The 47,119-nt window shown below is 43.8% G+C and carries 41 protein-coding genes and 2 pseudogenes; 14 read left to right on the top strand and 29 right to left on the bottom strand.

Going from position 1 to position 47,119, the window contains the following annotated elements:
* The first annotated feature begins 264 nt into the window (after positions 1-264).
* The 6 genes from J2S25_RS16420 (at position 265) to J2S25_RS16395 (ending at position 2,318) form a co-directional block, all read left to right on the top strand.
* The gene (locus J2S25_RS16420; RefSeq protein WP_307192416.1) at positions 265-486 is read left to right on the top strand and encodes a spore germination protein; all 222 of its coding nucleotides are present in this window, start codon (positions 265-267) and stop codon (positions 484-486) included.
* 14 nt (positions 487-500) lie between these two features.
* Entirely contained in the window at positions 501-767 is a 267-nt protein-coding gene (locus J2S25_RS16415; protein ID WP_044391374.1) for a spore germination protein GerPB, read from the top strand.
* A 30-nt stretch (positions 768-797) separates the two neighbouring features.
* Entirely contained in the window at positions 798-1,415 is a 618-nt protein-coding gene (gene gerPC / locus J2S25_RS16410) for a spore germination protein GerPC (RefSeq protein ID WP_044391376.1), read from the top strand.
* Complete coding sequence (locus J2S25_RS16405) at positions 1,412-1,591, top strand: spore germination protein GerPD (RefSeq protein ID WP_044391378.1); 180 nt, start codon at positions 1,412-1,414, stop codon at positions 1,589-1,591. The genes gerPC and J2S25_RS16405 overlap by 4 nt, the downstream gene beginning before the upstream one ends.
* A gap of 8 nt (positions 1,592-1,599) precedes the next feature.
* Complete coding sequence (locus J2S25_RS16400; protein ID WP_044391395.1) at positions 1,600-1,980, top strand: spore germination protein GerPE; 381 nt, start codon at positions 1,600-1,602, stop codon at positions 1,978-1,980.
* A gap of 119 nt (positions 1,981-2,099) precedes the next feature.
* Positions 2,100-2,318 (top strand): spore germination protein, encoded by a 219-nt coding sequence (locus J2S25_RS16395; protein WP_044391380.1) that lies wholly within the window; start codon positions 2,100-2,102, stop codon positions 2,316-2,318.
* A 372-nt stretch (positions 2,319-2,690) separates the two neighbouring features.
* On the opposite strand, the gene addA is transcribed toward J2S25_RS16395, so the two are convergent.
* Positions 2,691-6,485 carry a helicase-exonuclease AddAB subunit AddA gene (gene addA / locus J2S25_RS16390; RefSeq protein WP_307192415.1) on the bottom strand — a complete coding sequence of 1,265 codons (3,795 nt, stop codon included), beginning with the start codon at positions 6,483-6,485 and terminating at the stop codon, positions 2,691-2,693.
* Positions 6,478-10,035, bottom strand: coding sequence for a helicase-exonuclease AddAB subunit AddB (gene addB / locus J2S25_RS16385; protein WP_044391384.1), 3,558 nt, complete (start codon positions 10,033-10,035; stop codon positions 6,478-6,480). The genes addA and addB overlap by 8 nt, the downstream gene beginning before the upstream one ends.
* Before the next feature lie 215 nt (positions 10,036-10,250).
* On the opposite strand from addB, the gene J2S25_RS16380 reads away from it, so the two are divergent.
* The gene (locus J2S25_RS16380; protein WP_307192414.1) at positions 10,251-11,387 is read left to right on the top strand and encodes an MFS transporter; all 1,137 of its coding nucleotides are present in this window, start codon (positions 10,251-10,253) and stop codon (positions 11,385-11,387) included.
* Between the two features lie 351 nt (positions 11,388-11,738).
* Here the strand turns inward: J2S25_RS16380 and J2S25_RS16375 are convergent, their stop codons facing one another.
* The 14 genes and pseudogenes from J2S25_RS16375 to J2S25_RS16310 form a co-directional block, all read right to left on the bottom strand.
* Positions 11,739-13,250 carry a class I adenylate-forming enzyme family protein gene (locus J2S25_RS16375; RefSeq protein WP_307192413.1) on the bottom strand — a complete coding sequence of 504 codons (1,512 nt, stop codon included), beginning with the start codon at positions 13,248-13,250 and terminating at the stop codon, positions 11,739-11,741.
* A gap of 115 nt (positions 13,251-13,365) precedes the next feature.
* Positions 13,366-13,698: a hypothetical protein gene (locus tag J2S25_RS16370; protein WP_044395092.1), complete on the bottom strand. Its 333-nt coding sequence runs from the start codon at positions 13,696-13,698 to the stop codon at positions 13,366-13,368.
* A 380-nt stretch (positions 13,699-14,078) separates the two neighbouring features.
* A complete protein-coding gene (phaZ, locus tag J2S25_RS16365; RefSeq protein ID WP_307192412.1) occupies positions 14,079-14,981 on the bottom strand; it encodes an intracellular short-chain-length polyhydroxyalkanoate depolymerase in 903 nt (300 codons plus the stop codon).
* Positions 14,982-15,998 (bottom strand): 3-oxoacyl-ACP synthase, encoded by a 1,017-nt coding sequence (locus J2S25_RS16360; protein WP_307192411.1) that lies wholly within the window; start codon positions 15,996-15,998, stop codon positions 14,982-14,984.
* A 24-nt stretch (positions 15,999-16,022) separates the two neighbouring features.
* Positions 16,023-16,205: a hypothetical protein gene (locus tag J2S25_RS16355; protein WP_128721562.1), complete on the bottom strand. Its 183-nt coding sequence runs from the start codon at positions 16,203-16,205 to the stop codon at positions 16,023-16,025.
* Positions 16,202-17,212 (bottom strand): branched-chain amino acid ABC transporter permease, encoded by a 1,011-nt coding sequence (locus tag J2S25_RS16350; RefSeq protein ID WP_307192410.1) that lies wholly within the window; start codon positions 17,210-17,212, stop codon positions 16,202-16,204. Before J2S25_RS16350 ends, J2S25_RS16355 begins: the two co-directional genes overlap by 4 nt.
* Positions 17,213-17,219: 7 nt before the next feature.
* A complete protein-coding gene (locus tag J2S25_RS16345; protein WP_307192409.1) occupies positions 17,220-18,080 on the bottom strand; it encodes a branched-chain amino acid ABC transporter permease in 861 nt (286 codons plus the stop codon).
* Positions 18,081-18,097: 17 nt separating this feature from the next.
* Positions 18,098-18,805, bottom strand: coding sequence for an ABC transporter ATP-binding protein (locus J2S25_RS16340; RefSeq protein ID WP_044395077.1), 708 nt, complete (start codon positions 18,803-18,805; stop codon positions 18,098-18,100).
* Positions 18,783-19,555, bottom strand: a pseudogene (locus tag J2S25_RS16335) (ABC transporter ATP-binding protein). The gene J2S25_RS16340 and the pseudogene J2S25_RS16335 overlap by 23 nt, the downstream one beginning before the upstream one ends.
* 233 nt (positions 19,556-19,788) lie before the next feature.
* The gene (locus tag J2S25_RS16330; RefSeq protein WP_307192408.1) at positions 19,789-21,033 is read right to left on the bottom strand and encodes a substrate-binding domain-containing protein; all 1,245 of its coding nucleotides are present in this window, start codon (positions 21,031-21,033) and stop codon (positions 19,789-19,791) included.
* 96 nt (positions 21,034-21,129) lie between these two features.
* Positions 21,130-24,360 carry a winged helix-turn-helix domain-containing protein gene (locus J2S25_RS16325; RefSeq protein WP_307192407.1) on the bottom strand — a complete coding sequence of 1,077 codons (3,231 nt, stop codon included), beginning with the start codon at positions 24,358-24,360 and terminating at the stop codon, positions 21,130-21,132.
* A 104-nt stretch (positions 24,361-24,464) separates the two neighbouring features.
* Positions 24,465-25,073, bottom strand: a complete 609-nt coding sequence (locus J2S25_RS16320) for a TVP38/TMEM64 family protein (RefSeq protein WP_307192406.1) — start codon at positions 25,071-25,073, stop codon at positions 24,465-24,467.
* A 94-nt stretch (positions 25,074-25,167) separates the two neighbouring features.
* On the bottom strand, positions 25,168-26,106 hold the full coding sequence (locus tag J2S25_RS16315; protein ID WP_044395069.1) for an LCP family protein: 939 nt from the start codon (positions 26,104-26,106) through the stop codon (positions 25,168-25,170).
* Between the two features lie 147 nt (positions 26,107-26,253).
* Positions 26,254-28,236, bottom strand: coding sequence for a S9 family peptidase (locus J2S25_RS16310; protein ID WP_307192405.1), 1,983 nt, complete (start codon positions 28,234-28,236; stop codon positions 26,254-26,256).
* A gap of 225 nt (positions 28,237-28,461) precedes the next feature.
* On the opposite strand from J2S25_RS16310, the gene J2S25_RS16305 reads away from it, so the two are divergent.
* Entirely contained in the window at positions 28,462-28,854 is a 393-nt protein-coding gene (locus J2S25_RS16305; protein ID WP_044395065.1) for a YhjD family protein, read from the top strand.
* Positions 28,855-28,877: 23 nt separating this feature from the next.
* Here J2S25_RS16305 and J2S25_RS16300 read toward each other — a convergent pair whose 3' ends face one another.
* Complete coding sequence (locus tag J2S25_RS16300) at positions 28,878-29,456, bottom strand: competence protein ComK (protein WP_044395063.1); 579 nt, start codon at positions 29,454-29,456, stop codon at positions 28,878-28,880.
* Between the two features lie 190 nt (positions 29,457-29,646).
* Between J2S25_RS16300 and J2S25_RS16295 the strand changes: the two genes are divergently transcribed.
* Positions 29,647-29,883, top strand: coding sequence for an IDEAL domain-containing protein (locus J2S25_RS16295; protein ID WP_044395061.1), 237 nt, complete (start codon positions 29,647-29,649; stop codon positions 29,881-29,883).
* Between the two features lie 80 nt (positions 29,884-29,963).
* Here J2S25_RS16295 and J2S25_RS16290 read toward each other — a convergent pair whose 3' ends face one another.
* The 9 genes from J2S25_RS16290 to J2S25_RS16250 form a co-directional block, all read right to left on the bottom strand.
* Entirely contained in the window at positions 29,964-31,238 is a 1,275-nt protein-coding gene (locus J2S25_RS16290) for a M48 family metallopeptidase (RefSeq protein ID WP_307192404.1), read from the bottom strand.
* A 1,191-nt stretch (positions 31,239-32,429) separates the two neighbouring features.
* Positions 32,430-33,431: an aliphatic sulfonate ABC transporter substrate-binding protein gene (locus tag J2S25_RS16285; protein WP_307192403.1), complete on the bottom strand. Its 1,002-nt coding sequence runs from the start codon at positions 33,429-33,431 to the stop codon at positions 32,430-32,432.
* 19 nt (positions 33,432-33,450) lie between these two features.
* The gene (locus J2S25_RS16280) at positions 33,451-34,206 is read right to left on the bottom strand and encodes an ABC transporter permease (protein WP_307192402.1); all 756 of its coding nucleotides are present in this window, start codon (positions 34,204-34,206) and stop codon (positions 33,451-33,453) included.
* Complete coding sequence (locus J2S25_RS16275) at positions 34,196-34,978, bottom strand: ABC transporter ATP-binding protein (RefSeq protein WP_307192401.1); 783 nt, start codon at positions 34,976-34,978, stop codon at positions 34,196-34,198. The genes J2S25_RS16280 and J2S25_RS16275 overlap by 11 nt, the downstream gene beginning before the upstream one ends.
* 219 nt (positions 34,979-35,197) lie before the next feature.
* Positions 35,198-35,503 carry an AzlD domain-containing protein gene (locus tag J2S25_RS16270; RefSeq protein WP_044393172.1) on the bottom strand — a complete coding sequence of 102 codons (306 nt, stop codon included), beginning with the start codon at positions 35,501-35,503 and terminating at the stop codon, positions 35,198-35,200.
* Positions 35,496-36,224 carry an AzlC family ABC transporter permease gene (locus J2S25_RS16265; protein ID WP_044393174.1) on the bottom strand — a complete coding sequence of 243 codons (729 nt, stop codon included), beginning with the start codon at positions 36,222-36,224 and terminating at the stop codon, positions 35,496-35,498. Before J2S25_RS16265 ends, J2S25_RS16270 begins: the two co-directional genes overlap by 8 nt.
* Positions 36,225-36,416: 192 nt before the next feature.
* Positions 36,417-37,973 carry a fatty acid--CoA ligase family protein gene (locus J2S25_RS16260; protein ID WP_044393176.1) on the bottom strand — a complete coding sequence of 519 codons (1,557 nt, stop codon included), beginning with the start codon at positions 37,971-37,973 and terminating at the stop codon, positions 36,417-36,419.
* A gap of 148 nt (positions 37,974-38,121) precedes the next feature.
* On the bottom strand, positions 38,122-39,111 hold the full coding sequence (lplA, locus tag J2S25_RS16255; protein ID WP_307192400.1) for a lipoate--protein ligase: 990 nt from the start codon (positions 39,109-39,111) through the stop codon (positions 38,122-38,124).
* A gap of 14 nt (positions 39,112-39,125) precedes the next feature.
* Positions 39,126-39,860: an MBL fold metallo-hydrolase gene (locus J2S25_RS16250; RefSeq protein WP_044393180.1), complete on the bottom strand. Its 735-nt coding sequence runs from the start codon at positions 39,858-39,860 to the stop codon at positions 39,126-39,128.
* 171 nt (positions 39,861-40,031) lie between these two features.
* Here J2S25_RS16250 and yhfH point away from each other — a divergent pair, with 171 nt between their 5' ends.
* Positions 40,032-40,166, top strand: coding sequence for a protein YhfH (yhfH, locus tag J2S25_RS16245; protein ID WP_307192399.1), 135 nt, complete (start codon positions 40,032-40,034; stop codon positions 40,164-40,166).
* Positions 40,167-40,263: 97 nt separating this feature from the next.
* Here the strand turns inward: yhfH and hemY are convergent, their stop codons facing one another.
* The 3 genes from hemY to hemE all read right to left on the bottom strand — a co-directional run bounded on the left by hemY (position 40,264) and on the right by hemE (position 43,790).
* Entirely contained in the window at positions 40,264-41,691 is a 1,428-nt protein-coding gene (gene hemY, locus J2S25_RS16240; RefSeq protein WP_307192398.1) for a protoporphyrinogen oxidase, read from the bottom strand.
* 25 nt (positions 41,692-41,716) lie between these two features.
* Positions 41,717-42,655, bottom strand: coding sequence for a ferrochelatase (gene hemH / locus J2S25_RS16235; RefSeq protein ID WP_307192417.1), 939 nt, complete (start codon positions 42,653-42,655; stop codon positions 41,717-41,719).
* An 88-nt stretch (positions 42,656-42,743) separates the two neighbouring features.
* Positions 42,744-43,790, bottom strand: a complete 1,047-nt coding sequence (gene hemE / locus J2S25_RS16230) for a uroporphyrinogen decarboxylase (protein WP_307192397.1) — start codon at positions 43,788-43,790, stop codon at positions 42,744-42,746.
* 246 nt (positions 43,791-44,036) lie between these two features.
* Here hemE and J2S25_RS16225 point away from each other — a divergent pair, with 246 nt between their 5' ends.
* From J2S25_RS16225 to J2S25_RS16210, 4 genes and pseudogenes are all read left to right on the top strand, one after another.
* Entirely contained in the window at positions 44,037-44,546 is a 510-nt protein-coding gene (locus J2S25_RS16225) for an antibiotic biosynthesis monooxygenase family protein (protein ID WP_307192396.1), read from the top strand.
* Positions 44,547-44,802: 256 nt separating this feature from the next.
* A pseudogene (locus J2S25_RS16220) lies at positions 44,803-45,159 on the top strand (hypothetical protein); the annotation flags it as partial.
* 169 nt (positions 45,160-45,328) lie between these two features.
* Complete coding sequence (locus J2S25_RS16215) at positions 45,329-46,621, top strand: hypothetical protein (protein ID WP_307192395.1); 1,293 nt, start codon at positions 45,329-45,331, stop codon at positions 46,619-46,621.
* A gap of 257 nt (positions 46,622-46,878) precedes the next feature.
* Positions 46,879-47,031 carry a hypothetical protein gene (locus J2S25_RS16210; protein ID WP_307192394.1) on the top strand — a complete coding sequence of 51 codons (153 nt, stop codon included), beginning with the start codon at positions 46,879-46,881 and terminating at the stop codon, positions 47,029-47,031.
* The last annotated feature ends 88 nt before the right edge of the window (positions 47,032-47,119 follow it).

The following is a 47,119-nucleotide window of genomic DNA, read 5'->3' as shown; positions in this document are numbered from 1 at the left end:
TGTCCAGACCTTCATTACACAAATCAATAAAGAACCTATGAAAATTGTTAATCGCCTATGTCTAAAACTATAAAATCTTTAGTTCCGTCTATATATATAGATATTTTACCATATTATCCTTCTGTTATATAGCATTCGTACTGTTGCATAACAAAATTTTTAATTGAAAAATGCCACCCTTTTTGAAACTGATAGGCATTTTAATCACATTCTTCCTCTGGGCACATATGATAATAAAGAAATCTAACTAAAGGGTGTTGCTTAATGCCAGCAATTGTAGGAATCGCACAGGTCGTCTCACTCGGAAACAGCGCCGTCTTCCACATTGGCGATGTTTACAGCATTAACCCGATCTCCAATGCAAAAACCTTTTCTGGAGCTGGCTCATTCAATACCGGTGACGGCTTGACTATATACAATAATCAAAGTGCAACGAATACCTATGATCAAGATGGTATGGATCAAGGCAACTATTTTAACGCATAATGCGGGTGATTCGGATGAATTTTTATATACAACAGTCAATCAATATTAACTTTTTAAAAGTAGAAGGCATCACCAACTCTTCTGTTTTGCAAATTGGAAGCACCGGGATGATTAAGTCTATTTCCAATCTTTATAATACCGGCGGTTTTGTAGAGCCTGCTCCAGAAGCGCTGCATCCTTCGCAAATCTACACAGGGATGGAAGAACCAGATGATGATTCACACAACGTACTTGAGACGCCTGCTGTCCCTTTAACTTCAGGTGTATCCCGTTCATGGTAGGAAAATACTGGTCGAATTGAGGTGATTCATTTGAATGCTGAATTTTATGAATATGTTAAAAAGATGCATTTATATGTAGAGCACCAAAACAAAAAAATAGCGAGACTGGAAAAGATGATTTTGGAGCTGAAGCAAGACATTGCCGTATTGAAGGAGCGTCCACCAGTCCAAATTGGAAATATCGAGTACAAATTCGACCAGTTGAAAGTAGAAACGCTAGAAGGAACTTTAAATATTGGCCTCAATCCGACTGATTTAGAAGGAATCGATGATTTTTCGGTTGATCAAAAGGCGGTAAATGTTCCAAATCCCGGAAAACAGCTGTTTAAAAGAACGATCGAAATGGAAACTGCCCTACATCAATATCTCGAAACAGATTTAGAACGTATTTATCGTGAGGCACAAGAGAAACTGGGGATTAGGGTCGACGATTCCTATTTTACTTTTATTAAAGACGATATCAAAAAACAACTATCCGGCAGAGTTTCAGCACATTTAAAAGAGAGATCATCCAATCAAAATTCTCCTGAAATCAGCTCCGAATTATCGGAACAGGTAGTTGAACTTCTTAAGCAGGAAATCCAAAATGGGGTATTCCTGTTTCTGAAAAATCTGCCGGATCATGTAAAGGAAGGGAATTCAGAATGAACTTTCAAGTCTATAACCGGGATATTTGTGTTGGTGACATCAAGATTATCGGTGTTTCAAGCTCCTCTCTGTTACTGGTCGGGGATGCAGACACCATCAATTTGGCTGCGACATTTGATACACCGGCTGAATCCCTCATAGTCGGGCCGTTTGTGCCACTTTCCCCGAAAATTTGATGATGCCGATGAAAAGAATGGCCACCGTCGATCGGATAAAGATTGATTCTGTTATCCTATCATCGGTGTTTCAAATTGGCGATTCCCAGCACATCGAAGGTCGTTCCAATGCTCTTGCAGTTCAGCGAGAGGCAGAAATTTTTTTTGGTACAGAAGGGGAATATTCTTCCTATCCAATTTTTTCAGAACCAATAGCATTTCAACCGGAAATGGAAACAATCATAGGTCACACTCATACGATTCACCCTTTTTTAAAGGTTCGAAATATTGACATCACCGGGGTATCTTCTTCATCGATTGTTCATCTTGGGAATACTTGCAATGTTTTGCTGGAATCAAGAGTAAAGCACATTCGACATCTGTTGCCACGTACGAAAATTCAGCAATGATTGATGTCCAATAAAAATCTGGCCACTTCATATTTACTTTTGGGCGACTATGAAGTTGGTTTATACTCTTGACTGGTTGTCCATATTGCCCATAACAATAGCAGAAAAGGATGTTTTTCATGCCAGCAATCATAGGGCCTGTTCAAATCTTTAGTGTCGGCGGGGGAACGGTGCAGTTTGGCGACACTCTGTTCATCTCTCCTAAAAGCAATACAAAGACAGTCGCTGGGCAGGGTGGATTTAACACTGGCGGTCTCATTGTTACTAATAATGGGCTAAGCGCCAGCAATGTTCTCGATGCCAACCTGATCGATCAGCCGACTGTAGGGAATAATTAACATTGATTGCAGATTCGCGTAAAGTTCTAATAAAAAAGGGTCAACATAAGAAAAACCGGGCAAACTGCGCCCGGTCCTTTTTTGGTTTTGCTGATGAACGGGCTGTTGATTGGAACGGATGACACTATTCTTTATACAAAAGAAAAAACTGGAACTAGTATCTAAATTGCATCCAAATGCCGAAAGATACCCTTATGCGAGCATTTTCACCTCTATAAGGGCATCTTTCAGGTGGAAAGATCCCCTTAGGCGAGCATTTTCACCTCTATAAGGGCATTTCCATCTCTATAAGGGCATCTCTCAGGACGAAAGATACCCTTATGCGAGCATTTTCACCTCTATAAGGGCATCTTTCAGGTGGAAAGATCCCCTTCAACCGAGTTGATCCATTTCCAAAAGATGGCCGCCATCGAAAAAATATAAATATTTCTCTTCAACTGGCTTTTTCCATAATTGTTGGATCGCTTTTGCATACAGGCTGATCTGGACCTGATAACGTTCTTTTAAAATCGGTTTTGCCTGTTCGAAACCGCCTTTATAGCGGTCGTTGATGCCATCTGTCTTAAAGTCGAGCAGGACGATTCCCTTTTCGTCCTCGAAAATGCAGTCGATGACCCCCTGAATGAAAATTGGCTCATTTTCACTCTGCCAATCAGGGTAAACCTCTTTTGCCGGCAAGGAGAGATAAAAGGGAACCTCACGGCGGACATTGTTTGCTTCGAGAAGCCGCTGGCCGATTTCGGTATCGAAAAAGGCAAGAATCCATTTTTGATCAACTGCTTCCTTCTGCTCAGGGAACAGCAGCTCCTTCTCAACCATTTGTGCAAGCTGTAAAACAAGGCTTGCATCTGTAACCGGCCTGGAAAGATCAAGATGCTGCATGACCATATGCATCGCGGTTCCCCGCTCTGCTGGGGTAACCATTTTTTCCCGCATGAACCTTGGCCTGTTAAGGTTTTGCTTCGTAAACTGGTGGACGATTTGTGTTCCGCTCTCCTCATCTCTTGTGTCAAGATTACGCTTCAGTTCGGTTACAGATTGTTTCGAACGGAAATTGGCAGCTTCCTTATAAGGGTATTTCCATGAAAGCTGTGCATGGACCTTATCAGCCAATTTCGATCCCGTATTTACAGCTTGGCCAGCTGCTACAAGGTCCATCAGGACATCGCGCTCTTTGTATTTCTCATCCGCATATGAAACGATTTCCTCTGCGTTAACCGTTGCTATTTTCCAGCGGGATGGATGGCAGCGAATCTCTTCGTCTAGTTGAGGATGAAGGATTGCCTGGCTGCCCTTGATTGACTCACAATCTTTATGCCGGATGATAGCTGGCCCTATCCAGTCGATATAGCCTGATGCAGATGCCCTCACATAGTCGTCAAGGAGCCAGTCCGATTGGCTTGCCTCGTCCTGCCACTTGCCGATCGTCTTGACTGCATCGTTCACAGAACCGATCAGGTAAAGCTTTTCTTTTGCACGAGTCAAGGCTACATAGAGGACGCGCATCTCTTCGGCAAGCATTTCCATCTTATGCTTTCGCTTAAATGCCAGCTGCGGGAGAGATGGAAAGGAGATTCGCTTCTCTGGATTGATGTACTTTGCTGCGAAGCCAAATTCCTTATCGAGCATGTAGAATTTTTTCAAGTCCATCGTATTGAACTTACGGGCAAGCCCTGCGACGAAAACGACTGGAAATTCCAGCCCCTTGCTGCTATGGATTGTCATGATTCTAACAACGTCCTCTTGTTCTCCCAGTGCCCTTGCAGCACCAAGATCATCGCCGCGCTCTCTCATCCGTTCAATAAAGCGCAAGAATCGGAACAAGCCGCGGAAGCTGGTTGCTTCATATTGTCTGGCGCGATCATAAAGTGCTCTAAGATTAGCCTGCCGTTGTTTTCCGCCTGGCATTCCGCCAGCAAAATCAAAGAACCTTGTCTCCCTGTAGAGCTGCCAGATCAAATCCGACACGGAACCTTGTCTTGCGGCCGTTCTCCATTTTTTCAAAGCTTCAAAGAAACGACTGGTTTTTTCATGGAGGGCTTCCTTTTCCAATGTTGGCCTGTTTAGGCAAAATGCCGTCAATGCCTCATAGAACGAGCCTCTTTTCTGGCTGATTCGAATGATGGCCAGTTCCTCTTCGTCCAAGCCGACAATCGGAGACCTCAGTACCGCAGCAAGCGGGATATCCTGATAAGGATTGTCGATTACTTTCAGCAAAGAAAGCATGACTGCTACCTCTGTCGCCTGAAAATAACCGGTAGACAGATTCGCGTAAATCGGGATCCCCTGCCGCTTGAACTCTTCCATGATTTGAGGGGCCCAAGTCATGGAGCGAAGAAGGATGACAATATCGCGATAATGAATAGGCTTGGATGTTTTCATTTTTGGATTGTACACGCCTCTTCGTTCTTCTACCATATCCTTAATATGCTTCGCCATCAGCCTTGCTTCAAGCTGCGACTGTTCCAAATCTTCAGCGTCGAATTCAGCCTCAGCAGCCTCATTCTCTGCTGAGGAATCAGAGTCTGACGAGGTATCTTCTCCCCTATCAATCAACAGCAGTTCGACCGGGAAGGAATCATCGTCTGGATAAAGAGCCCCTTTCTTCAACTCAGCATTATCATCGTAATGAATTTCGCCGACTGTTGCGCCCATGATTTGTTTGAATAAATAATTCGTTCCATCCAGTACTTCGCTTCGGCTCCTGAAATTCTTGGCAAGATCAATTTTCAAGCCAGTTCCTTCACCATGAGCCGTGAACCTATTGTACTTTCCGAGGAAAAGGGTTGGTTCGGCAAGCCGAAATTTGTAGATAGATTGCTTCATGTCCCCGACCATGAACAGATTCCCGGCTGCTTCGCTTTCCATTGAGACGAGCTGAAGAATCGCTTCCTGGACCATGTTTACATCCTGGTATTCATCCACCAGCACTTCCTTGAATTTATTGCGGTAGGCCAGTGCAGCTTCGGAAGGCACTCCAGGCGATACATTTTCCTCCTCAGTTTTTGCAGTTAGTATCTCAAGTGTGTAATGCTCCAGATCTGAAAAATCTACGATGCCACGCTCCTGCTTTACTTCTGCAAACCGGCGGGAAAATTCTTTCACTAAGCCGATTAGCACAGCGATCAGCGGTCTCATTTCCTGCATATCCTTCAGGAAGCTTTCTGGCTTCCTGGAAAACAGTTCGTTTCGCAAATCTTGGACTATCTTCTTTGCCCGGTCCCGAAGCTTGGCCGCTTTATCGACGAGATCTTTGTTGTATTCATCGCCGCGACATATCTTTGCCCTGCCAAAATCAGCAAGCTGAATCGCTTCATGCAGTTCTCCCCACGATTGTTCACTAGCAGCAAGCAAGGTATCCATCACATGAAGATCTTCAGTGAAATTCACAGCCCTTGGTGCAGGTCCGCCCGGCATTTTAGAGAGCTCGAGCGCTTTTTCAAGCAGCTGTTTCGCTCCATAGAGCTGAAGTTCAATATCCGCGGTGAGCACGTTCATGAATGGCAAGTCCTCGATCGCCGAGCACCCTGCTGCATCGTACATAGTGACAATGGAATCGAGGTAGGCATCAGGGGAAGGATTTGATCTCGCAAAATCAAACAAGTCAGCGATGATCTCCTTCAACCCTTCATCGCTGCGGTCATTCGTGAATGCATCCACGAGATGGAAAAATGGCTGATTATCTGCTTTTCCGTATTCTTCTTCAAAAAGTTCTTCGATCACTTCATCGCGCAAGAGCTGGCCCTCAGTTGCATCCGCGATCCTGAATCCAGGGTCGATATCGATCAAATAATAATATTTTCTGATGACTTCTAGGCAAAAGGAATGGAGCGTTGAAATCGACGCTCGATTTAATAGACTCAGCTGCTTTTTCAAGTGTGCTGAATCAGCATGATTGCCGATTGCTTTTTCGAGTGCTTCCCCAATTCTGTGGCGCATTTCAGCGGCAGAAGCATTGGTGAACGTAACGACCAACAGTTCATCGACGTTGATCAGATTGTTCTCCGAAGTGATTTTTTTGATAATCCGCTCGACAAGGACAGCCGTTTTACCGGATCCGGCAGCAGCGGCGACAAGAATATCCTTTCCCTCGGACATGATTGCCTTCCATTGATCTTCCGTCCAAGTCTCGCCAGCGGGTATTGGCGGTATAATCGTTTTAGCCAAGGTCCTCTTCCTCCTCTCCAATTGATGACCTTTCTTCTAGTCTAGCAGAACCGAATGTCAGTAAATCTTCCCCCTTCAGGCTTTCATCCTGCTTCAACGACTGCAGCAGGTCTTCCTTTTTAATGACTGGAAGCTTCCTGAAGTCATTTGATTCAATTGCCTGGTCAAACTGACATACCGGCTTGAACGAGCAAAATGTACATGGCGCCCGATTCTTGAGTTTGTATGGAGCAACATCAACGACTCCACTGACAATGCTATTTCCGGTCTCCACATACTTATGGCGCACAAATTTACGTAAGTAGTCAAAATCCTCACGACTTGCAACTTTGGAGCTTTTCAGCAGACTTCCATCCTTTTTGAAACCTGCCGAGATAATCTGTGAATTTCCCGTATCGAGCCCCTTGTCCATCATTCGGATGACATGTTCCTCGTTTAGCAACAATCCATTCATTTTAAAGCGTTTGAGAATTTCCTCTTCGATTTCCTCGAGCGTCAGCATTTTGGAAGTAGTAACAATTGGGTTGTGCACATGAAAATACAGTACCCCTGCTGGATCTGCCTGCCTACCGACAAGTAACGGTGAATGGGTGATGATGATATCGAGATAGGTGAGCATCTGAAGAGCTACACCATAATAAACTTCTGTCAAATTAACATCCTTCACGCTCGATTTGTAATCGATCACCCTCAAGTACACTCCCTGATCATCCTCTGCTTTATCAACCCGGTCGATCCGTCCCATCAGCTCCATCCTTACGCCATTTTTAAGCGAGAATCCCAATGGCGGCAGTTTCCCCTGGCGTCCAAAGCCGAGCTCCAGACCGACTGGCGAGAACCCGCTGACTTTTGCATGTTCACTCAACACTAGCGAGGCGCGGCTGATAATGTGCTGAAGCTTTTGCCTGATATAATGATGCCTGTTCGAGCTCAGCAGGATTTCATTCTGAAGTTTCGGAGCAAGTTTTTGCACAGCATCTCTTGCCAATTCTTCAGCCTGCGCCCTTGTCAGCTGGGCCCAGCTCAAGTTCTGCTCCATCACTGTTTCTGCAATTTCCTTCAGTGCTGCGTGGAAAAGATCACCGATATCAGGAGCTTCCAGCCTGAATATTTGGCGGTCCCGCAGCTTCAGCCCATGCTGGACATAATGTGAGAATGGGCAGCTATTGAATAGTTCCATCCTCGAGACACTCGCCTGAATTTCATCGCCATATAAATCCTTCGTGACAGATTCCGGCAGCCTTTTTGTCCTATTTTCATAAAACAGGCTGGAAAGAACATTCCTGGCCGTATCTGCCCATCGGTGATTCTTCAAATAATAATCGTACACATCCCACCAGAAATCATAGACAGGATAATTGCGCTTCTTCAATTGAAGCTGGGAAGTCAAATAGGACAATGCAATATTTTCACTAGCTGCATATTCAAGCTGCTCTGGTTCCGGTAATTCTGACGGATCTGACAGGAAGTAATGAGCCTGGTGACCTGGAAACAAATCCGAAATCCGCTTAATAAAGGACGAAGGCATCAGAGCTTTTCCCTCTTCATTGGCAATCGGATAACTGATGTAAAGCTGCTCAGAAGGCGTCACGAAAGCTTTATAGGCCGTAAAATTCTCATCCAGCAGCTTTGTACGACTGCTCGGAGCAAGCTTTAGGCCTCTTGATTGCAAAAGCTCACGGTCATCATCTGCAAAGATCCCTTCCTCGGTTATCTTCGCAGGAAGAATCCCTTCGTTCACGCCAATGACAAAAGCAATCTTCACATCAGCAAGCCTTGTTTTTTCTATGTCGGCAACTAGTACCTGGTCGATAGCCGGAGGAATCAAGGAAAATTTGAGTGACTCAAAACCAGCATCAAGGATCGACACGAATTGCTTCGATGCCACCTTGCTGTCACCAAGTATTTCGACGAACTGATCAAGGAGATTGACCATGGCATTCCAAGCTTGCTCATGTTCCCTTGCCGCTATCAGCCTTCCTTCTTGCTCGGCTGCTATTCTCCATGACTCGAGTTTCGCAGGAATATCTAGTTCTTCGAGGAACAGATAGATCGCTTCAGCAAGCTTTCTACCCGTGTCTGCCCGCTTCAAGCGGCGTGCCATCCGCATAAGCGGAGCAGTAATTACCTGCTTCAGCTGATTCAGTTCCTGTTCAGACTTCTTCTCAGCATCCGTCTGAACAACACCGTCATACTCGAGTCCGCGAATTCGCCGATAACTCCAGCGATCTTTTTTCAACCATTTATCCCCTTGGATTCCATATGCAAGCACATAATTCTCCAGAACATCCATCTGTTCCCGCATTCTATTCAGATCTACCCCCACCGGGAACAGCAAATCTGTCTTTACCGCGCGGAAAATTGGCTCGTAGCGCCAGTTCCCTAGAACCGTCTCCAGGCTTGAACGGACAAGCTCGATCAACGGATGGTGAAGCATATTCCGTTTCTGATCTATAAAAAATGGCAGTCGATAATCTTTAAAAATAGTTTCCAGTACTTCGCGGTATTCGCTTCCCCTCATCAGAACAGCAATATCGCGGTAGCGGTATCCATGATCTCTTACCAGGCCGATGATCTTTCTGGCAACTCCTTCAAGCTCGGCACGTCTGTTTGCCGCCTGTGCGATATGAATCGACGCCTCACCTGAATACGGAATAGCAGGCCTTGAGTCAAATTCCCTTTCCAGATACTTCAAAGACTCATCATGCCAGCGTCGCTGTTCAGTCAGCACGATGCTTTCTTCCAGTTCATATCCTTTAGATCGGATCATGTCAAAGAGCGTTTTGCAAGTCTCTCCCGTTAATCTGAATAAATGAAGTTCATCAGGCCATTCATGCTTGTAGTCCCCGTCGACCGGCAGTACGATCGTTACTCTTTTGGAGGAGGCTATCAGCTGGTCGATGATCTTCAATTCCAGGGGTGTGAAGCTGTAAAAACCGTCAATATATACTTCCGCATTTTTCAGGTAGCCAGATGCCGGGATTTTTTCGGCAAGCAGCTTGAAATAATCCTCAGAATCTATATATTTGCCAAATAATTCATCCTCAAACTGACGATAAATGAGCTCCAAGTCGTGGATCTTATCATGCAGTGCCTTATTTCCTTCTGTGCCTTCAGCCATTTTTCCGACCAACTCTTGTGGATTGACTGCATAACGTTTGAACTCGATCAGCATTTGCTCCATCTGCTGGACAAAACCATTTTTCTCTGCAGCCTTCTGAAAAATCTTTAGATCTTCTTTTTTATCTTCAATGATTTTACGGATTACCATACTGATCCCCACGCTGTCCAAATGCTGGCGGGTGTATCCACCTGTTTCCTGAAGCACCCTCCACGCCAGACGAGGAAAGCTAAACACCTGCGCTCTGATCATTCCACCAAGATCAGGATCTGTGGACAATCTGTATTCTGACAGGAAAGACATTTGTTCCGGGACAAGATAGACAACCGGATCCCCCTGCGGGTCCGAAACAAGCCTATCCTTGATTTCCTGCAAGACCCGCTCGGTTTTCCCGCTGCCCGAACGCCCTAGTACTAAACGTACTGACATTTTATCTCCCCTTTCTTCTAGTAAAATACAAGAAAAAGACGCTTCTCACCCATGCGCCTTTTACTGGCCAAACAATTGTTCTGTATGGTTATCATTATACCTGTTTTACAGTCTGATTTGGAAGCAAAGAGCCCGTTAATTTTTCCCATCGTTCATGTGGAACAACCATCAATCGACTGGGTGTCTGCATATATTGCAGATGGCAGGTGATAAAGATGAAATCGTTAAGCTTTTTTCAAAAAACTTCCCTCCTCCTGACGCTGTGCGCTATCATGGTTGCCAGCAATATCTATACATTGATTCCTATTTATTCTGTACTATCGGAGAACTTGGGGATTGCTGAGTCACATGTTGTCCTTGCCGGTGGATTATTTACCTTTTTTTATGCCTGCGGTTTGCTCTCTTTTGGTCCAGTATCGGATTACATCGGTCGTCGCAAGATTCTCGTTTTCGGCTTGCTGGCATCTGCTGTTGCAACTTGTGCTGTCGGGTTTTCGGCTGGTTCCTTCAGTTTGTGGATTACTCGTGCTTTTCAGGGATTGACACTTGCTACTTTTGCTTCGGTTGCATTTGCCTATTCCTATGACCTGTTTCCGGCACGGCAACGAACCCTCCTTGTTGTCTTGATCAACACTGGCTTTTTGGTTGCCGGCATCTTCGGCCAGGTCACAAGCAACTTCCTGACCGAACGTTTTTCCTGGAATGCCGTCTTCTATTTCTTTGCTGTTATTTATTTCATTCTGTTTTCTTTCGCCTTTTTCCTGCTGAAAGAATATACGGTACAGCCATTCGAGCGAAAACCGTTGGGTACCGTATTTTCCCAACTAATAAAAGAGCCTCGATTGATGAAGTGTTACTTGACTACGTTTTCACTCCTGTTTGCAATTATCGCCTTTTATGACGCCATCGGCCGTTTTTTTGCCGGACCTGCATCTGATATGCTGCTGATCCGCCTGGTAGGATTGATCGGTGCCGTCCTGTCCCTTTTCACCGGCACTTTGATGGACAGATGGGGCGCACTGAGAACGATGAGTTTCGGCCTGGTAATCGGTGCAACTAGTGCGTTCGCCTTGATCTTCCTGCACACAACCACTGCCTTAATCATATTCTCCATCTTTTTTGTTTCATCCATCTCACTAGTCATCCCTACCGTCATTACTCAGATCGGGTTCTACGGCAACAGCCAGCGGTCGAAAGCACTGTCGCTCTATTCATTTATTCTTCTAATCGGTGCAAGTCTCGCTCCCCCAGTCGCCGCTGTTTTATCGTTTCAGGCCATCATGTTTTTATTGGCGGTCTTATTCTTCTTTAATATCTTTTTGTGCATTTCCATAGGGGGAAATTGGAATTAACTCTCCAAGAAATAAGGTCGTAACTGCGGGGTCTCACCTTGATCGCTAATCCCGCAGGAGTCGAGTCGAGTGCAAAAATAAATCACCATTCCCGAATTTTATATGTCTCGTGATTTTTTTACTAAAATAACTGCCGTAAGGGCATCTTTCGTGCGGAAAGATACCCTTATGCGGGCACTTCCACCTCCATAAGGGCATCTTTCGTGCGGAATGATACCCTTATGCGGGCATTTCTACCTCTATAAGGGCATCTCTCGTGCGGAATGATACCCTTATGCGGGCGTTTTCACCTCTATAAGGGCATCTCTCGTGCGGAATGATACCCTTATGCGGGCACTTCCACCTCTATTCTTAACTGACTGGATTTTGATTTTTAGCTGCTAATTCCTTTAACTGTTTTTTGTCGATTTTTCCGACATGCGTTTTTGGCATCTGGTCAATAAACTGGATTTGTTTCGGCACTTTATAGCCAGCGAGCTTTTTTCGGCAATATTCCTTAACTTCCTCTCCGCTTAAAATGGCATCTCTTTCAAGGACAAGGAATGCCGTCACGGCTTCCCCCCATTTTTCATCGTGAACACCGACTACGGCCGCCTCTCTGATGGAAGGATGGGAGCTGAGCCAATGCTCGATTTCCAAGGGATAGACGTTTTCTCCGCCTGTGATGATCATTTCCTTTTTTCTGCCGACGATATAGAAATATCCTTCTTCGTCCTGTCTGGCAAGATCGCCGGTGTGAAGCCATCCGTCCTTCCAGGCATTTTCAGTCGCCCTGTCATTGTTCCAATAATACGAGAAGGCATGCTTGCCTTTGATTGCCAATTCACCGATTTCTCCTGGGGGCGCTTCGCTTCCATCTTCTCCAAGGATTTTGATGGTGGTAAATAACATCGGTTTGCCGACCGAACCTCTTTTTACATCCGCATCTGAAGGGTCAATGAAAAAATTATTCGGACCAGCCTCTGTCAAGCCGTATCCCTCTTTGAAAATCAGGCCTTTTTGTTGGTATGCCTCATAGATATCCAACGGGCATGGGGCACCGCCAGATAAAAATAATTTCCTATCCATGAATTCCGTTTGCTGGAACTCTGCAGATTTTACCAGCATGTGGTGCATTGTCGGTACAAGCAGGATGATCGTACATTTGTATCTGATTAAATGTTTCATTGCTTTTTTGGGGGTAAAGTCATCCGCCAGTACGACCGTCCCTCCTACCATCAGGATTGGGACCGATAGGGCGTTCAGCCCGCCTGTGTGAAATAAAGGTAAATAGGTGATTGTCTTGTCCTTTTCAGTCAGGTTCCAGCTTGCGATAGTCGAAATACTGTTCCAGGTGATCGCTCGGTGGGACAGAACAGCACCTTTTGGCTTCCCGGTCGTCCCCCCGGTATAAATCATTGCCAGCGGATCTTCTTCATCGAGATCGACAGGTTGGATTGGCTTCTGGCTAGTAATCAAATCCTGATAGTTTGAACCATTGATTTGGAAGCACTCGCTGGCTTGATTCCAGACCATCGTAACTTCTTTTGTGAATTTTGAATGGAATGCTAGAAGCTTTGGTTCACTGTCTTGAATAATAAAGGTTAATTCAGCAATGGATAGCCTCCAGTTTAATGGCACAAAAATTGCACCAATTTTTCCGCAGGCGAACAATAAATCGAAATAACTGATTTCATTTGGCGCAAGTAGTGCAATCCTGTCGCCTTTTTCGACACCCTTCTCCTGCAGCCATGCCGCAACTGCCTTGGCTCGTTCATTTACTTCTCTGAACGACCATTCCTGACCTGTACTGGCATCGGCAATCGCTGCAGCGTTCGGCGTCAGTCGTGCTCTTGATTCAAACCAATCGAGCTCCCACCTCACCGCAATCTCTCCCTCTCGATGTGATGGGTTTTATTTTATAGATTAGGAGTTACAGGATAGTTACATCGAGTGCAAAAAAACACCACAGCCTGACTGGCCATGGTGTTCGGATTGCTTATTTAATTAACTCTTCTTCTGACAAGATGCCCATATTTCGCACATGATTCTTTGCCTCTGCATCGCCCAATTTGTAAATCCGTCTATAAATCTCCTTCAAAGCCTTGTCAAATTCTGCATGCTCCCGTTCCTGGTTCTGGAAAGGGTGCAGATGGGACTCGCCGTATGCCGCCCAATCTGCTTGATAGTTTTCTTCTAAATACGCACGCAGTTCCTCCATTTCTCCTCCTGTTGCAAACAAAGTAAAGAAATGGCCATCCGGATCTGCAGGCTTTTCCAGCACCTCGCCGCTCTCGATATTAAAGTAATACTTTTGTTTTTGCTCTTCCATATGCAGCACCTCATTCTTTTTAATGCCATTTACCACTTTTAGAGAGAAGTTAACCATTAATTATTGGTGTGGTGCATGTAAAAGCTATTATGAAAAAATTTCCTAAGATATTTTGGCTCATATTAGTGAGATATGGAAGTTTGCATAGCAATTGGATTGATATAAATGCCAGTTCGATGACTTTCTGCCGGTTGAAGAGGTTATATCAACGGTTGAGATGATTTTATCGACGGTTAGGACGATTTTATCGACGGTTGAGACGGTTTTATCGACGGTTAGGACGATTTTATCAACGGTTAGGAGAAATTTATTGCCGGACGGCTCGAATTTACTCCAGGTTAGTAAATTCTGGGAATGATCGCTACTTTAAAAATACCTTCCTAATCCGCTAAAAATCCCTCGATATGCTTTAACAGCTGGTCTAGGTCATCCACAAGCGGGGAATGGCCGCAATTCTTCAACGCTGCAAATTTTGCACGTCCTGCAAAGTCCTCCACTACCTCCTCTGTCATCCTGCTTGTGACAACTTGATCGCGGTCACCGCGGAGGACGAGGACGGGAATCTGAATGTCCTTCACCTGATCTGTCCCTATTCCTAAACCATTATCTACGCCACTAATATTAAATCTATTGAGAGAATGATATACCTCTGCCAGATTTCGCTGTGTCAGCATATCATCGACATACTCATCATAATGAGCTGCTTCCGGCTGACGCTCGGTATAAATCAACATATTCCACATTGCCTTTAAAAATTGTCTATTCTGCTCATCGTTTGCTGTCTGGACTGCAATCGTTTTTCCAGTGTCTGCCTTAACCTCCTCATAAGTAACAAGACGATTGTTCAGATCAGGCAAGCCTTCTGCACTCGTGCCGAAGAAGGGATAGCCTCTTGTTGAGGCAGACGCGAGCAGCACGAGTTTTTCACAGAAGCCCGGGTAATCAGCGGCAAACTGCATACCTACCGCCCCGCCAGTCGACCAGCCAACAAGTGCAAAATTCTTCAGTCCGATCTCGTCGACAAACAGCTTTACTTCATCGGAAAAATCCTTGATTGACGTGATTGGCTTACGATAACTGGAGCCGCCAAATCCTCTTAAATCCATCGCATATAGTTTATACTCCGGTCCCATTTGATCCATCAGCACATCCCAATGCTTGGACGATGTCATATTTCCGTGAATCAACAGGACATTTTTCACGCCGCCGTCCCGTTCCCGATAAGCAACGCTTTCGCCGTTTGGCAAATCAACCCTTTTCAACTTAACAGCCATTTTCTCCATTCAAACTTCACCCTTTCCCCAGCGTATTGTTGTTGCTCCCCAAGCGTAGCCAATCCCGGCACTGACTAAGACGGCAACATCCCCGTCCTTCAACTTTCCGGCATTTTCCGCCAGTTCTAGCGACAGGATTTGGTCAACCTGGCCGATGTGGCCATAGTCTTCGAGATAAATAGAATTTGATTCACCTAGTCCTAATTGCTGTAATACAAACTCATGTGCGGAACGTTTCATATGCAGCATTCCCACGTATGAAATATCTCTTTCTGAAAAACCGCTTTTTTCGACAGATCGGCGGATGACTTTCAGGAAGTTTGCCATCGATTTCTTCTCCAGTCTGTCTTTCATTCCCTGAGGATCCAAAACATCAAGCTGATACAGTCCCCGCTCCAGATTTTCTGCTGAAATCGGATTCTTTGTCCCCCCGGCAACCACCACAACATCCTCGGAAAAAGACCCGTCCGTGATCATTTCGGTTTCGAGCAACAGGTTTTCCGAATGGCCCTTTTTCAGTAAAATCGCCCCGCCACCGGCACCGAGATTGTACATGAATCGGGTTCTTGGATTCTGATAATCAATGAAATCCCCGTTCCGATAGCCACCTGCCAGCAATACTGTTTTTATATTAGGATCTGACAGCATCATTCCCCTGGCGAGCTTCAATGCCATAACTGTCGTACCGCAACGCAATGCGGTATCAAATGCCCAGGCATTATAAGCGCCGATTTCTTCCTGAAGCTTGATTCCGGCAGTCCATAATAAATACTCCTTGTATTCCTCTCCAATATAGATCACCAAGTCGATCTCCAGCGGATCCATATTCGCTTTTTCAATTGCCTTCCTTGCCGCCTTGATTCCCATCTCACACGTATGATCTTCCGGTCCGGGAACAGACTTTTTCTTGATCCCCATTTTTTCTTCCACAACCAGTTCCGGAATTCCAGCTGCCCGGGCAATTTCCGCGCCTGTTATATACGATTCCGGAAGATAGATTCCTGTGCTGACAATCCCGATTTGCACCTATTCATCCCCCTTGTAAGAAAACTAGCACTCTTCCACAATTCCCTTGATATAGGCCATTGCTTCATCGATTGATGGAAACAAAGCTTCTTTTTCCTCCTGCACATGAGTGACCTTAACCCGCCAATATTTTTTGCCGGTTTCGTTTTCCATGTCTGCAAGTTGAAAGCGGAGTACGAATGAAGTGACTTGCTGTACTCCCATCATGACTTGCCCTGATTGATGGTATCAAAATGTACCGGCGCAGGTATTTTCTTCTTCCTGCTGAATTTCCATTTCTTTATAGATCCGACAATGCCCATCGGGAAGAACATGACAGCAAGAATATAAATGATTCCAAAGAAGATGATCCATCTTTCAAAAATCCAGTGGACTTTTGCCAATTCTGTCAACCAGTGATGAGAGAATTCGATGATCCCGGCGCCGATGATTGCACCTACAAGCGTTCCGACTCCACCGATGATCGTCATCAACAAGGCATCAAGGGTGATATCCATCGTAAATACACTCGTATTGACAAACCTAAGCGAGACAGCATACAAAATTCCGGCGATCCCAGCAATCACTCCGGACACTATACTTGCAATGACTTTATACTGCAGAACACTGTATCCAAGTGACTCTGTCCTTTGTTCATTTTCCCGGATGGCTTGAAGCACTTTTCCGAGCGGTGAGTTCGTAAACCGTTTCAGTAACATGAACACAATCACCATGGAACCAAGGCAAAGCAGGTAAAAATCTGTCCTGTCCTTTAAAAAGTCCGGAACCCGAAAGGTGAATCCATCATTGCCATAGGTGACGGTCCGCCATTTTTCAGCAAGCACGAGAAACAGCCCGGCAAAGGCCATCGTCAACATTGCGTAATAATGGCTTTTCAGCCTGAGCGTGAGCAGGCCGACGAAATAACTGACAACCGCTGTCAGGAAAATCGTGACCAATACGGCCAGCAAAAAATAGCTCGTTTCCGGTTCAAATCTTTTCATAAAGATACCAACCGTGTAAGCACCGATCCCGAAGAACATCGCATGTCCGAAGGAAACGATACCAGTGTATCCAAGCAGGATGTCGTAGCTCATCGCAAGCACAGCAAAAATGAATACCTGCGAGAACAAAATGAGCATGCTTCTTGAATCATAAATAAAAGGGAAAACAGCTAAAAATGCAGCAACAAGTAAATAGATAATGTTCATGCGATCTGTAAATATTCTTGTCATCCCTGCTTCACCCCTTTGCCCCGAACAAGCCATGAGGCCTGAAAATCAATACGACTGCCATCAGCAGCATGTTCGCAGCAAGTGCCAGATCCGGTATATAATAAGCCATGAAGGAACCTGACAAACCAACTAACACAGCGGCCATCACCGAGCCAGTAAAGCTGCCCATACCGCCGATGACGACAACGATGAATGCAAGGATGGCAAATTCCATACCCATATCAGCATAAATCACGCCGGAATACGGACCGAGCAGCATTCCACCGAGTGACGCCATCCCCGCCCCGACCATGAATACAAACATGAATACCTTCTGAATGTTGATCCCAAGCGACTGGACCATTTCTTTGTTCATGACACCCGCACGGACAACAAGACCGATCTTTGTCTTTTTCAGCAAATATTGGACGGCAAGGAATACTGCGAACCCGACGGCAATAATAAAAACACGGTATTTGATGATGATGATTCCGCCAAACTCCCAGCTCCCCGACAGATAATCAGGCGTCTTTGCTGAAATCTGGTTTGGTCCCCAGACGACTTTTAGCATTTCAGATAAAACAAGCATCAAGCCGAGCGTGATCAAAATTTGCTGTACGTGGTTGCCGTGTACCGGCTTGATAATCCATCGTTCCGTAACGATTCCGAGAATCATCCCTGTAAGAATGGCACCGATGATCCCGGCAAAAAAGCTGCCTGTCGAGGTATAAACCCAAATCCCGCTATAGGCTCCCCAGGCAAACAAGCCACCGTGAGCAAAGTTAAGCACATCCATCAACCCAAAAATTAAAGTGAGACCGGCTGCCAGAAGGAAAATCAGCATTCCTGTGGCAAGCCCGTTAAGGCTCAGGTTAATCAAAACGTCCACACTTGTTTCCCCCTTTCTCAAGCAATCCCGAGATACTTCCTTCTCATTTCTTCATCCTCCCGCAGGATATTCATTGAACCGTTCGAAACCGTCCTGCCATCATCAATAATGTAGAAGCTGTCTCCGATCGTGCTCGCCATCATGAAATTCTGCTCCACGAGGATGATCGTCGTTTTTTCTTTCATTTGCAAGATCGATTCCATGACCTTCTCGACGACTATCGGGGCCAGGCCCTTGCTTGGTTCGTCAATCAGCAGCAGTTCGTTGTCATTGACATAGGCCCTGGCAATCGACAGCATTTGTTTTTGCCCTCCACTCAGCAGTCCGCCTGGCTTGTTCCAAAACTTTTTCAAGTCTGGGAACAGATTCAGTATCCAGTCAAGCCGTTGTCTGGTCTCATCATTTTCTTTTTTGACTGCTACCTTGATGTTCTCTTCGACGGTCAGGTCCGCAAAAATCCCCTGATCTTCCGGCACATAACCGATCCCTTTATTGGCGATTGTGTAGGTTGGCAGGCTTTTGATTTCCTCCCCTTTCAATAAAACAGATCCTTTGGCAGCCGGATTCAAGCCCATGATGGTCCTGAGCGTCGTTGTCTTCCCGGCACCATTCCGTCCGAGTAGTACCGTTACTTCCCCTTTCGGCACCTCAAAAGACACTCCTTGTAGGATATGGTACTGGCCGATGAATGTTTGTATTTGATCAAGCTTTAGCAGCGTGCTCACGGTGCAACCCTCCCAAATATGCAGACTGGACTGTCTCATTTTTCATGATTTCTTCCGGAGTGCCATCAGCAAGCAAGGCGCCGTTGAATAAAACCATGATTGTATCAGAAAGGTCCATGATCATATCCATTTTGTGCTCAATCAACACAATCGTCCTGTCGCCCCGCTGTTTGATTTTTCGGATTACGTCAAGAATCGCGGGCACTTCTTCCAGTGACATTCCTGCTGTCGGTTCATCAAGCAGGAGCACTTCTGTGTTCAAGGCGAGCAGCATCGCGATTTCAAGTTTTCTTTTCTCGCCATGGGCAAGATTCATCGCAAGTGCATCTTTTCTGTCATCCAGCAGCACAAGCTTCAGCCACTCCTCTGCCTGTTCCTCGAATTTTTATAGGACCGGAAGTGTTTAAACATTTGATAGCGGATTCCCGCATGTGACTGGACCGCAAGACGGACATTTTCGATCACCGTCAGGTTTGGAAAGACATTGGTGATCTGGAAGGAACGCCCGATTCCGGCTCTCGTCCTTTTTGTCGGAGACAGCTTCGTAATCTCCTTGCCCTTAAAGAATACCTGTCCTTCAGTCGGAGTAAGCTGACCGCTTAACAGGTTAAAAAAAGTCGTCTTGCCTGCACCGTTTGGCCCAATGATCGATTTAAAATGGTTAGGGGGTACCGAGATGCTGACAGCGTCCACCGCGGTATGTCCGCCAAATATTATGCTGAGATTTTTTGTTTCGAGAATTGCCGTCATGATTCATTCACCACCTTAATTTGGAGTAAAAGCATAATGAACTTCGGCAGATTTACCGAAGTTCTTTATGTTACTTTTAAAATCGAAAGTGTAAAATTCACTTCAAGAATTGTCCAGCTCCAGCGCCTATCCCCTCGAGACGCTTCGGTCCGCCCAATGAAGTCAAAAAGCGACTTCACTGGTCGGCCCTCCAGCGCTTGTCGGGGATGACCAAGGCGCTTCCGCTTTTCTAATTAGTTACGTACCGGAGGAGCGGTTTCTTCCGGTGACAGTTCACGAATCAGGACTGGAACTGGATAGTTTACTCCAGCCTTTTTCTCCAGCTTGATCGCATATAATGCCTGGAGTGCCTGATGGTCCTCTTCCCGGAAGATCATCTTGCCTTTCGGAGTTTCGAAACTCATGCCCTCCATGGTTTTGATTAGTTTCTTGGCGTCCGCGTCACCTTCGGTTTTCTTTAATGCTTCTACGATGGCCATCGCAGCCGTCATGCCTCCTGGTGTGAACAGATCAGGCAGTTCGCCATTAAAGCGTTTTTTATGTTCGTCCACTAGCCATTTATTGATGTCATTTTGGGGAAGATCATGATAGTAAACTGTGAAACCTTCCATGCCAATCAGCGGCTCCATCGTTGCCAGTGCAGCGATGTCAGGAGCACCGGTAGAAATTTTGATGCCTTTCTCCTGGACCTTCATGTCTGCAATCTGGTTCCACGGTGAGTTTGCGCCAGCCCAAACGACGAATAAATAATCCGGTTTCTGGTCGATGATTTTCTGGATGTTCGAAGTGAAGTCAGTCGCGGCCGGGTCTGCGTATTCTTCATGAATGATTTCAGCGCCTAGTTTTTCAGCAGCTTCTTTAAATGCAGAAACACCATCACGTCCAAAAGAATAATCAGGTGCCAGCGTGGCGATTTTTACGCCTTTCTTAGCAATTGCCGCAGCACCCGCTACTGCATCCTGTGAAGAATTTCGCGCTGTGCGGAAAATATATTCATTGAATTCAGAACCGGTAATACTGTCCGCAACAGCAGGTTCTACAATCATGATCTTTTCATATTCCTCAGCTAACGGCAGAACAGCTAGTGTGTCCCCAGAGCTTGATGAACCAACAAGAAAATCTACTTCATCCTCTTCCAGCAGCTTGGTCGCTTTCTGAACAGCTACCTCTGGTTTCGTTTCTGTATCCTCGACGATGAATTCAATTTTTCGGCCGGCTACTTCACTGGTTCCGTCAGTAGCATATTCCAGACCAAGCTCAAACCCGCGCAGTGTTTGCTTGCCATAAGCCTCCAATCCGCCTGTTTGCGATGCCAAAACCCCGATCTTGATTGGTATCGTGTTCGTTTGTTCTTCTTTTCCGACTTTTCCTTCGGTTCCACCTGACTTCTCCGTTCCTGAGCCGCTACAGGCACTCGTGAACAACAGAACCAAAAGGAGCATAAAAGATAAAGCAAAATTCCGTTTCCCCGCTTTCATTTCCTCTCCCCCTTTAAAGTGTTGCATCAAAGCCACCTAGCTTTAGCATCATCTTAAAAAAAAGCAGTTACAAATGAGTTACAGCTGAGGAAGGGGTCACGCATTCGTTCCTTCGATGATCATGTCATACATATGCTTGGTCGGTTCGAGCGGGGTGACACCTAGCTCTTCTTCCAGTACGTAGCAACATTTTTGATACCACCTTATTGCCTGAGGACGATTGTTTTTTCGATAATAGCAAAACATCAAAAGCCGATACGCTTCTTCCCATGTTCGATCCTTATAGAGGATTTTTTGGCACCAGTAGATAGCAGAATCGTAGTTTTCCCGCCTTACATTCAGCTGCGCTACCTTTTCCGCACTGCGTAAAAAATAGACCTGCAGCCTTTCCCGCTCATTGATACACCAGTCTTCATATCTCCGTTCCGAGAGATAATCCCCATTGTATAAATGCAAGGCACGCTCTAGTTCTTCTATTGATTTTTCCGTGTTCTTCTCATGTAGACCGGTTTCTGCCCATTCTTCAAACAGATGTGAATCTAACTCTATCGATGCATAAGGATTGATTCCATAACCTGCCCCTTCTCTGATGATGAAAAATGGTGCTGCCCTTGCCTTCCGAGCAGGTTCAAGTACATTGTTTAATGCATTTAACGCTACTTTAAAATCCCTGTCTGCGTTCTTTTCCTCATATGTAGGCCACAATAATGGAAAGATCTCTTCTTTCATCAGGAACTGATTCCTCTTTGTCAAGAACAGCTGAAATAGCTCCTTCGCCTTCCCTCTTTGCCAGCTTTTCTCCTCTACTTCCCTGTCTCCAAGCCAAAGTCGGAATTGTCCCAGTGTCTGAATTCGTAACGTGTAGCCAGGATGGGTATTCAGGCGAGGTATTCTTAAATCGTCCATCAGCTTCTCTGTATATGCCGGAATAATGGACAGCTTCATTGCCTGAATCAGCATCGGGGAGAATACCTGCAAGTCCCGGGGCCCAAATGTCGTCTTTTTTTTCAAGAAAAATTCATACCCCAAAACCTTCATTTTTTTTAAAAAACTGGTGAACGTCGATTTGAAGCCTTCTTCATCACCTATAGTGAAACACAGAACCGATTCCCAAAAGGACAGCAGCATTTTGCCAAACTCATCCCCACACTGATCAAACAACTCCTCGGTTTTCCTCAGGAACTCGACCGCATCCTTCCATTTGTCATTGTAAATGGCCGAGATTGCCATACTAAGCGTGATCAAAGCAGAAAGCCAAACATCCTTCACCTGTTCTGTTTCAAGCAGCGCCTTTCTCCCAGCCTCTGCAGACCGCTCGTATTCCCTTCTTGACCCATAAAGTAGGCAAAGGCCCATCAGCGGTTCCGCCTTGCCTCTTTCGATGCTTAGCCGCTCCATAATATCAAGTGCAGTTTCATAGCATTTTTCAGCCAGCTCCAGGTCGTATTGATCAATCAGCTGCACGGCATGACCCATCCTCATCCAACCACAGGCCTCCACAAACGGTGCCTTGCTGCTGATTCCGTATTCAATGCCTGATTGGCTCAGGATCTTCGCCTGCAGGCCATTGCCTGTAAAAACTTCAATCAATGCCAGCAGCAAATCTGTTTCCCGATGGGATTGAGGCAGATGGAGCTTGTTCCCTTCCTTTCCCTCCGTTAAAATCCTCCGAGTCACAGCGAATCGGCCGGTCCTAAGGTATAGGCGAGCCTCCAGGTTTCCTTCTTCGATCTGCACTCCCATCGTCCTTGCTCGCTCAATCCATTTTTCGGCTTTGACTGCCTGTCCGGAATTAATCAGGTTTTCAGCAAGCAGTCTGTACAATCTTCCCGTTTCCTTTGTGGCATCTTCAAGCTTTGCTGTTTCTCTGAGTTCGATTGCCCGGGCCAAAATACGTTCTGCTTTCAGTGGCTGAATTGTGTCAAGATATATTTTCGCTTTCCCCTCTAGCGCCTTGCTCTCCCACTCGACATTAGCGGTGGTCTCAGCGATCTTGATCGCTTTTTCATAGCATCTTTCTGCCTGTTGGTACATGGACCGGTACCGATATACCTCACCTTCCAGGAAAAACAGGGAACAATAGCGGTTTTTACTTCCAATTGGGATTTTTGCCAGTCGCTCCTGAAGATTCTCGAGCTTGCCCCTCTCTAAAAGCTCCAATCCGTGTTTGTCCATAATCGAAGCACAAGCATCGTATTGTCCAGCCTTTTCAAAGCAGTATAATGCTTCTTCCCATTGTTCATTCTTTTCAAAATGGCGGCCACTAATCAGCATTAAATGAAGGTAATGCTCTGGACGATTTGTAAGCAGCTGGTTCTCGAGAAACTCACGGAAAAGAGCATGGTACCGAAACTGATTTTCGCCAATCTGGTGAATGAACAGGTTCTTCGCGGCCAACTGCTCAAGCATCTGGACAGAACCGTTCATGCCAAGGATGTGATCACATACATCCGCACTAATTTCCTCGAATATACATGTCTGCTCAAGGAACTGCTGGATCATCGGTGGCTGTTTCGAGAATACTTCATGAACCAAATATTGAAACAAGTCCTCAAGTGACTTTGCAGGTTCCGTTAACAGGTCATCAAGACTCCGAAGATGGGGAAGCTGCTGGGCAATCATCCCAACTGCGATGACCCATCCTTCCGTTATCGTATACAATTGATCGAGTTGTTCATCACTGATTGTCATTTGATAATAGTCAGAGAGCAGTAAATCGATTTCTTCCTTGCCAAAAATCAAATCGCTTTTCGAAATCTCATTTACTTCATTCCTTGCCTTCTTTTTGGCAAGTAACTTCCAACTCGGCTTCGTCCTTGTCGACAGGACAAGATGGAGATGATCTGGCATATGCTCAAGCAGCTTCTCCATCCAGACATTGATATCATAAGAGTGTTCTATTGCGTGAAAATCATCGAGAATGACGATGATTGGACCGGATATTTGCAAGGTTTCATTGATGAAAAGGGAAGAAAGCATCCTTAATTCCTCTTCCCTTATATAACGGTCCATGCTTTTCATATAAGCTGTTAATTCTTTGCCAAAATTCGGGAATAGCGTTTGGATCGAGGCTGTTAAATAGGACAAAAACGGGAGAATATCGTCGTCGGATGAAGTAATGGTATACCAGCAGCATCGCTCATTCATGTCCCTGACATGCATTGCCAGAGCAGTACTCTTCCCATAACCGGCTCCCGCTTGGATGATGGTCAGCCGCTTACTTGTAATCGCTTTCATTTTTTTCGAAAAATCAGCTCGCCTGATCCATTGTTCCTGCACACTGGGAACAATCAGTTTTGTTTTGATCAATGGCAATGTTCCCTGCATAAAATCTCCGCCCTATTTTTGTATTCATAATGTTAGTCTAGCATATGGCAAATAAAAAAAGACTCGAAATTTGGCGAGTCTTTTCCGATAGATGCAAATCACAATTAATTATTTTTTTGGACACTCATATTCATTTTCACTTCAATTCTTTTGCCGATATACCACAGAATGGCAATTACCACTAACACGAGGGCCGTCCTTACAGGATTGGTGATTAACGCCCGTATATCATAGCCTACAAAACTGATGGTGAAAATCATCACCATTTTTCCTGTTATCACGGCAAGCATATATTGAGCTATGCTGATTTTCGACAGCCCGGCAACGATATTGACGAGGGCAGAAGGTGTAAACGGAAAGCTCAGCATCAGAAAAATTGGCCCGAAACCATGACGTTCAATCCAATTCATTCCTTTTTGTACTTTTGGATACCGCTGTAAAAATTGAAGAAGTCGACCTTGACCATATTTGCGGAAAATCAGAAATACAAGCAACGCTCCGATTACTGCACCCGTCCAGGAAAAGAGAAATCCAAGCCATAGTCCAAAAGCATTTGCATTCGCCATCACAAATAAAAACAACGGCAAGAATGGCAAAAATGCTTCGAGCATCGGCAGCAAAATTCCCGGTATCGGCCCCAAGGAACGATATTGGCTGAGCAAATCCATAATATTTTCAATTGTAAACCATTCTTTCATCCACATAACATCCATTGAAATCTCCTTGTTCAAACCACCTTCTTGGTCGGCGTGAATCGTCCTGCTTATTTCTATTACCTCTTTTTAGATATTTGTACACCTTTCCCGTCTATTTAGCTAAAAATTCCTGCAGGGCTTGTCTATTGGCTTCTAAATCAATTGCTAGCACTGCACCGGCACCGCTCACCCTCTGATTTTCAAATAAACCTTCCACCGGTATTCTCATCGTTTCGATATCCCGGTTTTCTTTTGAAATTAGGCCTTTTCCCATGTATAAAATATCCCCCGTATTCATATTGGTATTGACGAAAGGGGAGACTACTCCTATCAGTTTAGGAAGCTTTGGAAGCGTCTGAATGCTGGCAAATTCCTTGCCAACCTCTTTTAAGACACTTTGCTGACGTTCGACTCGGCCAAAGTCTCCGACTGCGTCCTGCCGAAAGCGGACATATCCAAGCAAATGCTTTCCATCCAGCCTTTGAACGCCTGGTTCCAAAGTGACACCGATTCCCTTTGACATTTTCTTTTCAACATCGACCTTCACTCCATCAGGGAACGCTTCATCAATCAGGCGAACAAACCCTTCAAAATTAACAATTGAATAGTATTGGAGGCTAATATCAAAATTGTCCTTGATTGTCTGTCTCAGTAATTCTGGTCCACCAAACGCTAAGGCTGCATTGATTTTATTCATCCCATGCCCTGGAATTTCTACGTATGTGTCCCTCATAATCGAAGTCAGTTTATACGACTCTTTATCCGGATTATAACTGGCAATCATAATCGTATCCGATCGGGAAGGTTCATCTCCTCTTGCGTCGCTGCCAATCAATAGGATATTCGTGAGTCCATTACGGTCACGCTCGCCATTGAATTGGTATTCCTGCTTTTTTGGTTCCGTTCCTTTTTCCGATTGATTCACTCCTGAGCGATACTGCATATACGCGTAGATAAACATCGCTCCCACCAGTAGAATCAGCAGCAAAAAAATGCTGGACCATCTGATTCTTTTTCTTTTTTTTGAACGCTGGTACTTGTCAGATCTCATTTTTAAAAAACCCTTCCGATTTTTAGTTGAATGCTACTTGTCATTAGTATTTTCCTTCTGTCCCTATAACCTTAAACGAATACGAAGAATTTTTACATAAAAAACCCCGCTGCATGATAAATTGCTGCGGGGATGCTGATTTATATTTTACAGATGAAGATCGAACCAGTCAACAATGGCCGCCAATCTGCTCAAACGCAGATTCGGCTTTCCACTTCTTGAAAGCTCGTGATTCGATTCCGGAAAGCGAATAAACTTTGTTTCCTTCCCCTGTCTTTTTAAAGCAATAAACAGCTGCTCTGCTTGCTCAATCGGGCAGCGGTAGTCTTTTTCACTGTGAAGAATCAACAGCGGTGTAGTGATTTGATCGACATAGGCAAGCGGCGAGTGCTTCCATAATGTTTCCAGATCGCTTAAGTCTGCTTTGATTTGCCACTCGGTAAAATAATAGCCAATATCACTGACACCATAGAAGCTGATCCAGTTCGAAATTGAACGCTGGGTGACGGCTGCTTTGAATTTGTCTGTGTGCCCGACGATCCAGTTCGTCATGAATCCGCCATAGCTGCCTCCGGTCACTCCCAATCGATTCTTGTCGATGAAGTCGTAGTTTTGCAGCGCATAATCGACGGCATCCATGACATCCTGGTAATCCCCGCCGCCATAATCCCCGCGAACGGCATTGACGAACTGCTGGCCATAGCCATGACTGCCGCGCGGATTGATATAAAGAACTCCATACCCTGCTGCAGCAAGCACCTGAAATTCGTTGAAATAAGAGTTTGCATACATCGCGTGCGGGCCGCCATGCACTTCTAGAATGAGCGGATATTTTTTGCTCACTTCATATCTTGCTGGCTTCATGATCCACCCGTGGAGCGGCGTGCCATCACTGGCTTCGAATGAAATTTGTTCGGGCTGAGCTAAAGTAATCGACGCAAGGAATTTTTCATTCACTGAAGTCAGTTGCTTTATCTCACCAGTGGTTGCTTCCAGTTGGAACAGTTCCCCTGGAAGCACCGGATTGCTGATTGCGGCAATCATTCTCTGATTTTTCCGGTCCAGCGTATAACCGTATACATGCTGCTGATTAAGCAGCGCTGGGTACACTTCTCCATTTAGAGTAGCGAAATACAAAACTGTGCTGCCCTGGTCGGTGGCAAGGAAATAAAGGCTTTCACTGTCTTCCCCCCAAATCAACCCCGGGCTGTGGGCTCCTTGCTGAAAATCAGCCGCAACCGCATCACCGACAAGGATATCCATGTTTTCTGTGAGGCATTGCACATGTCCTGTCTCCAAGCTCAGAATATACAACTGGCTCAATGTTGCATTTTCAAACTCCCGCTCATGCCCCGTATAACCAATGTGTTTTCCATCAGGAGAAAAAACAGCATCGCCAAAATACCCTTTGCCATTGGTAATCTTCGTTTTAACTCCAGACTGTATGTCCAGTATCCATAAATCACTTTTGAAAGAAAAATCCCGCTCTGGAGACTCATCTGCCGACAATACAAGGCTTTTGCCATCAGGAGCCCAGCATTGCAAATGGGAGTCCATCTCTCCTTTTGCAACCAGCTCTGCCTCTCCATCTATAACACTGACGATTACAATTTGCTTGTACTTTCCATCCCAGAAGCCAGCAGCATCTGATTTATACTTCATTTCTATTGCCACGAACGGCTCTAGTTTCTTGTCATCCTTCTTCTCTTCCGCTTTCTCAAACAAATCCTCATCCGGTTTTAACGATACCGAACAAGCAATTTTTTTACCGTCCGGCGACCAAACTGGGTCACTTGCACCATTCTTGAAATCCGTCACCTGCTTTGCCTCGCCGCCCGCAGCATCCAGAACAAAGATTTGATTCTTCCCATTGCGGTTCGAAACGAATGCCAGCTCCGTTCCGTCCGGCGACCACCTTGGTGATTGATTTCGGTTCTCACCATATGTCCATTGTTTCGGCTCCCCGCTATTTTCTATATCAATTATGTATAGATTAGAGGCATAATCATTTTTTCCCTCCAACATCTCCGTCAGCACAAATACACACTTTTTTCCATCCGGTGAATACTGGGGATCTGTAACGGATTTCAATTCAAATAAATCTTCTGGCTTGATCAATCTTTTTTCCATCCAGCTAACCTTCTTTCTCGTATAAAATGGATTTCTTAACTATTCTTATTTCGATAACAGAAATAAATTTCCTGCTTTCTGTGGAAACTTTTTCACAACTTCGCTGCTAATTTGGAAAAGATAATAATACAAGAAAAATCATTTACCCTCTTGAAATTCTGTTCAAAATCCATTACGATGATTACGAACCTATGTTCTTATTTTATAATAAAGGGGCAGAGCAACATGACAAGGATTCCTGAAAAAGACCGCGATATGATGGAGCAAGCCATCTATTTGCCAATGGTGCTGGTCGTGCTTAACCGGGATCTTTCTGTCGTAGAAAATAGTCCATTTAAATTAAAGAAGCCTTATTTGGAGCTAATCGAACAAACAATGAAAGCCGTTCAGAAAGAACTTGCACAAGTGAAAATCTATCTTAAAAAGAATCAGCTCAAAGTAGAAGAAGTAAAAAGAGATGATGCCTTCACTATGTTTCTCTTCCTTTACAAAGGATACGAAGAATACCATAATTACTTCAATCCCCGTATCCGCAACAAAGTCCAGGATTTAATGATCCACTACCTATTCAAACGATTTATGCCGGTTTTGGAAACAATTGAAAAGGAATCCGGCTAAACAACCGAATTCCCCTTTGTTTGTTAGTCTTTATAGGACTCGCTGACCAGATTAATATGAGAATAACCCTGTACTTCACTGAATTTTGGACCATGCAACAAATACAGTGCTTTCCGTTCCGTTTCTTTCATACGCTGCATGAATTTTGTGCGCAGCATCGATGTCCGAAGCAGCTGATTTTCAAATGAATGATGGGATACCGGCAAAACTATGGTTTTTTTGTTCCTGAAGGTAACTTGCGTACTTTGAGAATCTACTTTTTTATGGAATAATACATGCTCATGTGATACCCAAATGCAGTCCGGCTTCGTGGGTGAGCTTGTCGGCATGAAATAAATGGAGCTTATAGGGTCAATTATGATTGGGGTTTTATGGGTAATCCCGGTAAGCTGTTTTGTTCCTTCTTTCCTGCCTTCGTAACTGCTGCCAAAATAACTACAGCTTTTTTTGATAAGATCGATTGGTCTAAAAGGGGATACATACTCCTCTTCCAGTTCAATGATCCTCGAGTAAATCTTGCTGCCATAATCTTCTGGTAAAATGATCATTGTAAACGGATTTATTTCATATTCGTCAACTAAATTTCTTGGGTTCCCTGTCATACCTTCACCTCCAAAAATACCTTACGCCCTATTTTAACATAATTGCTAAAATTTTCTTTAAAAACTGAAAAAGTTCTGTTTTTAGTCACAATTACACTTTCGATAAAAAATTTTCTAAAAATTATAAAAATTAGTTGATTATTTTTCGCATCCTCCATATAATAAAAAAAAGGTCTAAGAGGTGAGGTCAGTGAAAGAGAATTCGTATTCTGAAACCATGAAGGCCAGTGTGATGAAACGCATCAAAGCCAAGGAATCGTTTGTTCTCGACCTATATGTTGACATGCTAGTCTCCGAAATTCAGCTGAATACCAGAAGAGAAAAGTTGATGAACAGAATCGACAAAGCGATCGATGATCGTGACAAACTCTTGTTTTTGAATTTGACGAAAGAGTTAAATGACCTTAACAAACAATTCGGAACATAAATGAGTGAAATCCCCTATATAGGGGATTTTTCATTGATAAAAGGAAAAACCTCGGTTAGAGGATTTTTCACAGTTATTTTTCAGTTGCCATTTCGCTTCTGGATTTCATACTCTTCCAGTCTTGAAATTCTCTCCAGCATGGTCGGATGGCCGTAGCGAAAAATTTTCACCAGCCAAGGTGGATTAACCTGGCTGAGGCCCGCTTTCGTCAATTCCTGGAAAGCAGAAATCGCTGCATCGGTATTGCCCGTCATTTCGATTGCATAGTCGTCTGCACGTGTTTCCTGGTAGCGTGAAACAAGATTGGTGATAGGGCTTGCAGCAAACAACATCATGGAGAGGAACATCAGAAACAATGGGAGTGACCTCAAGTCTCCTGGGTGCTTCAATTTGAATTCCTTGCCCCATCGTTTGATAGCCCAATTCAGCAATCTTGAGACAAGGTAGAGGCCGATCAATGACATCAACAAGTATCCGGCAATTCCAATATATATATGTTTCTCCACATAATGGGCCATTTCATGGGCCATTATGAACAGGATTTGGTCATCGTTCAATTTATTCAATGTCGTATCCCAGAGGACAATCCTTGAATTGGATCCAATTCCCGTCACATAGGCATTAAGAGCATTCGTCTTCTCCGCCATATCAACTTCGAAAACATGCTCCGCAGGGATGTTCGCTTGCGCGGCAAGATCCAGAATCTTTGTCTCCAGTTCTTTATTTTTCAGCGGGGTAAAATCATTGTACAGCGGATCAATCACAACTGGCTGCAGGAACATGATGAACAAAGTAAACGGCACGGAGAGCAGCCATGCAAACAGCCACCAATACGTCTTGAACTTGTTCATCAGCCAGTAAAGGACAATAACAATCACAAACATAAAGGCATAGTTGACCCAGAAATCGATCAGTTCATCCTTCATCCAGGCAGCAAAGGATTGTGTTGATATATTATAGGTTTTCGAAAGCGTGTAACTAATGTAACTTAGAGGAAAAGTAGCGATATAAGCAAAGAATGACAGCCAGAATACATAAATCGCTGTCTGGCCATATTTATTTTTCGACGTCTCTTCTCCCCATCTCTTAAAAGCCTTTGAAAGGCCCAACAGCAAAATTAAAAAGTAAAATAGCCACTCAAATGGTGTAGACAGGAAGAATAACAAATTCCTAATTTTTGAATATTCCTCACTCAGCATCAGTTCTCTGCCATTCAAGAATGTTGCCGGGTCAGCCTTCGATCCCTCATACTCAAATGGTAAATTTGCATCTGCAAAGGAAAATAAATACCAGTACACCACAAACCCATAGAGCACATAGGCGATCACCCCGTAAAAACCCATCTTTCTCGCCATAGATTCTCCCCCTCGTACAAACATGTCTATAACTATTTTAATCCTTTGTCCTAAAAATAGAACAAGTTATTCATGGCAGGAAAAAATGTTCCTCCAACATGTTACCGAACTCTCCAACTTCTCTGCTTTCGGGCACATATTCCTCCGATATGTTACCGAACTCTCCAAATTTTCTACTTTTCGGGCACATATTCCTCCGATATGTTACCGTACTCTCCAGCTTCTCTGCTTTTCGGGCACATACTCCTCCGATATGTTACCGTACTCTCCAGCTTCTCTGCTTTTCAGGCACATATTCCTCCGATATGTTACCGAACTCTCCAACTTCTCTGCTTTTCGGGCACATATTCCTCCGATATGTTACCGAACTTTCCAGCTTCTCTGCTTTTCGGGCACATACTCCTCCGATATGTTACCGTACTCTTCAACTTTTCTGCTTTTCGGGCACATATTCCTCCGATATGTTACCGAACTCTCCAAATTTTCTACTTTTCGGGCACATATTCCTCCGATATGTTACCGAACTCTCCAAATTTTCTACTTTTCGAGCACATATTCCTCCGATATGTTACCGTACTCTCCAAATTTTCTACTTTTCGGGCACATATTCCTCCGATATGTTACCGTACTCTCCAAATTTTCTACTTTTCGGGCACATACTCCTCCGATATGTTACCGAACTCTCCAACTTCTCTACTTTTCGGGCACATACTCCTCCAATATGTTACCGAACTCTCCAAATTTTCTACTTTTCGGGCACATATTCCTCCGATATGTTACCGAACTCTCCAAATCTTCTACTTTTCGGGCACATATTCCTCCGATATGTTACCGAACTCTCCAAATTTTCTACTTTTCGGGCACATATTCCTCCGATATGTTACCGAACTCCCCAACTTCTCTGCTTTTCGGGCACATACTCCTCCAATATGTTACCGAACTCCCCAACTTCTCTGCTTTTCGGGCACATATTCCTCCGATATGTTACCGAACTCTCCAAATTTTCTACTTTTCGGGCACATATTCCTCCAATATGTTACCGAACTCTCCAACTTCTCTGCTTTTCGGGCACAAGTCCTTCGTTTATACACGAAATCTTCGTTAGCTGAGAGGATTCCATATTTCTTCATTCATTCAATATTGATTTTAACAGAAAAAAAGTACCCGAAAATCTCCGGGTACCCTTAGTTTTTATTTCAGGAAGCTGTCGTCAATCATTGTTTTGAAATCTGGTTTGTCTTTAAGGAATTTAAGTGAGTAGGATGAATCCGAGAAGTCCTGGATTGCCTGCGCATCGACTTCATGGGTAAAACCGATACGTTTCCAAGCTAGTTCTACTACCTCCTTTTCTAGTTCCTGTCCTGTTGTTTCTTTGATGTCTTTAATTGTAATTTCCTGTGCTACTGCTGGATTATCGTTGATGAATTTCACAGCGTCTTTGTGAGCATTAATGATTTTCTGGACTGTCTGAGGCTTTTCTTTGATCATTTTGCCTGAAGTGACCATTACGGAAGCTGGAAGTGTTTCGCCAAATGATACTTCATCCCAGCCAATGACGACCTCTGCTCCTGTTTCTTTTTCAATTACTGCAGCCCATGGCTCTGGAGCAACCGCAATATCAACCTTTCCGGACTTAAGCATTGCTGCATACTGTGCTGGCTGGCCGGTAAGATGTTTCATTGATCCGCCAATACGCTGTGAAGTGATTCCCTCTGCTTCAAGATAGGTTTCATACTGGACATCATGTGTGCAGCCCACCCCAGGGGTAATGAAAGTCTTTCCTGCGAAGTCATCAACCGAATCAATCTTGACTCCCTTTCTTGCCAATACTACTGTGCCGCCAGTAGACGCGCCAGCAATAATCTTAACGTCTGCTCCAGTTGAGTAGTTATTCATAGCTGGTCCCGGGCCTACAAGGCCTGCATCGATTTCACCTGTTTTCAAAGCAGTCATGAATGAACCACCTTCAGCAAATATCTTATACTCCATTGTTTTCCCGTCGCCAAGCTGCTTCTCAAAATAGCCCTTGTCTTTTGCCACCATGGCAGGTACGTGGTTGATGTTAGGAAAATAACCGATAACGATTTTCTCCTTTTCGCCCGCCGTTTTTGAAGCTCCTCCTCCTATACCGCAGCCTGCCAGAAGCACCGCGAATATCATTAAAAACGCTAAAAATATCGAAGCTTTTTTCATGTGATTTCCCCCTGTCTTTTTATGATTCAAGTCCCCAGCGATTGAGAATCGATTTTTCGATACGTTGGAAAATAAGCTGGTCTACGATTGTTCCGATAAAGCCGATGATGATCATAACGCCAATAACAAGAGCCATATCCCCGAAATCCGATGCATAACGGAGTGTGTAGCCAAGTCCTGGACCTGTGCTCAACAGTTCGCCGGCCATCAAGGCTCTCCATGCAAAAGCCCATGCGAGTCTTGATCCTGTTACGACATAAGGAATCGCTGCCGGGAAAATCACTCTTTTGTATAAGTCCCAGCCATTTACCCCCATTGTCTTCGCTGCCTTAATAAATAAGGGTGAAACATTCTTTATGCCTACTCTGATATTAAGAGTCATGACGAATGTCCCTCCGAGAACAACAACGAAAATAACGGCCTTCTCATTCATTCCGAACCACATAATCGCAAGTGGAAGCCATATGATACTCGGTACGCTTTGCAGCGCGAGCACCACTGTTCCAAGAGTCTCATCCGCCGTTTTTGATTTTGCGAGCAGGACACCAAGTCCTGTGCCTATTACCAGCGAGAGACCAAGACCGATAGCAAGCCGTTTGAAACTGGCAATTAAGTCATACACAAGCGTTTTATCCTGGAATCCTGTTAAAAGAGCCTCAAGGACTTTTTCAGGGGCTGGAAGGATGATCGGCAGCCACCATTCAAGCTTGCTCCCTGTATACCAGAAAGCAATAAGGACTGTGAAAAATAGGATTCTTTTAATGTTAGGATTCATGTGTAAGCTCCTCCCTGATGACTTTGTCAATCTCCTTCTTCAGGAAGCCCATGATATACTCTTCAAGTTCTACCATTTCTTTTTTATGCTCATGGCGCGACCTCGGAATATCCACTTTGATATCCTTTAGGATTACGCCTGGCTTGATTCCCATAACAACAATCCGGTCTGATAGCTTAATGGATTCGGAGATGCTGTGTGTTACGAATAAAATCGTTTTTTGCGTTTCTGACCAGATTGTCTCCAGCTGATCATGAAGACGTGAACGCGTTTGTTCATCAAGCGCCCCAAATGGTTCATCCATCAAAAGGATATCAGGGTTCATCGCAAGCGCCCTGGAAATAGCCACACGCTGCTGCATACCGCCAGACAGCTCATGAGGATAATGCGAAAGATAATTGCTCAGCTGAACCATTTGCAAATATTTCTTTGCTTGCTCTTCTGCCTGTTTCTTTGGCATCTCCTTCTTCAGTGGGAAAATTACATTTTCCAGTACATTTAGCCATGGGAATAAAGCTGCCTGCTGGAATACCATCCCCCTGTCTTTTCCTGACTTTTCAATTCGTTTTCCAGAAACGAGGATTTCTCCGCCAGTTGCTGTAGTCAGACCGGCGACAATGGATAATAGCGTAGATTTCCCACATCCTGAAGGGCCAAGAATTGAAACAAACTCCCCTTTATTCACTCCAAGATTAATATCTTTTAATATATCAACCTGGTGATTATTTTTGTCTGCATACTGTTTTTGCACATGGTTGATTTCTATAAACAACTTAATCACCTTATCCCTATAATACATATTAGTTTAGTCGGATTTAATTAAGTTAATTATAATCTATTCAATCATCTTGTCAACATTTCTTTATTTTTGAGCTCGTGCAGCCTGTCTTTTCTTTAATGGTTCTGAAAAAAGTGCTTTAATCTGTCCTGAGAAAGTGCAGGTTGCACCAATTATATTGACTAATAAAAAAAGACCTGCTCGCCGGCAGATCTAGAAAAAATAAGAATATAAGGTCAAAACGGATATGGAACCAATTACCACCAAAATCACATTCGCTCCCAAAAAAGCAACAATGAACGCGGCCGCTGCACCGATCAGGCCGTACCAGATGTCTTCTTGGATGAACAGGATTGCTGGGAAGATTAGCGCTCCCAGTGTGGCAAACGGAACATTCTTCAAGACTCCTTGCAAAAAAGGCGGCAGTTCTTTTCCCCGGAACATAACGAACGGAAGCATCCTCGGTATGTAGGTCACGACAGCCATGCCTATGATCATGATGATAATCTCTCTACTCATCTGCTTCTGTCCTCCTGCTTTTCTTGAACGTTTCGACAGTTTCTACAAGAACAGCTGACAATAACGTTGCCAGGACAATCGCCCAGCCCGTTGACATCCATTCAGCCATCGTGAAAATCGAGTTGAACGCAGCAGCGAGTACTGCCAGGTAGATAACTTTCACATTGGTTTTCATCGATGGAACCAATAAGCCAACAAACATAGCATACAATGCGACTGACATGCTTTCCTGAAGGGTTTGCGGCAATCCAGCCCCGACAAGGTAACCCAGCCCTGAAAAGACAACCCAGCTCGAGTAGGCAGTGAGATTCAAGCCAAACATATACCCGGCATTTACCGTTCCAGCCTGCGTGGCTGCGACCGAAAACGTTTCATCGGTAATCCCAAAGGAATACGCAATCCTCGCTCCAACCGTATCTTCCTCCGCCTTCTCGTTCAAGGACGCAGACATGAGGAAATGACGGATATTCACGATAAAGGTAGTAAGGATCACCTCGAAAATTCCGATTCCCTGTGCCAGGAGACTTAAGGAGATATACTGTGCAGCACCAGCAAATACCAGCATGCTCATCATGACAGTCTCCCCTAGCGCAAGTCCCGTTGTCTTGGCGATCAAGCCAAAGGTAAGTGCAATCGGCATATAGCCTATCGCAATGCTGATGCCTGATTGAATCCCTTTTTTAAAATCTGTTGCCTGCTTCACAGCCAATGTACTTTCCACGACCTTCCCGCCTTTCTTGTACTATGTAAGAATGGAAATCCTTTAATCAATTAAACTATATTATACATTCTCCCAGCACTGTGGAAAAGTATTTCTTTGATCGAAATACTTTTTATTTCGGAAAATTCGCAGTTCATTGACATTCTAGTTTAAAAAGAGACAGACACGGAGCGCCTGCCTCTTGCTTTGTAATTATCTTTCTTGCAGAACCTGCTTTTTCAGAGCTCTTCTTAAAATTTTGCCGGTGGTATTTTTCGGCAGTTCCTCTAGAAATTCGATCGCGTTTGGCACCTTATACTTTGCCAGGTGCTTTCTTGAGTACTCCATCAACTGCTCTTCTGTTAGATCAGGATTTTTGCTAACTACATAGCACATTACCGCTTCGCCAAAATTCGCATCTGGTACGCCTAATACTGCAACCTCCACTATATCTGGATGATTATACAATACTTCCTCGACCTCGCGTGGGTACACATTGTAACCGCCGACAAGGATTAAATCCTTCTTGCGGTCAACGATGTAAAAATACCCATCTTCGTCCATTCGGGCAAGGTCTCCAGTATACAACCAGCCATCCTTAATGGTTGCAGCGGTTTCTTCCGGCATCTTGTAGTAGCCTGCCATTACATTCGGGCCGCGGACGATCAATTCGCCAACTTCCCCAGGAGCCACTTCTTCTCCCATTTCATTGACGACCTTGTTTTCCACATTCATAATGGAGGTTCCGATTGAACCAGGCTTGCGCGGACGATCAAGCGGATTGAAGCAGGTAACCGGTGACGCCTCAGATAAACCATATCCTTCTGAAATCCTGACGTTGAATTTTCGCTCGAAATTTTGAAGAAGTGCAACCGGAAGGGAAGCCCCCCCTGAAATACACAATCTTAGCGACTTAAGATCATCCGGATTCCCTTCTGGATATTGGAATAGGAAATTATACATGGTTGGTACTCCTGCAAATACAGAAGCATCGTACTCTCTAGCAATTCGGAACACTTCCGCTGGGCTGAATTTAGGAACAATCAACAATGTTGCCCCATTCATCAACGGTGCATTAAGGGCCACGGTCAAGCAGAAGACATGGAACATTGGCAGGGCAGTAATCACCCTGTCTTCTTCATTCATCTTTAAGTAATCGCTTACATCTTTGGCGTTGCTGTAAAGATTTTTATGCGTCAGCATGGCCCCCTTCGGCTTTCCGGTTGTGCCGGATGTATAAAGAATGATCGCGACATCGTCGTCATTCAGCGTGGAGCCACGAAAGCCAAGGTCGCCGGAGGCAACAATCTGTGTAAACGATTTCATTTTTGTTCCGATTGAAAGCTGGGACATTTCTTCTTCAGTCATCTGGCTTTGGCCAGTCTCAGCTATAACAAAGTGCTCGACCTTTGGCAGCTGTAGATGCATCTTTTCGGCAAGTGGGAGCATCATGTCGAGACCGACAACAACTTTCACATCGCCATTATGGAGGATATAGCCGATTTCATCTGCGGTGTAAATTGGATTGATAGGAATGACTGTTGCACCAAGTCTTAAAGCTCCGTACAAACTGATGACAAAATGTGGAGAGTTTCCGAGCAGCAAAGCAATATGATCCCCTTTTTCCACCCCTAATTTTACAAGACCAGATGCAAACTTTGTGACGGCAGCATCCAGTTCAGCGTACGTACTTGCTTCGTCCATAAAAAAATATGCCGGTTTACTGCCCAGCATTGAGGCAGTGTGATGAAGCTGTGATGAAAGATTCATTTGTCTCCCTTCCCCCTTTGCACTGTAAAAAAGTTTTCTAAATATATTATATTGAAAGAAAATTATGGATTCAAGAAAAATGTGTCAAGATTTCAACAATTATTTTTCACGATAGAAAACGCGGTGCATCCACACCGCGTTTCAAAAATTAATAAATTAAGTTGATAAAGTCTTCTTTAGAAATATTTCCGAAATAGTGTTTGATGTCTACATCCTCCAACGCATTGACAATTTTTGATTTCTCATATTTTATCCCAGTCAGCTTATGCTCAATGACACTGACATCGCCTACACCAAAGAAGTCCCCATAGATTTTGCAATGGTCAATGATTCCCTTGTTGACTTCAAAACGGACATCAATCTGACCCACGGGAAAACGATGGGAATGCTGCAGATTAAATTTAGGCGACTTCCCGTAATTCCAATCCCAATTCTGATACCGTTCTTTTGAAAGTTTTTGAATATTTTCCCATTCCTTTTCTGTTAAAACATACTCTGGAATTTCATCCAGCCCTTCAAAAATATTTTTTAACAGAAGCGAGCGGAACTCCTCAATTGTCACTTTATTTGAAAGGAACTCGGAAATATTCGCGACTCGGCTGCGGATTGATTTGATTCCTTTAGATTCTATTTTGTCTTTTTTCACGTTAAGCGCCGAAACGACGCTTTCGATTTCTGAATCAAACAAAAGTGTACCATGGCTGAACATCCGGCCTCTTGTTGAAAATTGCGCATTTCCGGAAATCTTCCTGCCTTCTGCCAACAGGTCATTCCTGCCGCTTAATTCAGCGTTAACCCCCAATTTCCTTAATGCGTTTACCACAGGCTCGGTAAACTTCCTGAAATTATGGAAGCTGTCCCCGTCATCCTTGGTAATAAAGCTGAAATTCAAGTTGCCAAGGTCATGATACACCGCTCCGCCTCCGGATAAACGGCGGACGACATGAATCCCATTCTTTTCTACATATTCAGTATTGATTTCTTCCATTGTATTCTGGTTCTTGCCAATGATGATGGATGGCTCGTTTATATAGAAAAGCAGGTAGGTTTCATTGATATCAAGATTCTTTAAGGCATACTCTTCAATTGCCAGGTTGATTCTTGGATCTGTAATTCCTTTATTATCAATAAATAACATGGTTGATTCTCCTTTTATACGGTTATTTCAAGACCTTCCCTGGCCAGGGTTATCGGCCCGGAAAATAGTGTGGAAGCTTCGGAAACAAGCTGATCGATCTCACCATAATGTGGCAAGTGAGTCAGGACCAGCTGCTTTACTCCCGCCTGGTTAGCGAGCTTTCCATTTTCATAGCTGTTCATATGCCCTGCACCCTTGCCGTCCTGGTTACCATAGAAATTGCATTCTGAAAGCAATAAGTCCGCATTGGATGCAAAAGGAAGGAGATCTTCCTTATAGGAAGTATCAGCTGTATACACCAGAGATTTGCCGCCAGCTTCGATTCGCATGGCATAACATGGGACCGGATGGGTCGCAGGAAGAAAGGAGATGGTGAAAGGTCCGATCTCCAGTTTTTTTGACGAGTGGTAGTCCACTCCCTTTGTAATATTCTTATAAGTAAGTTTTGCGAACTCCTGCTTGTCCTGTGCGTGACCGTAAATCGGCAACTGAGGGAATTTTTTGCCTAAAAACCCCTGGATCAAGCGTGCGTGCTGCAGTACACCGATGTCGGCAACATGATCAGGATGATAATGCGACAGCACGATTGCATCCAGTTCTTCTGGCTGTACAAAATTTTGAAGCTTCGCGAGCACGCCGCTGCCAAAGTCGATCATGAGCTTAAATCCTTCCTGTTCAAGTAAGTATCCAGCACTAGCTCCGTTTACTTTAGGATATCCACCCCAGAATCCCACGATTGTCAGTTTCAAAGCTTTCCCTCCTATAAAATCACGATTTTCTTTTACTATACTTTATTTTGTCCATTTTTTCATACTAGTGATTTTTTCAGAAAATTTTGTTTGACATCTTTTGTACTGTTATAATACAATATAGTAAATGATAGTACTGTATCAAACAACTAACCGAATGGAGGAGACAGCATGATTAAAAATGCGGTAGAATTTTTTCGCAATTTGCCAAAGAAGCAGTGTATCGAATGTGGAGAGACAATTGATGAACAGCATGAATGCTATGGAAACAAATGTGATAAATGCATGGATCCGGGAAAATTCTAACCAACGTTTTCCTTTCCTGTTTTTTCCTGCAGTGATAAACCAATAGATGAAAAGCCAGCCCTCCATTGCCGGGCTGGCTTCCTTTTTCCCAAACATGTTATCGGTTAAACTGCAAATATTCAAGAATTTTTTCGACCGCTACTTCTCCCTGATCGATGCAGTCGGGAAGACCGACTCCTTCAAAAGAGCTTCCACCGACAAAAACGCCGGGTAGCTCTTCTTCAAGATTACGCTTCAGATTAGCGATTCGTTGCTTGTGCCCGACAGTATACTGGGGCATTGCTTCCTTCCAGCGAGATACGACGGCGAAATCAGGCTGGGTTTGAATCTCCATTATTTTATTTAAATCTTCCAATGCTATTTGGATGATTTCATCATCTGAGAGATCAACAATTGCTTCATCACCTGGTCTGCCGACATAAAGGCGGAGCAGAACTTTTCCCTCTGGTGTTGTATGGGGCCACTTTTTATGCGTCCATGTACAAGCTGTAATCGTATAATCACTATTTCTGGAGACGACGAAACCAGTTCCATCGATATCTTCTTTTATCACACTTTCCGGGAACGCCATGGCGATTGTTGCCACGGATGTGGAAGGCATGTCGCGGAATGGCGTAAAAATATGCTCATGATCCGCGAACATATGCAAGGCAGCTTCATGAGGTGCAGCTACAAGGATGCTATCTGCATCAAGAGTCTCCCCGCTGCTCAGCCGCAAACGGTACCCTCGCTTCTGCTTGCTTACTTTATCCACACGGATCCCCTTGATGACCGATCCTGACTCCAGCTTCGATTCAATCGCATCTACAAACGACTGGAGCCCAGACGTCACGGTCAGGAACATCCCTTTTTTCTTCGCCTGCGCTAGTTCTGCAGGCTGCTTTTTTGGGGCAGGTGTCGATTTCTTTGTCCCAAGAATCAAGCTGCCATATTTCTGCTCTGTCTGATAAAATTGCGGAAAGGTAGACAATAAACTCATATTATCAATATCTCCGGCGTAAATGCCTGAGAGCAAAGGTTCAATCAAATTCTCGACTACTTCATCACCAAGCCTGCGCCGGAAAAAGTCTCCAAGCGACTGGTCCCCTGCCACCTTTGAAGGTGGCAGGAAGAAGTCTCCGGCAGCCCGAAATTTCCCCGGCCATGAAAACAATCCACTTGTTACAAACGGGCTGATCTGAGTAGGAATCCCCATCACCGCGCCACCTGGAATTGGGTGAAGTCTGTCCTTAACGAGCACATACGATTTTCCTGTACTGTTATTGACTAATTTATCCCCTAATCCGACTTCTCTCGCCAGACGGCCTGCACTTTCTTTTCTTTCAAGAAAAGAATCCGGTCCTCTTTCAATGACGAAGCCGTCTTTTACATACGTCTGCATTTTCCCGCCAACCCGGTGTGAGGCTTCAACCAGCTTTACTTCTAAAAGAAGCTCATTCTCCCTGGCATGCTTTTGCAAATAATAGGCAGCAGTCAAACCAGTGATGCCTCCCCCGATTATTACCACTTTTTTCCTATCCGTCACGGTAAATCACCTTCTTTTAGTAAGTTTAGCTTGAAGATGACAGCTTTTTTAAAATAACATCTGCCATAGCGTCAATGAACTCCGGTTTCGCATTCGGCATTGGCGGTCGGTAATAGCTGGCTCCGATTTCATCCGTTACCACCTTGCATTCATAATCATTGTCATATAATACTTCAAGATGCTCGGAAACAAACCCAACTGGCACATAAACAAACGCTTTGTAGCCGTGCTCTTCATATAGTTCTCGCGTCAAATCCTGAACATCTGGTCCAAGCCAAGGTTCAGGGGTATTGCCGGCGCTTTGCCAGCCTACCGCGTAATTCTTTACCCCAGCCTGCTTGGCAATCAAGTCTGCTGTTTCCTTCAATTGTTCAGGATAGGGATCGCCCATCTGGAGAATTTTTTCCGGAAGGCTATGGGCAGAAACAATCAAGACCGACTTTTTCTGTTCATCAGCAGGCATCTCTGCATATGTTTTTGCGACACGATCTGACCAGTACTTAATGAATTTCGGTTCCTTATACCAACTTTCCACGGAAACAATCTCGGGTCCACCTAACTTGGCAGCTTCTTCCTTTGCTCGGCCATTATAGGCCTTTACACTGAAGGTGGAAAAATGTGGAGCTAAAACGATGCTGACCGCCTCTTCTATTCCGTCTTCATGCATTTGCTTGACAGCCTCTTCGATAAAAGGCTCCATATGCTTCAATCCAAGATACAGTTTGAATTCGACCCCCTCCTGGATAGTGTTCAAATGCTGTGTGAGCTTCTCGCCTTGCTCCACCGTGATGTTCGCCAGCGGAGAAATTCCGCCAATCGCTTCATACCGGTTCCGTAAATCTTCAAGCATTTCCGGTGCAGGTGGGCGTCCGTGGCGGATATGTGTATAGTAACGTTCAATATCTTCTTCCTCGTAGGGAGTGCCATATGCCATCACCAGTAAACCCATCTTTTTCTTCGTCATCATCGCACCTCTTTTGCAGTCTCTAAGCTTTTATTCTGTAAAAATAACCGTCCATTACCAAATCTAATGCTCTGATGGCGGACAGAACCTATTGGCCCAGCTTTAAGGCCGAATACTCATGGATGAATGCAGTCAATTTTTTCAGCACATCGGGGTTCACTGATGGGAAAACACCATGTCCTAGGTTAAAGATGTAGCCAGAACGCTCCATCCCTTGATCAAGGATTGCTTTCGCCTTTTCTTCAATGACATTCCAAGGAGCAAGCAGGATCGCCGGATCAAGATTGCCCATAATTGCTTTCTCGATGCCAAGCGCACGCGCCTCGTCTATCTGCAAACGCCAATCAAGACCAACAACATCAAGTGGGATGTCTTGCCATTCAAGAGCAAGATGGCTTGCACCAACACCAAACATGATCAACGGCACATTCTCGCTTTTCAGCTCCGAGAAAATTCTGTTCATGACTGGTTTAATAAATGTGCGGTAGTCTTGAACATTCAATGCGCCAACCCACGAGTCAAAAATCTGGATTGCTGTTGCGCCGGCTTTGATTTGGGATTTCGCATAGGTAATTACCATATCGCCAAGCTTGTCCATTAGTGCATACCAGGCTTCAGGCTGAGAATACATAAATGCCTTTGTTTTATTATAGTTTTTTGAAGGTCCGCCTTCGATCAAATAGCTGGCAAGTGTAAACGGCGCACCTGAAAAGCCGATCAGTGGGACAGTAAGCTGTTCTTTGGTAAGAAGCTTGATCGTATCGAGAACATACGGAATATCTGACTCTGGATTGATTTTGCCCAATTTCTCAACATCCGACAGCGAGGTTAGCGGATTTGCTATGATCGGTCCGATGCCTGACTTGATTTCGACGTCTACGCCCATTGCTGGGAGCGGGGTCATAATATCTTTATAAAGGATGGCGGCATCTACCCCATACTGTTCTACCGGAAGCCTTGTTACATATGCACAAAGTTCAGGCTGATGAGTGATCTCGAACAGGGAATATTTTTCTTTGATTTCTCTATATTCAGGCTGGGACCGTCCAGCTTGTCTCATATACCAAACAGGGACATGGTCTGTCTTTTCCCCTCTGGCTGCTTTTAAGAGAGCATCATTGGTTATCTTGCTCATTAAGTTTGGTCCACCTTTCGATAATGTCTGTACTCCATTGTAATATAAAAAGGGGGAAATAAAAAACATCTATTTTCCAATAAGCTTCTAAAATCGAACTATCTACACTATATCGTTTTTCCCTTCCTTTTTCATAGGTAACGCGTTCAATTGTTGAAAATTAGACGTTTTTCTTTCTTGAAAAGAAGGGAAACTAAAGGTAGGTGTGAAATTACTAATCAAAAGACTAAAAATGGAGGGGAAGATATGAATCTTTTCATTACATCTGGGACAGCTGATTTTCTATTGAAATTAAAAGAGAAACACCAGGATGAAAACATGGTTCTGATGAACAACAGTGAATCATCCATCCTTGTGCATGAAACAGAAGGACAGACATTATTCAACTCACCACGGAAATATAAAGTGATTGATTCAGCGGGCAATCTCGGACATAAAGGGTTTGCTGTCCTCAATAATATTCCAGTAACCGAGGAAGGCCGGCCGCTTTTTGAGGACCGCTTCTTGAACAGACCGAGAAAGATTGAGAAGGAACCCGGATTTGTCGCCATTCGCGTACTGCGGCCATTGAGCTCTAACACCTACATCATCCTGACTATCTGGGATCAGGAAAGCTCGTTTGAAAATTGGCAAAAGTCCAAAGCGTATGCCGATGCACATAAAAACCGCGGTACAGAAGCAGGGATTGCTGGCGCAAAGCCAACTATTTTTGAAAGTACATCATTTGTTTCCAAATATTATATCGAAAGCGAGTAATTTTCCGCTATTGGCGTCTCCATATTTATACTGGAGGACGCTTTTTTTCTGATCATTAACCCCACGCTCAGCCATTTATTAAACTCCACGATCGAGTGACGATCCTTCCCTCTCCTTCTAAAACATTCGAAAAAATCTCTCTAGGTGAATTTTCATCCATCCGCACACATCTTTGTGCTTTTAACATATTCTGTAGTACTCAAAAGGAAGTTGCTATATTCATCACCATTTATCAATCAGAAGGGAGCATTTCTCAATGGTTGTAGAATTAACTGCACTACATTGGATATATGTTTTTTTCATTTTTTTAATCATCGGGTTTATGGTCAGGAAAAGAGATACAGCGCTTATATCGATTATCGGAATCTTTTTACTGGCAATCGTCGCGACGGGCTCTTTGAGTGGCTCGGTTAGCAGTGTCTTTACTAGCTTCATCTATGCGATAACAGAGCTTTTGCCTACCATTCTTGTGATCTCCATTATTGTGGCGATGAGCAGAACACTCACCGTGACAGGGATTAATGATGCAATGATTTCCCCATTCGCCAAGTTGATTAAAACACCTGCACTGGCTTATTGGATCATCGGAATAGTCATGATGTTCATTTCCTGGATTAAGTGCACTTACATACACCAATTAATAAATGCTTATGTATCAAGGGTTTGAATACCTTTGGTAATTTTATCCTTTGGCTTTTTCCTATTCAATAAACATGATGAAATAATTCGTTTGCCTATGTTAAAGTGTAAATAAATGACATATGGGAGATGAGTTTTTTAAAATGAGTAATGATATGAATATTTCGGGGTTTAATGAATCCATAAACAAAAACAAAAGTGCTTTTTTATGCGGTAACGGATTTAGCATGAATTTTGATAGCGACTTTGGACGTATATATGATAAATTATTAATCTCTCATAAAAATGTAATATACAATTCATCATATGAAATAAAAGCTAATAAAAATTTCAAACGTAAATGTATTGATAACTTTCAAAGTGTTAAAAAGTTCTTGCGTAACATTTCAGAGGATTCCTTGTATGGGATTTTTAATGATGCCTTAATTTTTGCTGAATCAATAAGAGAAAATAGCAAGTTAATTGAAGAACTATGGGAAGAAAAGTTTATTTCCAAACTAGTTTTTGGATTAAGCCAAATTGATATAATAAATAGAATTTGTGAAGTTGGTAAAAATAAAGGTATCACTTATGTAAACATTGAACACTGGACTACTCTTATATACTTCTATTTTGCAATAAAAAAATTGAATCCGAATTACTATCACTTCCCTACCAATAATTCCTTTATTACTGTGCTGAAAGTCGGAAACAATAGCCCAATAAGACTATTGCCACAAGAACAACAATTAAATGAAGAAGTTATATTTAACGGATTCACAACCTACTATCGGTTTCTGTTTTCCATAGCCATATTTTCAAATGGGAAAGCATTGGATATGAGTATGTTATCAAATATCAATAACCTTGATATGAATAAAATAAAGAATTTTTTAAATGAATTCGACTCTCTGCTTTCACTTAATTACGACAAGATAATGGAAAATATAGTGGGTAACCGTGTGGAACATTTCCATGGAGAATTTGTTAAGAATAAAACAGAATATGTATTTTCTCAGAGTTTAGGATTTAATTATGATAACGGGTATGTCAGCTTCTCGGATATTTTAATTGGTGATTTCTTTACCTTTAAAGCTTTTTTACCAGTTGTTAATAAACTAAGTAAGAATATGTATAATAAGAAAATCTCAACTTTTTCCGATAAAATGGATACTTTAATCAAAGATAATTCAATAAACAATATTGTTATCTTTGGTATGAATATAGAGAATGACCAACATGTTTTAAGAAATATAATGTTAGCATTTTACTTTTCTCAACAACCCAATCCACAAATTATATATTGTTATTTCACTCCAGAAGAAAAGAAAGATTTTCAAGAACAATTTGAAGCTGTTATAACATTTAGCCCAGAAGTAAATGAATATGTAAAAAATATAAACGTTAGTTATATAAAAACACAGGAAATATTAAAAGAATACTTTTATATCGAATAAGGGGCTTCCTGCGGGAAGTCTTTTTTAAATCCTTTTCATCACTCCCTGTTAGGCGGATCGACTTCGTCGATGCGACTGCTAATTAAACTTTAGACACAAAAAAAGAGAATCCCCGTTAAGGAACACCCCTATAATAAAAACCTGCCTTCTTATATTGTATGTTCCCTATAGGAATCCTCACGGCAACAATGTCTTTGTCCGTGAATACTTTTAAAATAACATGGAAAAATACGAACAAAAGAATGGAGGTATAATGAATGAAACGGTTTGTAACAATGATTATTGCATTCAGTCTATTAGTTATCTTAGCAATCCCAGTTTCAGCACAAAATTTTGATTATCCAAATAACAAAGGAAAAACATTTATTAACGAAAACGAGTTTTACCAACAAATGAAAAAAGATTGTTAATGACGTTTTATAATGTCCAAAACTTGACGATATTAATTGTCCTAAAACTGACGGATATACTGTCCAAAAATAAAAAGGAAGCATTTTC

Source organism: Mesobacillus stamsii (assembly GCF_030814065.1).
GTDB classification, from domain to species: Bacteria; Bacillota; Bacilli; order Bacillales; family Cytobacillaceae; genus Mesobacillus; species Mesobacillus stamsii.
The sequence above is the reverse complement of the archived record's forward strand: the minus strand, read 5'-3'. Positions and strand labels throughout refer to the sequence as shown.

Excerpts from the sequence above, each read along its gene's own strand:
- J2S25_RS16420 (WP_307192416.1), top strand. The coding sequence starts at position 265 with ATGCCAGCAATTGTAGGAATCGCACAGGTCGTCTCACTCGGAAACAGC.
- J2S25_RS16415 (WP_044391374.1), top strand. The coding sequence starts at position 501 with ATGAATTTTTATATACAACAGTCAATCAATATTAACTTTTTAAAAGTA.
- J2S25_RS16405 (WP_044391378.1), top strand. The coding sequence starts at position 1,412 with ATGAACTTTCAAGTCTATAACCGGGATATTTGTGTTGGTGACATCAAG.
- J2S25_RS16400 (WP_044391395.1), top strand. The coding sequence starts at position 1,600 with ATGAAAAGAATGGCCACCGTCGATCGGATAAAGATTGATTCTGTTATC.
- J2S25_RS16395 (WP_044391380.1), top strand. The coding sequence starts at position 2,100 with ATGCCAGCAATCATAGGGCCTGTTCAAATCTTTAGTGTCGGCGGGGGA.
- addB (WP_044391384.1), bottom strand. The coding sequence starts at position 10,035 with ATGTCAGTACGTTTAGTACTAGGGCGTTCGGGCAGCGGGAAAACCGAG.
- J2S25_RS16380 (WP_307192414.1), top strand. The coding sequence starts at position 10,251 with ATGAAATCGTTAAGCTTTTTTCAAAAAACTTCCCTCCTCCTGACGCTG.
- J2S25_RS16370 (WP_044395092.1), bottom strand. The coding sequence starts at position 13,698 with ATGGAAGAGCAAAAACAAAAGTATTACTTTAATATCGAGAGCGGCGAG.
- phaZ (WP_307192412.1), bottom strand. The coding sequence starts at position 14,981 with ATGGAGAAAATGGCTGTTAAGTTGAAAAGGGTTGATTTGCCAAACGGC.
- J2S25_RS16355 (WP_128721562.1), bottom strand. The coding sequence starts at position 16,205 with ATGATGGGAGTACAGCAAGTCACTTCATTCGTACTCCGCTTTCAACTT.
- J2S25_RS16350 (WP_307192410.1), bottom strand. The coding sequence starts at position 17,212 with ATGACAAGAATATTTACAGATCGCATGAACATTATCTATTTACTTGTT.
- J2S25_RS16330 (WP_307192408.1), bottom strand. The coding sequence starts at position 21,033 with ATGAAAGCGGGGAAACGGAATTTTGCTTTATCTTTTATGCTCCTTTTG.
- J2S25_RS16325 (WP_307192407.1), bottom strand. The coding sequence starts at position 24,360 with ATGCAGGGAACATTGCCATTGATCAAAACAAAACTGATTGTTCCCAGT.
- J2S25_RS16320 (WP_307192406.1), bottom strand. The coding sequence starts at position 25,073 with ATGGATGTTATGTGGATGAAAGAATGGTTTACAATTGAAAATATTATG.
- J2S25_RS16315 (WP_044395069.1), bottom strand. The coding sequence starts at position 26,106 with ATGAGATCTGACAAGTACCAGCGTTCAAAAAAAAGAAAAAGAATCAGA.
- J2S25_RS16310 (WP_307192405.1), bottom strand. The coding sequence starts at position 28,236 with ATGGAAAAAAGATTGATCAAGCCAGAAGATTTATTTGAATTGAAATCC.
- J2S25_RS16305 (WP_044395065.1), top strand. The coding sequence starts at position 28,462 with ATGACAAGGATTCCTGAAAAAGACCGCGATATGATGGAGCAAGCCATC.
- J2S25_RS16300 (WP_044395063.1), bottom strand. The coding sequence starts at position 29,456 with ATGACAGGGAACCCAAGAAATTTAGTTGACGAATATGAAATAAATCCG.
- J2S25_RS16290 (WP_307192404.1), bottom strand. The coding sequence starts at position 31,238 with ATGGCGAGAAAGATGGGTTTTTACGGGGTGATCGCCTATGTGCTCTAT.
- J2S25_RS16285 (WP_307192403.1), bottom strand. The coding sequence starts at position 33,431 with ATGAAAAAAGCTTCGATATTTTTAGCGTTTTTAATGATATTCGCGGTG.
- J2S25_RS16280 (WP_307192402.1), bottom strand. The coding sequence starts at position 34,206 with ATGAATCCTAACATTAAAAGAATCCTATTTTTCACAGTCCTTATTGCT.
- J2S25_RS16270 (WP_044393172.1), bottom strand. The coding sequence starts at position 35,503 with ATGAGTAGAGAGATTATCATCATGATCATAGGCATGGCTGTCGTGACC.
- J2S25_RS16260 (WP_044393176.1), bottom strand. The coding sequence starts at position 37,973 with ATGAATCTTTCATCACAGCTTCATCACACTGCCTCAATGCTGGGCAGT.
- lplA (WP_307192400.1), bottom strand. The coding sequence starts at position 39,111 with ATGTTATTTATTGATAATAAAGGAATTACAGATCCAAGAATCAACCTG.
- yhfH (WP_307192399.1), top strand. The coding sequence starts at position 40,032 with ATGATTAAAAATGCGGTAGAATTTTTTCGCAATTTGCCAAAGAAGCAG.
- hemH (WP_307192417.1), bottom strand. The coding sequence starts at position 42,655 with ATGACGAAGAAAAAGATGGGTTTACTGGTGATGGCATATGGCACTCCC.
- hemE (WP_307192397.1), bottom strand. The coding sequence starts at position 43,790 with ATGAGCAAGATAACCAATGATGCTCTCTTAAAAGCAGCCAGAGGGGAA.
- J2S25_RS16225 (WP_307192396.1), top strand. The coding sequence starts at position 44,037 with ATGAATCTTTTCATTACATCTGGGACAGCTGATTTTCTATTGAAATTA.
- J2S25_RS16215 (WP_307192395.1), top strand. The coding sequence starts at position 45,329 with ATGAGTAATGATATGAATATTTCGGGGTTTAATGAATCCATAAACAAA.
- J2S25_RS16210 (WP_307192394.1), top strand. The coding sequence starts at position 46,879 with ATGAAACGGTTTGTAACAATGATTATTGCATTCAGTCTATTAGTTATC.